59 protein-coding genes and 1 pseudogene (2 of these 60 running past the window's edge) are annotated in these 57,671 nt (G+C 36.1%); 5 read left to right on the top strand and 55 right to left on the bottom strand.

From position 1 onward, the window contains the following. The 21 genes from CWR45_RS02540 to gpr all read right to left on the bottom strand — a co-directional run. On the bottom strand, positions 1 to 1,936 hold the 5' portion of the coding sequence (locus CWR45_RS02540; RefSeq protein ID WP_245975318.1) for an HD family phosphohydrolase. It extends 245 nt beyond the left edge of the window; 1,936 of the gene's 2,181 nt are visible here — the first part of the coding sequence; it begins with the start codon at positions 1,934 to 1,936; its stop codon lies beyond the left edge, outside the window. Between the two features lie 156 nt (positions 1,937 to 2,092). Beyond that, positions 2,093 to 3,052, bottom strand: coding sequence for a PhoH family protein (locus tag CWR45_RS02535; protein WP_115748223.1), 960 nt, complete (start codon positions 3,050 to 3,052; stop codon positions 2,093 to 2,095). 2 nt (positions 3,053 to 3,054) lie between these two features. Beyond that, positions 3,055 to 4,254 carry a sporulation protein YqfD gene (yqfD, locus tag CWR45_RS02530; protein ID WP_115748222.1) on the bottom strand — a complete coding sequence of 400 codons (1,200 nt, stop codon included), beginning with the start codon at positions 4,252 to 4,254 and terminating at the stop codon, positions 3,055 to 3,057. A gap of 15 nt (positions 4,255 to 4,269) precedes the next feature. Beyond that, complete coding sequence (yqfC, locus tag CWR45_RS02525) at positions 4,270 to 4,560, bottom strand: sporulation protein YqfC (RefSeq protein ID WP_115748221.1); 291 nt, start codon at positions 4,558 to 4,560, stop codon at positions 4,270 to 4,272. Positions 4,561 to 5,102: 542 nt separating this feature from the next. After that, positions 5,103 to 5,642 (bottom strand): hypothetical protein, encoded by a 540-nt coding sequence (locus CWR45_RS02520; RefSeq protein ID WP_115748220.1) that lies wholly within the window; start codon positions 5,640 to 5,642, stop codon positions 5,103 to 5,105. Positions 5,643 to 5,672: 30 nt separating this feature from the next. After that, on the bottom strand, positions 5,673 to 6,668 hold the full coding sequence (gene floA / locus CWR45_RS02515) for a flotillin-like protein FloA (RefSeq protein WP_115748219.1): 996 nt from the start codon (positions 6,666 to 6,668) through the stop codon (positions 5,673 to 5,675). A gap of 30 nt (positions 6,669 to 6,698) precedes the next feature. After that, positions 6,699 to 8,033, bottom strand: a complete 1,335-nt coding sequence (locus CWR45_RS02510; RefSeq protein WP_115748218.1) for an NfeD family protein — start codon at positions 8,031 to 8,033, stop codon at positions 6,699 to 6,701. 393 nt (positions 8,034 to 8,426) lie between these two features. Further along, complete coding sequence (locus tag CWR45_RS02505; protein ID WP_115748217.1) at positions 8,427 to 8,873, bottom strand: GatB/YqeY domain-containing protein; 447 nt, start codon at positions 8,871 to 8,873, stop codon at positions 8,427 to 8,429. Between the two features lie 15 nt (positions 8,874 to 8,888). After that, complete coding sequence (rpsU, locus tag CWR45_RS02500) at positions 8,889 to 9,065, bottom strand: 30S ribosomal protein S21 (protein WP_019377991.1); 177 nt, start codon at positions 9,063 to 9,065, stop codon at positions 8,889 to 8,891. Positions 9,066 to 9,208: 143 nt separating this feature from the next. Then, positions 9,209 to 9,889, bottom strand: a complete 681-nt coding sequence (gene deoC, locus CWR45_RS02495; RefSeq protein WP_115748216.1) for a deoxyribose-phosphate aldolase — start codon at positions 9,887 to 9,889, stop codon at positions 9,209 to 9,211. A 23-nt stretch (positions 9,890 to 9,912) separates the two neighbouring features. Next, positions 9,913 to 10,677 (bottom strand): 16S rRNA (uracil(1498)-N(3))-methyltransferase, encoded by a 765-nt coding sequence (locus tag CWR45_RS02490; protein ID WP_115748215.1) that lies wholly within the window; start codon positions 10,675 to 10,677, stop codon positions 9,913 to 9,915. Between the two features lie 34 nt (positions 10,678 to 10,711). Beyond that, positions 10,712 to 11,653, bottom strand: a complete 942-nt coding sequence (gene prmA / locus CWR45_RS02485) for a 50S ribosomal protein L11 methyltransferase (RefSeq protein ID WP_115748214.1) — start codon at positions 11,651 to 11,653, stop codon at positions 10,712 to 10,714. A gap of 64 nt (positions 11,654 to 11,717) precedes the next feature. Then, positions 11,718 to 12,848: a molecular chaperone DnaJ gene (gene dnaJ, locus CWR45_RS02480; protein WP_115748213.1), complete on the bottom strand. Its 1,131-nt coding sequence runs from the start codon at positions 12,846 to 12,848 to the stop codon at positions 11,718 to 11,720. Between the two features lie 331 nt (positions 12,849 to 13,179). After that, entirely contained in the window at positions 13,180 to 15,021 is a 1,842-nt protein-coding gene (dnaK, locus tag CWR45_RS02475) for a molecular chaperone DnaK (protein ID WP_115748212.1), read from the bottom strand. Between the two features lie 30 nt (positions 15,022 to 15,051). Continuing rightward, complete coding sequence (grpE, locus tag CWR45_RS02470) at positions 15,052 to 15,636, bottom strand: nucleotide exchange factor GrpE (RefSeq protein WP_115748211.1); 585 nt, start codon at positions 15,634 to 15,636, stop codon at positions 15,052 to 15,054. A gap of 194 nt (positions 15,637 to 15,830) precedes the next feature. Further along, the gene (gene hrcA, locus CWR45_RS02465; protein WP_115748210.1) at positions 15,831 to 16,862 is read right to left on the bottom strand and encodes a heat-inducible transcriptional repressor HrcA; all 1,032 of its coding nucleotides are present in this window, start codon (positions 16,860 to 16,862) and stop codon (positions 15,831 to 15,833) included. 90 nt (positions 16,863 to 16,952) lie between these two features. Continuing rightward, positions 16,953 to 18,113: a radical SAM family heme chaperone HemW gene (gene hemW / locus CWR45_RS02460; RefSeq protein WP_115748209.1), complete on the bottom strand. Its 1,161-nt coding sequence runs from the start codon at positions 18,111 to 18,113 to the stop codon at positions 16,953 to 16,955. A 535-nt stretch (positions 18,114 to 18,648) separates the two neighbouring features. Next, complete coding sequence (gene lepA, locus CWR45_RS02450; protein WP_115748207.1) at positions 18,649 to 20,457, bottom strand: translation elongation factor 4; 1,809 nt, start codon at positions 20,455 to 20,457, stop codon at positions 18,649 to 18,651. Between the two features lie 285 nt (positions 20,458 to 20,742). After that, positions 20,743 to 21,054, bottom strand: coding sequence for a hypothetical protein (locus CWR45_RS02445; protein ID WP_115748206.1), 312 nt, complete (start codon positions 21,052 to 21,054; stop codon positions 20,743 to 20,745). Positions 21,055 to 21,066: 12 nt separating this feature from the next. Continuing rightward, positions 21,067 to 22,242 (bottom strand): stage II sporulation protein P, encoded by a 1,176-nt coding sequence (gene spoIIP / locus CWR45_RS02440; protein ID WP_115748205.1) that lies wholly within the window; start codon positions 22,240 to 22,242, stop codon positions 21,067 to 21,069. Positions 22,243 to 22,342: 100 nt separating this feature from the next. After that, a complete protein-coding gene (gene gpr / locus CWR45_RS02435; protein ID WP_115748204.1) occupies positions 22,343 to 23,440 on the bottom strand; it encodes a GPR endopeptidase in 1,098 nt (365 codons plus the stop codon). Positions 23,441 to 23,834: 394 nt separating this feature from the next. On the opposite strand from gpr, the gene rpsT reads away from it, so the two are divergent. Then, positions 23,835 to 24,101: a 30S ribosomal protein S20 gene (gene rpsT / locus CWR45_RS02430; protein ID WP_115748203.1), complete on the top strand. Its 267-nt coding sequence runs from the start codon at positions 23,835 to 23,837 to the stop codon at positions 24,099 to 24,101. Between the two features lie 78 nt (positions 24,102 to 24,179). On the opposite strand, the gene holA is transcribed toward rpsT, so the two are convergent. Beyond that, positions 24,180 to 25,211: a DNA polymerase III subunit delta gene (holA, locus tag CWR45_RS02425; protein ID WP_115748202.1), complete on the bottom strand. Its 1,032-nt coding sequence runs from the start codon at positions 25,209 to 25,211 to the stop codon at positions 24,180 to 24,182. A gap of 293 nt (positions 25,212 to 25,504) precedes the next feature. Between holA and CWR45_RS02420 the strand changes: the two genes are divergently transcribed. Further along, entirely contained in the window at positions 25,505 to 25,639 is a 135-nt protein-coding gene (locus CWR45_RS02420; RefSeq protein ID WP_115748201.1) for a YqzM family protein, read from the top strand. A gap of 244 nt (positions 25,640 to 25,883) precedes the next feature. On the opposite strand, the pseudogene CWR45_RS20035 reads toward CWR45_RS02420, so the two are convergent. The 11 genes and pseudogenes from CWR45_RS20035 to CWR45_RS02360 form a co-directional block, all read right to left on the bottom strand. Next, positions 25,884 to 28,142 (bottom strand): annotated as a pseudogene (locus CWR45_RS20035) (DNA internalization-related competence protein ComEC/Rec2). Between the two features lie 54 nt (positions 28,143 to 28,196). Next, positions 28,197 to 28,763: a ComE operon protein 2 gene (locus CWR45_RS02405; protein WP_115748198.1), complete on the bottom strand. Its 567-nt coding sequence runs from the start codon at positions 28,761 to 28,763 to the stop codon at positions 28,197 to 28,199. Between the two features lie 133 nt (positions 28,764 to 28,896). Further along, on the bottom strand, positions 28,897 to 29,499 hold the full coding sequence (locus CWR45_RS02400) for a helix-hairpin-helix domain-containing protein (protein WP_115748197.1): 603 nt from the start codon (positions 29,497 to 29,499) through the stop codon (positions 28,897 to 28,899). Positions 29,500 to 29,653: 154 nt separating this feature from the next. Further along, the gene (locus CWR45_RS02395) at positions 29,654 to 30,403 is read right to left on the bottom strand and encodes a class I SAM-dependent DNA methyltransferase (protein WP_115748196.1); all 750 of its coding nucleotides are present in this window, start codon (positions 30,401 to 30,403) and stop codon (positions 29,654 to 29,656) included. A gap of 5 nt (positions 30,404 to 30,408) precedes the next feature. After that, complete coding sequence (gene rsfS, locus CWR45_RS02390) at positions 30,409 to 30,765, bottom strand: ribosome silencing factor (protein WP_115748195.1); 357 nt, start codon at positions 30,763 to 30,765, stop codon at positions 30,409 to 30,411. An 82-nt stretch (positions 30,766 to 30,847) separates the two neighbouring features. Beyond that, entirely contained in the window at positions 30,848 to 31,429 is a 582-nt protein-coding gene (gene yqeK / locus CWR45_RS02385) for a bis(5'-nucleosyl)-tetraphosphatase (symmetrical) YqeK (RefSeq protein WP_115748194.1), read from the bottom strand. Next, complete coding sequence (locus CWR45_RS02380) at positions 31,416 to 31,985, bottom strand: nicotinate-nucleotide adenylyltransferase (RefSeq protein WP_115748193.1); 570 nt, start codon at positions 31,983 to 31,985, stop codon at positions 31,416 to 31,418. The genes yqeK and CWR45_RS02380 overlap by 14 nt, the downstream gene beginning before the upstream one ends. A 38-nt stretch (positions 31,986 to 32,023) precedes the next feature. After that, the gene (gene yhbY / locus CWR45_RS02375; RefSeq protein ID WP_115748192.1) at positions 32,024 to 32,314 is read right to left on the bottom strand and encodes a ribosome assembly RNA-binding protein YhbY; all 291 of its coding nucleotides are present in this window, start codon (positions 32,312 to 32,314) and stop codon (positions 32,024 to 32,026) included. 1 nt (position 32,315) lies between these two features. Continuing rightward, positions 32,316 to 33,167: a shikimate dehydrogenase gene (aroE, locus tag CWR45_RS02370; protein WP_115748191.1), complete on the bottom strand. Its 852-nt coding sequence runs from the start codon at positions 33,165 to 33,167 to the stop codon at positions 32,316 to 32,318. A gap of 12 nt (positions 33,168 to 33,179) precedes the next feature. Continuing rightward, positions 33,180 to 34,277: a ribosome biogenesis GTPase YqeH gene (gene yqeH, locus CWR45_RS02365; protein ID WP_115748190.1), complete on the bottom strand. Its 1,098-nt coding sequence runs from the start codon at positions 34,275 to 34,277 to the stop codon at positions 33,180 to 33,182. Between the two features lie 2 nt (positions 34,278 to 34,279). Continuing rightward, on the bottom strand, positions 34,280 to 34,849 hold the full coding sequence (locus CWR45_RS02360) for a YqeG family HAD IIIA-type phosphatase (protein ID WP_115748189.1): 570 nt from the start codon (positions 34,847 to 34,849) through the stop codon (positions 34,280 to 34,282). A gap of 347 nt (positions 34,850 to 35,196) precedes the next feature. Here CWR45_RS02360 and CWR45_RS02355 point away from each other — a divergent pair, with 347 nt between their 5' ends. Both CWR45_RS02355 and sigK read left to right on the top strand, forming a co-directional pair. Beyond that, positions 35,197 to 35,343 (top strand): sporulation histidine kinase inhibitor Sda, encoded by a 147-nt coding sequence (locus CWR45_RS02355; protein ID WP_115748188.1) that lies wholly within the window; start codon positions 35,197 to 35,199, stop codon positions 35,341 to 35,343. Between the two features lie 182 nt (positions 35,344 to 35,525). Further along, entirely contained in the window at positions 35,526 to 36,230 is a 705-nt protein-coding gene (gene sigK / locus CWR45_RS02350; protein WP_115748187.1) for an RNA polymerase sporulation sigma factor SigK, read from the top strand. 55 nt (positions 36,231 to 36,285) lie between these two features. Here sigK and mtnN read toward each other — a convergent pair whose 3' ends face one another. The 19 genes from mtnN to CWR45_RS02255 form a co-directional block, all read right to left on the bottom strand. After that, positions 36,286 to 36,975 (bottom strand): 5'-methylthioadenosine/S-adenosylhomocysteine nucleosidase, encoded by a 690-nt coding sequence (gene mtnN, locus CWR45_RS02345; protein ID WP_115748186.1) that lies wholly within the window; start codon positions 36,973 to 36,975, stop codon positions 36,286 to 36,288. Positions 36,976 to 37,002: 27 nt separating this feature from the next. Then, a complete protein-coding gene (locus tag CWR45_RS02340; protein ID WP_245975316.1) occupies positions 37,003 to 37,677 on the bottom strand; it encodes a YrrS family protein in 675 nt (224 codons plus the stop codon). Between the two features lie 370 nt (positions 37,678 to 38,047). Beyond that, positions 38,048 to 38,305 (bottom strand): hypothetical protein, encoded by a 258-nt coding sequence (locus CWR45_RS02335; protein ID WP_115748184.1) that lies wholly within the window; start codon positions 38,303 to 38,305, stop codon positions 38,048 to 38,050. A 32-nt stretch (positions 38,306 to 38,337) separates the two neighbouring features. After that, positions 38,338 to 39,729, bottom strand: coding sequence for a type VII secretion protein EssB/YukC (locus CWR45_RS02330; protein WP_115748183.1), 1,392 nt, complete (start codon positions 39,727 to 39,729; stop codon positions 38,338 to 38,340). Between the two features lie 438 nt (positions 39,730 to 40,167). Next, complete coding sequence (locus CWR45_RS02325; RefSeq protein ID WP_115748182.1) at positions 40,168 to 41,016, bottom strand: serine/threonine protein kinase; 849 nt, start codon at positions 41,014 to 41,016, stop codon at positions 40,168 to 40,170. 24 nt (positions 41,017 to 41,040) lie between these two features. After that, on the bottom strand, positions 41,041 to 41,976 hold the full coding sequence (locus tag CWR45_RS02320) for a PP2C family protein-serine/threonine phosphatase (protein ID WP_170138770.1): 936 nt from the start codon (positions 41,974 to 41,976) through the stop codon (positions 41,041 to 41,043). Next, on the bottom strand, positions 41,976 to 43,490 hold the full coding sequence (locus CWR45_RS02315; protein ID WP_115748180.1) for a DUF6382 and FHA domain-containing protein: 1,515 nt from the start codon (positions 43,488 to 43,490) through the stop codon (positions 41,976 to 41,978). The genes CWR45_RS02320 and CWR45_RS02315 overlap by 1 nt, the downstream gene beginning before the upstream one ends. A gap of 18 nt (positions 43,491 to 43,508) precedes the next feature. Then, positions 43,509 to 44,027, bottom strand: a complete 519-nt coding sequence (locus CWR45_RS02310; protein WP_115748179.1) for an A24 family peptidase — start codon at positions 44,025 to 44,027, stop codon at positions 43,509 to 43,511. Between the two features lie 86 nt (positions 44,028 to 44,113). Then, positions 44,114 to 44,659, bottom strand: a complete 546-nt coding sequence (locus tag CWR45_RS02305; RefSeq protein WP_115748178.1) for a hypothetical protein — start codon at positions 44,657 to 44,659, stop codon at positions 44,114 to 44,116. 69 nt (positions 44,660 to 44,728) lie between these two features. Beyond that, positions 44,729 to 45,370, bottom strand: a complete 642-nt coding sequence (locus CWR45_RS02300; RefSeq protein ID WP_115748177.1) for a DUF4352 domain-containing protein — start codon at positions 45,368 to 45,370, stop codon at positions 44,729 to 44,731. 16 nt (positions 45,371 to 45,386) lie between these two features. Then, the gene (locus CWR45_RS02295; protein ID WP_115748176.1) at positions 45,387 to 45,989 is read right to left on the bottom strand and encodes a hypothetical protein; all 603 of its coding nucleotides are present in this window, start codon (positions 45,987 to 45,989) and stop codon (positions 45,387 to 45,389) included. Positions 45,990 to 46,093: 104 nt separating this feature from the next. Continuing rightward, positions 46,094 to 46,774 carry a hypothetical protein gene (locus CWR45_RS02290; protein WP_115748175.1) on the bottom strand — a complete coding sequence of 227 codons (681 nt, stop codon included), beginning with the start codon at positions 46,772 to 46,774 and terminating at the stop codon, positions 46,094 to 46,096. A 67-nt stretch (positions 46,775 to 46,841) separates the two neighbouring features. Beyond that, a complete protein-coding gene (locus CWR45_RS02285) occupies positions 46,842 to 49,037 on the bottom strand; it encodes a DUF5702 domain-containing protein (RefSeq protein WP_115748174.1) in 2,196 nt (731 codons plus the stop codon). A 14-nt stretch (positions 49,038 to 49,051) separates the two neighbouring features. Continuing rightward, the gene (locus tag CWR45_RS02280; RefSeq protein WP_115748173.1) at positions 49,052 to 49,669 is read right to left on the bottom strand and encodes a TadE/TadG family type IV pilus assembly protein; all 618 of its coding nucleotides are present in this window, start codon (positions 49,667 to 49,669) and stop codon (positions 49,052 to 49,054) included. 31 nt (positions 49,670 to 49,700) lie between these two features. Beyond that, a complete protein-coding gene (locus CWR45_RS02275; protein ID WP_342770079.1) occupies positions 49,701 to 49,898 on the bottom strand; it encodes a Flp1 family type IVb pilin in 198 nt (65 codons plus the stop codon). Positions 49,899 to 49,941: 43 nt separating this feature from the next. Beyond that, positions 49,942 to 50,808 carry a type II secretion system F family protein gene (locus CWR45_RS02270; RefSeq protein ID WP_115748172.1) on the bottom strand — a complete coding sequence of 289 codons (867 nt, stop codon included), beginning with the start codon at positions 50,806 to 50,808 and terminating at the stop codon, positions 49,942 to 49,944. Between the two features lie 6 nt (positions 50,809 to 50,814). Then, the gene (locus tag CWR45_RS02265; protein WP_115748171.1) at positions 50,815 to 51,765 is read right to left on the bottom strand and encodes a type II secretion system F family protein; all 951 of its coding nucleotides are present in this window, start codon (positions 51,763 to 51,765) and stop codon (positions 50,815 to 50,817) included. Between the two features lie 4 nt (positions 51,766 to 51,769). Beyond that, positions 51,770 to 52,954 carry a TadA family conjugal transfer-associated ATPase gene (locus tag CWR45_RS02260; protein ID WP_115748252.1) on the bottom strand — a complete coding sequence of 395 codons (1,185 nt, stop codon included), beginning with the start codon at positions 52,952 to 52,954 and terminating at the stop codon, positions 51,770 to 51,772. A 52-nt stretch (positions 52,955 to 53,006) separates the two neighbouring features. After that, entirely contained in the window at positions 53,007 to 54,134 is a 1,128-nt protein-coding gene (locus CWR45_RS02255; protein ID WP_115748170.1) for an AAA family ATPase, read from the bottom strand. Positions 54,135 to 54,713: 579 nt separating this feature from the next. On the opposite strand from CWR45_RS02255, the gene CWR45_RS02250 reads away from it, so the two are divergent. Continuing rightward, positions 54,714 to 56,141: a zinc ribbon domain-containing protein gene (locus CWR45_RS02250; protein WP_170138768.1), complete on the top strand. Its 1,428-nt coding sequence runs from the start codon at positions 54,714 to 54,716 to the stop codon at positions 56,139 to 56,141. Positions 56,142 to 56,225: 84 nt separating this feature from the next. On the opposite strand, the gene greA is transcribed toward CWR45_RS02250, so the two are convergent. The 3 genes from greA to CWR45_RS02235 all read right to left on the bottom strand — a co-directional run. Beyond that, positions 56,226 to 56,702 (bottom strand): transcription elongation factor GreA, encoded by a 477-nt coding sequence (gene greA, locus CWR45_RS02245; protein ID WP_115748168.1) that lies wholly within the window; start codon positions 56,700 to 56,702, stop codon positions 56,226 to 56,228. A gap of 128 nt (positions 56,703 to 56,830) precedes the next feature. Further along, the gene (gene udk / locus CWR45_RS02240) at positions 56,831 to 57,469 is read right to left on the bottom strand and encodes a uridine kinase (protein ID WP_115748167.1); all 639 of its coding nucleotides are present in this window, start codon (positions 57,467 to 57,469) and stop codon (positions 56,831 to 56,833) included. Next, positions 57,462 to 57,671: the end of an O-methyltransferase gene (locus tag CWR45_RS02235; protein WP_115748166.1), read on the bottom strand. 453 nt of this gene lie beyond the right edge of the window; 210 of the gene's 663 nt are visible here — the last part of the coding sequence; the start codon falls outside the window, past its right edge; the stop codon is at positions 57,462 to 57,464. Before CWR45_RS02235 ends, udk begins: the two co-directional genes overlap by 8 nt.

The raw sequence follows: 57,671 nt of genomic DNA, 5'->3' as shown, positions 1-57,671 counted from the left end.
TCGTTTGTGGTTTAGGACCAGGGTAACGGAAGATACTCTCATCAATTTGCCCAACTTCTTCTCTTTCTTTTTCTTTTTCTTTTTCTTTATAATAAAAGAATTTTAATAAAGATGTTCCATGATGCTGTTCAGCAATATCAATAATCTCCTTTGGCAGCTTATATTTCTTTAATTGCTTCGCCCCATCATATGGATGACTTATAATGATTTTAGCACTTTCTTTCGGATCAATAAAATCATGTGGATTGCGATTTGACATTTGATTTTCAATAAAGTATTGTGGTCGAACCGTTTTACCAATATCATGGTAATATGCGCCAACCCTTGCTAATAATCCATTCGCTCCGACTGCTTCACACGCTGTCTCACTAATGTTTGCTACCATGACTGAATGATGATAGGTTCCCGGAGTTTCCGTCAAAAGCTTTTTAAGCAGGGGTTGATTTGGGTTGGATAATTGTAATAATTTTATATCGGTTAAAACTCCGAGTACCGTTTCGAAAAATGGGAGCAACCCGATAGTCAAAACGACAGATAAAAAAGCTGAAATAATTCCAAAACTGGTTTGAATTAATAAATCAATTAAATCATATTTTTCAAAGGTTAGAAATACAAATAGTAATATAGTAATAATGTTTACAACCATTACGCCAAATCCTGATTTTAATATGGATGTACGATCCTTTACATTTGTTAAGAACGTTAGTGCAGCAAGCTGGGAGAAGAAGAAATAGATTACCGCTTCGATGTTAAGTGATCCGGCTATTTCCCCATTGAAAATAATACCACTAATAATAGAAAAAAGGGCTGTAAATATGATAGCAACCCGTTCGTTAATTAATAATTTCAATAAGAACGCACCTGTTGCAATAGGAACTATATAAAATATTTGATTTTCCGAAGTTAAGAATAAACTTACTAGTTTTAATACTGAGATTATCAAGATACTGATACCAATAATAGAAATAAGCTTTCCTTTTTCTAGTTTGTTTTCCTTCATAAGTAAATATAACTCATAGCCAATCATGCTACAGATCAAAAAAATCAATAATGCAAGTCCGATTGCAGGAAAAAAATTACGCTGTCCGTCGAGTAAACCAACCAAATTTAGTTCTTCATAAATTTCATTTGTAATGGTTTGTCCTTCTTGAACGATAACTTCACCTGCTCTAATAACTACCGGATCCACATTACTTGCAGCTTCTTTTCTAGCTTCTTGAGTTTGTTCTACATCGAAAAAGGAATTTTCAACAACGGCAAATTTACTAAGCTCTGTTAAAGGCTGTTTGAGCTCCTCATTAAGCGTTGCATACTTGATACTCTGATTTATTTCTGAAATTGCTGATTGAATGTTCTCTGTACGAACACCATTATTTAACACCGTTTCTAAGTTTTCGACAAAAAGCTTTCGACCAGCCTCCCGATCATCTTGGGGGCTTATAATTAACTGTATAAGTGTTTCATTTTCTAATGATTCGGTTATTGGTTCTGATAATATTTGTTTAAGGCGATTAACCTTTTCTTGATTTGATAAGGGGACAAGTCTATCACCGTTTGTTTCCTTATCATCCTCATTTTCCTTTTCGCCCAGTTCTTCGGATTCTAATGTGGCAATTGCATCGAAAACTTCCTCGATATAATTTACTCTCTCTTGCGTTATTTCTGTTGAAATATTAAATCGATCCGGTACCGATTGGACCGTCTCTCTTGTTTTCCGTTCCGTTTCTTGTTCATTTTCAATCGTAATCGGTGAACGGATTGTTTCACCTGCAGTACTAAATCTTGCTATGTCATATGTATCTGTATGTACATTATTTAATGTTATGAAAAAGAAAAAGATCCCAAGGAAAGTTGCGGATATGCCAATGGAAATAACATGCTTTCTTTTTCTAATAATTTCTTTAAATTTATTATTCTTTCTTGCCTTCCTTTTCAACTCCACACCCCATTTACTTTCAGGTACTAGAAAACTTAGCTGTCTAAAAGCCTTTTTGCGATGGTCCTAGTTGCACTTATGCAGTGAGAAAGAATTTATACCTTCTTATCTGCAAAATAAAACCCCTAAATTTCGGGGCTTCTACAAAAGATCGACCTAATTACTAGTCTCATAAGCAGCAATGATTCGTTGCACTAATGGATGTCTTACAACGTCTGTTTGATCCAAATGGACAAATATAATCCCATCTACACGCTTTAATAATTGTTCAGCTACTTGTAAGCCAGATGTGACTCCTTTTGGCAAATCAATTTGAGTAATATCGCCTGTAATGACCATTTTTGAACCAAATCCTAGACGCGTTAGGAACATTTTCATTTGCGCTGGTGTAGTATTTTGAGCTTCATCTAAAATAACAAAAGCATCGTCCAATGTTCGCCCGCGCATATATGCAAGTGGTGCAATTTCGATAGTTTCTCTTTCGATTAATCGTAATGTATGCTCGGCGCCTAGAACATCATGAAGTGCGTCATATAAAGGTCTTAAATAAGGGTCTACTTTTTCCTTTAAATCACCAGGTAAGAAACCTAAGCTTTCACCAGCCTCTACAGCAGGTCTCGTTAAAATAATTTTTTTAATTTTTCCTTCTTTTAATGCTTTAACAGCCATTACGACAGCCAAGTATGTTTTTCCGGTTCCAGCAGGTCCAATTCCAAATACAAGGTCACTCGATTTTATCGAATTAATGTAGCCCTTCTGCCCTAATGTTTTAACACGAATCGGTTTTCCTTTAACATTTCTCGTAATCTCATCCTCGAAAAGGGTTTCAAACTGACTAATTTTACCCTTTACCGCCAGTTCAATTGCGTATACTACATCTCTTTCAGAAATGGTAAGTCCTCGCCTAATCACCGTTAATAATGCTTTGAAAATATCTTGAACATATGAAATTGCTTGCTTTTCTCCAGATACGCGTACCTGTTCTCCCCTTGAAATGATGGAGACATTTAATTGTGATTCTAGTAGTTTTAAATATTTATCATTTGTTCCAAATAAAGCTAACACCTCATTTGGATCACTTAGTTGTAAATCAATTTCGGTTAAGTTTTCTGACATAATCAATCTCCTTGGTTTAGAAGTTGTGCATCACCAATATTTTCCTCAACTGTTATATATAAGTGTAATTTAACTTTACCATGCTCGATGCTTTCATGCAAAATTTTCTCTGTCATTATTTTTGCTTCTGGGCCAAGCTCTAATTGTAAATCTGCTTTAGCTTGATCAATTCCAATTTGAATCGCTTCTTCCTTTGTTCTATCACGCCGATTATACGTTTTTTCACTTATTACATTTTCTACTACTTTGACTGGTGATTCCCATTTTAATAACCGCAATGTAGCTTCTCTCGTTTCTCGATGGACATCGGTGTAATCCGGGGATCCAAACCCCCATACCGGTAATTGGAAATCTCCTATTTTTAAGTAATATTTCGTTTCATTGTTTCCCGTTACTTGCTCGTCATAGTATTCAAGAGGCACTGTCACAGAAACCTCATACCATGTATTAGCAGTAATCAATCCATCCGCTGCTACTAACCCCTTTGTGCTGTCCTCAACTGTGTCTTCCCCAATTACACCAGATACAAGCAAGTCGCCCTTTTCTACATAATCATTTACTTTTACACGTGCTATGCCCTTTGATACGTATAGCTCCTTGATGACGCCATTCTTTTTAGCAACTAAATTTCTCGGTTCGCCTGCTGGAATTTCTTTTACAATAATCTTTTCAACGCCTTCAAGGTAAAAGGTTGTCCCTTTTTGATCGACACCAACCCATAGAAGCTCTGGAACATCTTTCACCAATTGTTGCTGAATTTCATTTGGGGATTGCAATGAGAATATCCAAGCACCTGGATGGACACCATATTGATTTAATTGTTTACTAATCTTTTCCTCAATATCTTTCGGAACCCCTGTAATTTTTACTTCCCAAATAATATTGGAAAGGAAAATAATTACAAATAAGGCCAATAAAAGCCCAATCATAAGTGGCCTTTTCCTCAAAAATCGTTTTAACAAAAATGGATAACCACTTTTCTGAACAAATGATACCTTATAACCAGTTCCTCTCCTTATTTTCTTTATGAGTTTAATATCTGCCAATTTAATTTTTCCTTCACACAAATCTGGTCCATGCTTTTTCATATCCCAAATCGTTATACCATGACGTGAACATTTTTGAAAAAACAGCTCTGGTTGATCACCTTTAATTAATATAGATACGTATCCTATTATAAATGATCCTTGGATTGGTTTCATTTTCTCCCCCACTTGTTATTGCTTATTAGCTGGTAAAAATCTAACATCTTTAATACTTCCTTCTAATAGTATTTCTTGAGGCAACATCATTTTTATTACAAATGACGTTCCAGTAATTTGAACGAACCCTTGTTTCATTTTTAATTTTAATTCTGTATCAGAATAAGTTACCAAACCTAGATGGTTCTCTATATAAACATGAATTTGTCCAATAATTGTAATGCGAGGTAATTCCAATATGACATCAGAAGGAAGTGCAAGATAATTTACCATTAACGTGCGAACGCGTTGTTGCCATTTACTCATAGATGCCTCACCCTCTCATATTCATATTTATGAATTAGGGGAAAAGATAAGAACTAAACTAGCAACTGGGAAAAAAATTAATTCATTGAAAGAGCTTATTTCTTATTGATAGCTATAATTTAAATAACCTTCGGACTAGGCGCAATGTTGATTTCCGCTGCGGACAGTCGCTTTCCGCGGGAGTCTCCTGTCCCTACGATCAACGGCGTATAGAGAGGTAATACTGTCGCATCATATTAAAAAATGCTAAAAATAACAACTGCACAATCCTAGCGGAAGAAATACACGGAGACTCCTGGGGGAAGCAGAGCCTAGGTGAGACAATGAAGTGCGATAGCGCGAGTTGGCTCACCAGCTCCCCGCGGAAAGCGTAGTGTATTTCTGGAGCGACTGGTCTAAGAGCCCTTAGCAGATTAAACAAGTCCGCACTTTGTATCAATTCCGCATCATAAACTATAGATTGGTAAATGGATTGGATGTTAGAATTCAGGAAATAAAAAAGCCATTTGCAGCTTCACCTGCTGCAAATGGCTTTCTAATATTTAAGATTTTTTTCTTTGCTCTACAACACTTCGATAAGGATTACGTGCTCTTGGTGAGCCTAATACTTCTGACATGATGATGCCATTCACTAATCCCTTTCGCGTTAAATTCTCGCGAAGCTGTTTCTTATAGTTAGCTTGTTCTTTTGATAACTCGCTTACCGACTGTGTAACTCGACTTTCTACAAGTGCATGATGGGATAAATCATTAATTGCTTTGTTTTGTCCCGAATTATATTTCCCTTTAAGCCTTTCAATCTGAGCTTTCTGTTGCTCTTCAATGGATATCGTTGACACCATTGGTTTTGAGGCTTGAGGAGTATTACTTCTAGCTTGCTTTGATCCTGCAGTGGGATTTGCTTCTTGTCTCTCATTACGCTGACTTCTAGACACTGGATTCGGAGCGGGTTTCGGTCGATTACTTTGCTGTTTCTTCTTCTCTGCATCCTCTGATTTCTTGCCAAAAAGTCCCATAATGGCCGATATAATGATAACTACAATAAAGAAATTATCGAATATTAAATCAAAAAAACCACCCATCAAACCCCTCCTTTATCCATTTTAGTCAATTTATTTTTTACCATTTTCATCATTGTTTTCTTTGGTTAATTTCCCAATTGTATCACGCATATCTGTATCAGCATTTATATTTTCGTAATTCAAGTAGTCCATAACACCCATTTTACCTGATCTCAATGCTTCTCCTAATGCAAGTGGTACATCAGCCTCTGCTTCAACAACTTTCGCACGCATCTCTTGTACACGAGCGAGCATTTCTTGTTCTTGAGCAACAGCCATTGCACGACGTTCTTCAGCTTTCGCTTGAGCGATATTTTTATCAGCCTCTGCTTGGTCTGTTTGTAAAATAGCTCCAATGTTTTTACCTACATCTACATCTGCAATATCAATCGATAAAATTTCAAATGCTGTTCCTGCATCTAATCCCTTCGCTAATACTGTATGTGAGATTGAATCTGGGTTTTCTAGTACCTTTTTATGTGTTGCAGAGCTACCAATTGTACTTACGACACCTTCGCCAACACGTGCGATAACTGTTTCTTCTCCAGCACCACCAACAAGTCGATCAAGATTAGCACGTACCGTAATTCTAGCTAATGCTTTAACTTCAATTCCATCCATTGCAATACCAGCAATAAATGGTGTTTCGATTACCTTTGGGTTAACACTCATTTGTACAGCTTCAAGTACATCACGGCCTGCTAAATCAATTGCCGCGCCACGTTCAAAAGGCAATGTAATATTTGCTCGGTGTGCAGCGATTAATGCATTTACAACCCTATCCACATTACCACCGGCTAAATAATGACTTTCCAATTGATTCGTTGTCACATTTAATCCAGCTTTATGTGCTTTAATTAGTGGGTTAATTACTCTACTAGGGACAACTCGACGTAATCGCATTCCAATTAGAGTGAAAATACTTACCTTAACCCCTGCTGCTAATGCACTAATCCATAGTGCAACTGGTACGAATGTAAATAATATCGCCAGTGCAATAATAATAACCGCAATAATAATTAACGGCATAATAGTTGTTAATTCCATCCAAATTCCTCCTATAAATAAAATCTATTTTTAAATAACTTCTCTTACAACAACTCGATTTCCTTCCACTTTTATAACTTTTATTGGCTTATCCTTCTCAATAAGCCCTCCTTCAGTAACTATATCAACCCGTTCACCATTAAACAAGCCAATTCCTGAAGGACGCAACGGCGTGACAGCTACACCTACTAAACCAATTAATTCTAAGCGACTTACAGACGATACATAGCCAAGTTCTGTCGAAGTTTGATCTCGCAAAATAACATGTCTGAAAACACCTTTATCCAGACCGATTTTTCTAAACAAGATAACACCAGCTATGATAGCTACAATAAAGGCAATCGCAACACTCATCACCATATGACTGATACTATACCCTGATAAGAACAAGGATCCTAATATCGCTGCAATCCCCAGGAACCCAACGATTCCACCAGGAATAAAAAACTCTAGAATAACCAATATAATACCGAGAACTAGTAGAATAATTGCTTCCATTCCAGCTAGCCCAGCGATTATATGTCCATAGAAGAATAATAATAGTGCGATAATTCCCATCGTTCCTGGAACGCCAAACCCTGGAGAATATAATTCAACAATGAGTCCAAGGCTTGCAATAGAGAGTAGAATTGGTATGACTATCGGATTCGTGATGAATCTTGCAACCTCTTCAGCAAATGTGGGCTCAGTCTCTACAACTGTTGCTGAAGATAAACCTAATTCATTTAATAGCTCCACTCGGTCATCTACGATTCCATCCGCATAGCCTACTTCCATTGCCTGACTAGGCCCCAACGTTAGAAACTTTCCACTTGGTGCATCATATTCCGGAAGATCGACACTTGAATCTGCCATAGCTGCAGCATATAGTGGATCTCTACCTTTCGATTCTGCTGCACTTCGCATCGCTGCCAACCAAGCGGACTGTGCTTTTTTATCTGCAGCATTGCCATCACTAGTTATCACACCACTAGCCCCCATCGTTGCATTTGGCTTAAAGTATATATAATCCATATGTAATGCTATGTATGAACCTGCTGATAATGCCTCATGTACAATGAAGGACGTTGTCGGAATCTTAATATCTTGCAGCAGTTCTCCAATTTGTCCAGCAGAATCTACTCTTCCCCCAGGGGTATCAATTTCAAATATGATATGATCCGCCCCGGATTCTAGTGCTTCTGCTACTGTCCGTTTTAAAAAACCTTCTAATCCCCTTTCAACTTCTCTTTCTATCGGGATTACATAAACGGTTTTTCCACTTCCACTTTCATCTGCCGCTAAACTTGAGTTTGGATAAGTGTGAAATACCATGAAAATAATCGCAATTAAAAGGATAGGCATTGTAATTTTTTTAGCCGGCATTAATTCTCACCCCCTTTTCGCCTCTGTTAACTACTACGATTAAGATATGTAATAGGTTTCATATTAATCTTCTTAGGCGCATGAAAGTGACAGATTTTCTAACAGTACTATTTAGATAGTATCATAATCGCTTAGTCAGCGAAATAGATAATAAAGTATTTCGTACGGCCGTCGTTTAGATAACAATATCTTTTTGAAAGATTCATCAAGATAGCTTGCTGGAATTTGATATAAACGAATCATTATTCATCAAATACGTAACTTTTAAAAAGGAGCTTCGTTTTGAATCGTATATTGCTATTAAGGATGGTCGATATATAATTCAATCACTTTGGAAGCATGCAAATAAATGAAAAAGTCCTTATCGCTAACAATAAGGACTTTTTCATAACGTTAATTTAATTGTTGTAATACAAGTTCATTTATTTGAGAGCCATCTGCCTTACCTTTTACTTTCGGCATTACTGCGCTCATCACTTTACCCATATCCTTCTTGGATGTAGCATTAACTTCCTGAATCGCTTGCTGAACAATTACTAATAACTCTTCCTTAGTAAGTTGTTCTGGCATATATGCTTGCACAATAGTAAGTTCATTTTCAACTTTGTTAACAAGATCTTCGCGTCCAGCAGATTTAAATTCATGGAGGGAATCTTTTCGTTGTTTAACCTCACGTGACAAAATTGTTAATTCTTCATCTTCTGAAAGTGTCGCTTTGCCTAGATTAATTAATTCATTTTGTATGGAAGCTTTGACCATACGAATAACGCTGAGGGTCTCTTTGTCTTTATTTTTCATTGCTTGCTTCATATCTTGATTTAAACGATCAAGTAATGACATTAAAATGCACCCTCTTTAGAATTTACGTTTTCTAGCAGCTTCAGACTTCTTCTTACGTCTAACGCTAGGTTTTTCATAGTGTTCACGCTTACGATATTCCTGTAGTGTACCGCTTTTTGACACACTACGTTTAAAGCGACGAAGAGCATCCTCAAGAGACTCGTTTTTACGAACGCGAGTTGTATTTGACATGCTAATTTCCCTCCCTCCGAAGCATAAAACAAGATTATACAGACATATGCATTCTTTTATCATATGCCTGTTTAAAGTATAATATATTCCTACTTCTAGGTCAACAGATTATTTTCGTTGAATAGCATAGATTTTAATGATGTTTAATAATCTGATGTAGATCCACTGCCATTTACAATTGCAATACCAGCGCTAGCGCCAATTCTTGTTGCTCCAGCATCAATCATAGCCTTTGTTGATTCATAATCACGTACACCACCTGATGCCTTCACACCCATTTCAGGTCCAACTGTTTTACGCATTAACTTAACATCTTCTACCGTAGCACCACCACCAGAAAAACCAGTAGATGTTTTCACGAAATCTGCACCAGCTGATTTTGCTAGTTCACAGGCCTGAACCTTTTCATCATCCGTTAAAAGAGAGGTTTCAATAATAACTTTTACTAGGGCTTTATCCTTAGCAGCATTTACTACACCAGCAATATCCGCTTTAACTACATCATAATTTGCTGATTTTAATTCACCGACATTAACTACCATATCAATCTCATCAGCACCGTCTTTAATTGCTTGCTCTGTTTCAAATACCTTTGTATTCGTTGATGATGCGCCTAATGGGAAGCCAATAACTGTACATACTTTTACAGATGAATCACGTAAATGTTCGTGACAATAAGGCACCCAGTATGGATTCACACAAACAGAAGCAAATTCAAATTCTTTTGCCTCATCAATAATTTGTTTTATTTGTTCTTTTGTTGTTTCAGGTTTTAATTGCGTATGGTCAATATACTTCGCTAGTTCTTTACTCACTTTTTCCATTCCAATCTATTTAAAATTTAATATTATTCATTTCCACCATTTAATTCTTCAAAATGATAAGATAAACTCGCCAATGCATATAAAGATGCGGTTTCTGTTCTCAGTATTCTCGGTCCAAGCCTTACAGAATAAAAACCATTTTCTCTCAATACTCTCGCTTCCTGTTCAGAAAAACCACCTTCAGGGCCAATACAAACGAGAACACTTTGATTAGCAACCATTTGACTCACTATGTCAGCAAATGATTGATGACCCACTACCTTCGCTTCCTCTTCATAAGCAAACATTTTCACATCATAATTTACTGATTCGTTAATGAGCTCAGTTACAGTTAGAGGTAATGCAATTTCTGGGATTTTATTCCGATGACTTTGCTCACTTGCTTCTTTGACAATTTTTTTAAAGCGCGCCATCTTCTTCTCTATTTTCTTCCCATCCCAAACGACGATGGAACGATCCATTTTCAATGGGATAAACGCATTTGCCCCAAGTTCGGTTCCCTTTTGTAACACAAGATCGAATTTATCGCCCTTTGGTAGCCCCTGTGCAATTGTTACTGCAATTGGGAGCTCTACTGTCTCTTTCTTCCATTCAATCACCGTAGCATGGACACTATCCTGATTTAACGATGTAATTTTGCAAACAGCAGCATTGCCATCTTGATGGTTACAGATTATCTGATCGCCAACTTGGCTACGCATCACACGAATAATGTGATGTGCATCATCACCTTTAATATTTACTTCATTACCTTCCCAATCTGTCTGTGGGATAAAGTATCGTTGCATCATTTGCACCTACTTTTAATCAATTCGATCGATACTATCTGACTTTTTTTGCAATTATTGAAATCCAATCTTCCATTTCATTCATTGCAATTACCTCGAAGCCAGACTCTTTTAATCGATCATGCACGAGTTGTTTTTTCCCTTGAATGATACCAGAAGTGATAAATAATCCACCATCCACAAGATTGTTCCAAGCATCATCAACAAACCGGACAATAATTTCCGCTAAAATATTCGAAACGATAATATTTGCTTTTTCATCAACCTGCTCCAATAAATTATTTTGTTTCGCATTGATTTTATTGTCTACCTTGTTAATTTTTGCATTTGTTTTTGTGCTTTTTACAGCTACTTCATCTAGGTCGAATGCATGTACACTACCTGCTCCAAGAAGAACAGATGCAATACTCAATATACCAGAACCACTTCCAACATCAATTACTGTGTCGCCTTCATTTAAATACGCTTCAAGTGCTTGAATACTTAATACAGTAGTAGGATGTGTCCCTGTACCAAAAGCCATTCCAGGATCCAATTCAATAATGATTTCATCACTGTCTACTGGAGTATACTCTTCCCATGTTGGCGTAATTGTAATCTTCTCGGAAATCTTAACGGGCTTATAATATTTTTTCCAAGCAGTTGCCCATTCTTCTTCATGTACTTCACTTAATGTCACATGGTTCTGGCCAAGATCGATATCGTAAACCAATAAATTATTTATTGCTTGCTTTATTTCTTCAACCGTTTCTCCTAAGAAGCTGTTCATTGGTAAATATGCTTTAATTCGTACCCCTTCATCGGGAAAATCATTTGGATCTAACTCGTACATTTCCCCGAATGGAGTTTCTTCAGTATTCACTAATTCCAATGGTTCTTCTATCACAAGACCACTTGCACCTGTTTCATGCAAAATATTAGATATTGGCTCAATTGCTTCATTTGTAGTAAGGATACAAATTTCTGACCACTTCAAGTTATTTCCTCCTTTCATAACGATGAGATTTTATATGTAGACGACGTTGCGATTGCAACGATCGTTAATCATTATTCTTAAAAGCATTTTTAAACTTTTGGAAAAAAGAACCATCCTGCTCGTCAATCGATTCATTTCCACCAATTTCATTAAATTCACGCAGCAATGATTTTTGCTTATCCGTTAAATTAGTAGGTGTCATTACTCTTACTTTAACATACTGATCCCCTTGACCACGTCCACGTACATTTGGCGCACCTTTTCCTCTTAAACGGAAGGTTTTCCCTGTTTGTGTACCCGCAGGCACTTTAAGCTTCACTTTTCCATGGACAGTTGGCACTTCCATTTCATCTCCAAGCGCTGCTTGTGCAAAGGTTACTGGTAATTCACAATATATATTATCCCCTTCACGCTCATAAAATTCATGGGACCTAATCTGGATAACAACAAATAAGTCACCAGCTGGTCCACCGTTTAAGCCAGCTTCCCCTTTACCTGCTACACGAATTTGTTGACCTTCATCTATACCTGCTGGAATATTGATATTGATTTTTTTATTCTTTTTCACTCTTCCACTACCACCACAAGTATTACATTTTTCAGGTATTATCTTACCTGTTCCTTGACAATGGTGACATACTCTTCGGTTTACTACCTTTCCAAAAGGTGTATTCTGTTCCTGATTCAATTGACCAGAACCATTACAATGTGAACATGTTTTTGGTTTTGTACCAGGCTTTGCACCTGAACCATTACATGTATCACAGTTTTCTTCTTTAGGTATATTAATATCAACTTGTTTACCAAAAATGGCTTCTTCAAAATCTAAAACCATTGTATATTGCAGATCTGCACCTTGGCTTGGGGCATTTGGATCGCGTCTTCTGCCACCTCCACCGCCAAAGAACATATCGAAAATATCTCCAAAACCACCGAAGTCTTGGGAACCACCAAAGCCACCAAAGCCTTGACCACTAGCACCTGCATGACCAAATTGATCGTATTGTGATCGTTTAGAATCATCGCTAAGCACTTCGTAAGCTTCTTTTACTTCGATAAATTTTTCCTCAGCACCAGCTTCTTTGTTTACATCTGGATGGTATTTTCTTGCTAACTTACGGTATGCTTTTTTTATTTCTTCTGGTGTTGCATTTTTTTCTAATCCAAGCACTTCATAATAATCTCGTTTACTCAACTTTCATCACACTCCCGATACTCGATTGCATAAGTTTAATAATAGCATCTTTTATTCTTTTAAAGCAACTGACCAAATTCTCGACTAAAAAGCATAAGCGCCCGTTTAGAGACGTACGGACTGCGCCCCACGGACGTGGGGTGGTTCAGTGTTGCGACAAATGTTTTCGATGGGACGAGTAACCGCAGTCCCAGGACGTCTCGTTTTTAACTGAACTTTCGTCAATGAGAATTTAAGTAGGTAATTTTTATAATTTCTAAACTACCGAGTAAAAAAGTCAAAGCCAAGAGAATCCTGACTTTGACTCATTTATGTTCATCAATATAGAATGTTATTTATTCTCTTTGTCATCATCCACTTCTTGATAGTCTGCATCAACAACATCATCTGCTTGTGAACCTGCTCCATTCCCGGCACCATCAGCATTTTGCTGTGCTTGTTGGGCTTGTTGCTCATAAAGTTTTACTGACAATTGTTGTACTTGTTCTTCAAGAGCGTCTTTTTTCGCTTTGATTTCTTCAACATCACTAGATTCTAATGCCGTTTTTAATTCCGTTTTCGCTGCTTCAGCTTTTTGTTTATCATCTTCTGAAACTTTATCGCCTAAATCTTTAATCGTTTTATCTGTAGTAAAGATTAGTTGATCTGCTTCATTACGAAGATCAATTTCTTCACGACGTTTCTTATCCTCTTCAGCATTTTCCTCAGCTTCTTTAATCATCTTTTCTACTTCTTCGTCTGATAAGCCTGAAGATGATTTAATTGTAATGGATTGTTCTTTATTCGTACCTAAATCTTTCGCACGAACATTAACAATACCATTCGCATCAATATCGAAAGTAACTTCAACTTGAGGAACCCCTCTTGGTGCTGGTGGAATATCCGTTAACTGGAAACGACCTAATGTTTTATTATCTGAAGCCATTTCACGTTCCCCTTGAAGGACATGAATATCAACAGCTGTTTGGTTATCCGCAGCAGTTGAGAACACTTGTGAATGACTTGTTGGGATTGTTGTATTACGTTCAATTAACTTAGTAAATACAGAACCCATTGTTTCAATACCTAATGAAAGTGGTGTAACGTCTAATAATAATACGTCTTTAACGTCACCTTGAAGGACACCACCTTGGATTGCGGCACCTAATGCAACTACCTCATCCGGGTTAACACCTTTCGAAGGCTCTTGCCCAAGTTCACGTTTAATTGCTTCTTGTACAGCTGGAATACGTGTTGAACCACCAACTAGAAGAACTTTATTAATTTCACTTGCAGAAAGTCCAGCATCTGATAATGCTTTACGAGTTGGAATCATTGTTCTTTCAACTAATTCACCGGATAATTCTTCAAATTTCGCGCGAGTTAGTGTTAACTCTAAATGTAATGGACCAGCTTCACCAGCAGTAATAAATGGCAATGAAATTTGTGTTTGAGAAACACCTGATAAATCTTTTTTCGCTTTCTCAGCAGCGTCTTTCAAACGTTGTGTAGCCATTTTATCTTTAGAAAGGTCGATTCCATTTTCTTTCTTAAATTCCTGTACCATGTAGTCTATGATTACTTGGTCAAAGTCGTCTCCGCCTAGGCGATTATCTCCTGCAGTTGCAACAACTTCGAACGTGCCATCACCTATATCTAAGATAGATACGTCAAACGTACCACCGCCAAGGTCATATACAAGTATTGTTTGATCTTGATCCGCTTTATCAATACCATATGCTAAAGCAGCAGCAGTTGGCTCGTTAATAATACGTTCTACCTCAAGACCAGCAATTTTACCAGCATCTTTTGTTGCTTGACGTTCTGCATCATTGAAATATGCTGGAACTGTAATTACTGCTTTGTCAACTTTTTCACCGATGTAATCTTCTGCATATGATTTAATATGTTGTAAAATGATTGCTGATACTTCTTGTGGTGTATATTCTTTATCTTCAATTTTAACCTTATAATCTGTTCCCATATGACGTTTAACAGATTGGATTGTATTAGGGTTTGTAATTGCTTGGCGTTTCGCAACTTCCCCTACTTGTCTTTCACCGTTTTTAAAAGCTACAACGGAAGGAGTAGTACGACTACCTTCTGGAGTAGGAATAACAACTGCCTCTCCACCTTCAATTACAGATACACATGAATTTGTTGTGCCTAAGTCAATACCAATAATTTTACTCATAATCTTATTTCCTCCTTGACTACTGTTTCATTATTTATTTACTTTTACCATTGCAGGTCGAATCACTCGGTCCTTTAACATATACCCTTTTTGTAATTCTTCTACAACTGTATTTGATGCAATTGATTCATCTTCAACTTGCATTACTGCATGATGTAAATTTGGATCGAATTCTTTACCTTCAGTCTCAATTGGCTCTACACCCTGTGACTTCAAAGCATCTTGGAATTGTCGATATACCATCGATATCCCTTCGATCAAATTAGAGGTTTCTGGTGTTGATTCTACTTGTAATGCCCGCTCAAAATTATCTAGTGCTGGCAACAAGTCCACAACGACATCCTGAGATTTATATTTACGGTCCGCATCTTTCTCTTTTTGCGAACGTTTCTTAAAATTATCAAATTCTGCTTGTAATCTTAATAAACGGCTATAGACCTCATCTTTCTCTTTTTGTAAGGTCTCAACTTTCTTTAGAGCTGAATCCTGAGTCTCTGTTTCTTCTTGTCCATCATCGTCTGAGTCAATTATCTCTTGCTCTACTTCTTCTTGTGCGATTGTCTCATCTTGCACTCTTTCTTTGTTATCTTCCAAATTTGCCACCTCCAAAATCATTAGAAAACCAAGGTTTAACCAAGCCTTTCTGTGACGACCTTAGTTGCTCTTATGTAGTAAGAAATACTATATACTTTCTTAACTACCAAAGTAAAACTATAACATGAATAATAATCGAAATAAACTCCACCGCAAAGAAGTGGTAGGTGGGCTAGTTCCACCCTACCACAGTTCTTCATTTGTGGCATTAATAATTATTCATCATATTGAGACCATTTATATAGCGCATTGGTCATTTCTTTTGAAAGACCGTTTAATAATGAAATAACTTTACGATACTCCATTCTAGTCGGACCAATTAAGGCAATCGTACCAATCTGATCATTAGTCAGCTGATAAGGGGCAGTAATTAAACTAAGGTCTTTAATTGCCTCCACTTTGTTTTCATTGCCAATCGTCACTTTAATCCCGTGATGTGAGTTTTTCAAAAGGTTAATTATTTCATCTTCATCTTCCATCATCGTGAAAAAGGTACGAATTTTTCCAACATCATTAAATTCAGGCTGCATTAAGATGTTTGACTTTCCGCTTATATATAATTTAACTGGATGATCATATACAAAAATATCCTTTAAGTATGCATAAGAATTATCATAATCACGGATGTACAACTTCATTAGTTGTGCAACTTCGTTATGAAATATTTCATCCATGTGAATAATTGGAACACCTTTTAAGCGTTCATTTAAAATATTTACCATTTTTTCCAAATCTGATGGATTTATCGTAGATGGTACTTTAAATGACCGATGCTCCACATGGCCCGTATCAGTAATTAAAATAGCTACCGCGGTTTGAGGAGAAAGCGTAACAATTTGTAACTGCTTCAACTTTGTCTCCATTAATTCAGGACCAAGAATAATTGAAGTATAATTCGTAAGCTCAGAAAGTAACTCAGCAGACATTTGCACAATTTGTTCAAATTCATAAAACCCGTCTTCAATAATGCTTTTAATGATATTTACTTCTTTATGCAATGGATTTGGAGCAATTAAATGGTCTACATAATAGCGGTATCCCAATTCTGATGGAATACGACCTGATGAAGAGTGGGTCTTCTCTAAAAATCCCATTTCTTCTAAATCTGCCATCTCATTTCTAATTGTAGCGGCGCTATATGGTATGGTCCCCTTTTTCGAAATTGCTCGTGAGCCGACTGGATGAGCCGTCTCGATGAATTCATCAGTAATAACCTGTAAAATCAAAAGCTGCCTTTCTGTCAACATGATGTTCACCTCTGTTAGCACTCGAGTGACTTGAGTGCTAATACTGTTATTATAGTATCAAATTCTCGTTTTAAGGTCAATAATCTTGCCCTATACACCTATTAAGTCGGAATCTTCTAACATAAACTCTTCAAATACTTGATTCGCTAAAAGCATTCCGGTATCTGTCAATTGAATAAAATCATCCGTTTCCAGTAATAAATTTCGTTGAATAAGATCGGAAATCTGCTCTTTATATAATTGTTTTGGTGAGAATCCATATTTATTTGTAAATAATTGTTTGTTAATCCCAGCAATTTTTCTAAGTCCTAAAAACATTTCTTCTTCTAATTTTTCCTTAAGGGTTATTTTCTCTGTTTGCAATACTGGTCTTCCACTAGTCATTGCTTCTTTAACATAGGCAGGTAATGGTCTTAGATTTGTTATTCGCTGCTCTGGTAAGTAACCATGTGCCCCAGCTCCAAAACCGTAATAATAGCCATTACTCCAATATGTTAAATTATGTTTGCTTTCATATCCCTGTATGGCAAAGTTACTTAATTCATATTGCCTAACACCATTAGCTCGCATCGTTTGTTTTAATATTTCATACATTGTTATTTCATCATCTTCGGAGGGTCGATGCAACATCCCTTTCTTATGACGTTGATAAAACACTGTTTTCGGCTCGATTTGCAGACCATAGGTTGCATAATGTGGCAAATTAAAGGCGAGTGCCTCATCCAATGATTGTTTAAACTGTTCAACAGTTTGATTTGGCAATGCGTAAATTAAATCTAAACTAATATTGGAAAACTGATGCTTCGTTAATAGATCGACCGTTTTGTACACATCACTTACACGATGTATTCTTCCCAACTCCGCAAGTAATTTATCATCCATTACTTGAACACCAAAGGAAATACGTGATATACCGAAATCTTTCAGTAATTTTGTTTTCTCATCATCGATATCACCAGGGTTCACTTCTATTGTAAATTCCTCACAGCTTGCAATATCGAATTTATTATCAATAATCGTCAGCAAAGAACGTAATTGCTGTAAATTAAGTGCGGTCGGCGTTCCCCCACCGATGTAAATTGTTTTTATTTTATTTTTTGATCCTGTAATATTCATATTGATTTCATTTGCTAATGCCTCTATGTATTCTGTTGCAAGTTTTTCGTTATAAAAAAACTTAACAAAATCACAGTAATGACACATTTGCTGGCAAAAAGGAATATGAATATAGACAGATTGGACTTCGTTCATACGTCTCACTCCTTTTACATAGAAAGTTGCTATTTAGATAAATGCACTAACTTAGGATGATATTTAAGTCAATGGCTGTCGCTCCAGAAATACACTACGCTTTCCGCGGGGAGCTGGTGAGCCTTCTTGTGGTGTACCACTTCGAAGTCTCACCTAGGCTCTTCTTCCCGCAGGAGTCTTCGTGTATTTCTTCCGCTGGGGTTGTACGGTTATCTTTCTCTTTATAAGATGCGAAGGCATTAATTCTCTAATCGCGGTTGATTGTAGCAGAGCATAGGAGACTCCTTGAAAATAAAAACGAATTTCATTGTGCGATGTAACGCTGTCGAGGTCTTTCTTGTCCTGCGGGAATCAACGTGGCTCAGGTTCGCTGTTTATATCGACTACTTCCTATGCCCCCATGCTCAATCTGGAAAAACAACAGAGCTTATTGATGGACCGGTAGCAGCAGTTCAATCATTTTTTGCCTTTATTAAAAAGAATTGAGGAAGCTTTTTAGCAATTGAATGCTTTTAAGCTCCCCCAAAAAATAGATTTAATCATCATTCATTTGTAATACAGCCATAAATGCTTCTTGAGGTACTTCTACAGAGCCGACCATCTTCATGCGTTTCTTACCTTCTTTTTGTTTCTCTAGTAATTTACGTTTTCTAGAAATATCTCCACCATACAACTTCGCGGTTACGTCTTTTCTCACAGCTTTGATAGTTGAACGTGCTACGATTTTATTACCTATAGCAGCTTGGATAGGCACTTCAAATTGTTGTCTTGGAATAAGTGTTTTCAGCTTATCAACAATTTGTTTTCCGCGATGGAATGCGAAATCACGGTGAACAATGAACGATAATGCATCTATAGTATCACTATTTAGCAGGATGTCCATCTTCACTAGATTGGACTGCTGATAGCCGATCATTTCGTAGTCGAAGGAAGCATACCCCTTCGTATTCGACTTCAATTGATCGAAGAAATCATAAACTATTTCGGATAGTGGTATATTGTAAATAACATTTACACGAATATCATCCAAGTATTGCATATCAACAAAAGTTCCACGTTTTTTCTGAGCTATCTCCATTACCGCACCTACATAATCATTTGGTACCATAATTGTTGCTTTAACATATGGCTCCCGAATTTCTTGGATAGACTGCGGGTCTGGCATGCTTGCAGGATTATCAATCGTAATTGTTTCTCCATTTGTTGCCTCAACCTCTAAAATAACACTTGGTGCAGTAGTGATTAAGTTTATATCAAATTCTCGTTCCACACGCTCTTGGATAATTTCCATATGCAGTAAGCCTAAGAACCCACATCTAAATCCGAAACCTAATGCTTGTGACGTCTCTGGTTCATACTGTAATGCTGCGTCATTTAATTCCAATCTCTCAAGTGCTTCTCTTAAATCATTATAATCATTCGAATCGACTGGATATAATCCGCAATATACCATCGGATTTAACTGTCGATAACCCGGAAGTGCTTCTGCTGCAGGGCGATTCGCATTTGTGATAGTATCCCCAACGTGGGTATCACTAACATCCTTCATCGATGCAGTAATATACCCAACATCACCAACAAGCAGCTCATCTCTTGCTGCAATTTTCGGTGTGAATACCCCTACTTCATTTACATCAAATTCCTTACCTGTAGCCATCATTTTGATTTTATCGCCAACTTTAATTGAGCCTTCCTTAATACATACATAGGCAATAACGCCACGATATGAGTCATATAATGAATCAAAAACAAGGGCTTTAAGGGGTTCTTCTGGATCACCCTTTGGCTCTGGTACAACCTCAACAATCCGTTCTAGGATTTCTTCAATTCCGATATTCGCTTTTGCTGATGCTAAAATAACGTCATCTTTATCTATTCCTAGAATATCTTCAAGTTCTTGCTTCACCCGTTCAGGATCTGCGCTCGGTAAGTCAATTTTATTAATTACCGGGATAATTTCCAAATCATTTTCCATTGCAAGATACACATTCGCAAGTGTCTGTGCTTCAATTCCTTGCGCAGCATCGACAACAAGGATTGCCCCTTCACATGCTGCAAGGCTTCGTGATACCTCATATGTAAAATCGACATGACCAGGTGTGTCAATAAGATGGAAAATATATTCTTCCCCATTTTTACTATTATATTGAAGCTGTACTGCATTTAATTTAATTGTGATGCCTCTTTCGCGTTCTAAATCCATTGCATCAAGAAGCTGTTCTTTCATTTCTCGCTTTGTTACGGTTTGTGTATTCTCTAAAATCCGATCAGCCAGAGTTGATTTACCATGGTCAATATGAGCGATGATCGAAAAATTACGTACGTTTCGTTGTTTTTTCCCCATTCTTGCTGTTCACTCCTACATGTCTTTTACCCTTTAACAAAGTAAAAAACTTTAAATTTCAAGGATAATTAATATGATGATTATAGCAATAGAATCAAGGATATTCAATGATTAAGTGAAACTTAAGTACAATGTGAAACTTCGCACTGCGCGTTAGCTTAACAAAAACAGAATCTATTTCATAGGTTCGATCCCAAAAAATATAGGATGAGAGCTTGCACCTACTTAACAATAGATAACACCTAATGACTATCAACTCTATCAGCAGCGATAGTTTCCAATCTGCTAAAAAAATAATTGAGCAATTTGATAAAGGACCTCAACTACAATTTCATAGAAACCAGTTACTACTACTTCTAGAAATGAAGCAAATTTAGGAATAAACTGCTCCTGCTGTTCCATTTCCATTAAATTTCCAGTTGTCATCTCATTTACAACTTCAGTCTTTGTTACTACAGGTATTTGCCCTGATGATGTTTGGTCGATATTTTCTGCCGTGCTGACATTCGCAATATCCTGATTACGGTCCGATCCATACAGGGTGCCAGCAAGAAAGAATACTGCAAGCAATAGGATAACAATAAATGTGCGTACCATTGATTTTACCTCCTATTGGGCTGCATTTACTGCTTCCGCATCCCAGTAATATTCACTAAACACTTCTGCTACTGCATCGGCAGATCGATATAGTTCTTCTAGCGTATTTTCTACACCACCGAACTCGATTAAAACGGCATTATCAGTTAAATCCTGATTATATATTCCATTATTTCCGGGACCACCTTGTGGAATAACCCCTCTACTTAAACCGGGATACTTTTCTTCTATTAATTGATCCAGCTTCGTTGCCAATTTCGTATTATTATTGAAATTCTTACTTTCACTGCCAACAATGAACATGATTCTCGCATAAGACTCACCGTTAATTTCCTTCGTTGTAACATCCCGTCCTTGTGCGTCACGATGTAAATCAAATATATATTGAATCTCCTTATTTGATGTTATGGCCGCCTCTACTACTTCACCAGAAGCATCATACGATTGCCAATACTCCATTCCTTTTTCGTTGAGTACCATTCCGATATCCGTCTTATCAACTTGAGTACCAATCCCTTTTGCTTCCAGTGCTTTTGCCAAACGGTCACTGACATTGGTGATATTTACCTCTTTATGAAAGGCATTATCTGAACCATTCGTTCCCGGCAAATATGGCAAGAAGGATTCGCGATTATGTGTATTATAGATAAACACGACATCACGTTTGCCAGTAGTTGGCGCTGTACTGGACGTATCTTCATCAATGTCCTCACCCTTTGATGTATCTTCATCAATGACTGCTAACCTCTCCTCTAATATCTCTTCTAATGGTGCTGAAGATTCAATTGGATAATTCGTAAAATCCGTGCCTTCCCCAGCAATTAATATGTTTTGATCAAACGAGGAAAATCCCGGGATTTCATTTCTTAGTAAACTCCGTGGGTCATTTGGAGTTAAGCTTGTTGCAACTTGAAAGAGAGTCTTAGAAAAACTTGGCAACACACTTTCCTCTAATAGAGTTTGTTTAAATGCTCTATTTTCCATACCAATTAAATTCATAAATATCGTAGGGTCAATATCACTTGTCCAATTCGTAATCGTTTTAGAAGAAAATCGGTATGCTGGTTGTGCTGTTGTTAGAAGACCAATCGCAAGAAAGAGAACGATGACACTTATAAGATATATCCCACTTCTTCTATATAAAAGCTTTCCTTGTTTATGTTGGTATCTCTTATTTTTTAATAGCATGATTCCACCCTTTCTAAAGGTCACTCTTAGTAAAATCTATGAGCGACGATTAGAAAGTAGAACTAAAAGTTCACAAGTAAATAGCCTTTAATAGAGTAGATTATCTTGAGTACGATGCAAAATTATCAACATCAACGTTCTGATGTAATGCCGCATTTATCCCATTTGCAATCACATTGGACATGTCAATCATGAATCCGTCCACCTCTTTCGGAGTTACCATCATATTATGCCCAATCGGTGTTAGCACTTCCTCTATTAACTTTCTTTTTTCTTCTTCTGGTAGAGTCCCAACAATTCCTAAAAATGTTTTTCGCTTCTGATCATCAGGAAGGTCTTCTTCCGTAAATTTCTTCCCTCCAAAAGACAGCCCTGCTGGTGCAAGCGATTTAGAAGGTCTATCCTTTTCATTCCACTCCCTGCCAAAATGCTTTAAGATGAAATCTATTGTATCACTAGTAATCGTAACAGCATCAACGACTGTTGGAACACCAATAGCTATTACTGGAATACCCAGTGTTTCGAAGCTAATCTCTTTTCTTTTATTTCCAACACCAGACCCAGGGTGTATACCGGAATCAGAAAGCTGAATCGTTTCATTTACACGTTCAATTGATCTTGATGCGAGTGCATCAATTGCGATTACAAAATCTGGCTTGAAGTTCTCCACGATACCATGAATAATATCTCCAGTTTCAATCCCAGTTACTCCCATTACACCTGGTGTAACTGCTGCAACTGGTCGATACCCCTCACTCACAGTTTCATAATTCAGTCTAAATAAATGACTTGTTACAAGCACTTTTTCTACTGCCATTGGTCCAAGTGCATCCGGCGTGACATTCCAATTACCGAGACCAACAATTAATCCAGTACTATTCTCAGAGATATTATTTTTTGCAATTAATTGTTCCAGTTCTTTAGCCAGTATTCTAGCTGCTGCCTCTTGCCTTGCGGTGTCCTGTTTCTTTACTCCATCCGCATAGATCGTAACGTATGAACCTGCCTTTTTTCCTAATAATTTCGCACCTTCCTCATCAATCTCGACATAGGATATGTTCACATCCCGCTCAGCTCTTTCTTTAAATGTGACACCTTTAATATGACTTTCCTGTTTTTCTTCCGTTTCTACGTACATATCCCTTGCTTCTACGGCTAGGTCGGTCCTAACTTGATATACTTTGTTTGTATCTTCCATTTCTGAAGCATCCCTTCGTTTTATACTTAATCTCGACACTTATTGTCTATTTTTTAGGCAAACTGCTAAATTACTTTATGTTGATTAGACCTCACGGGCTTTCTCCTTTAGGAATCTCCATGTATTTCCTCCAAAGCTGTTAATCCTATGCATGTGACGGCGGTTTTATAGATCCTTTAGAAAACGCCTATTGTCAATATTAGAATGGACAACTTAAGCAAAAACATACAAATTGAGCGATTAAATGATAAAAGTATTGAAATCGCGTGGCTCCTTTGGTAAAATAACTTTTGTCCACTTTAATGTAATTGCATATATTCCTAAGTTTTATCTAGAGAATATTTAACTATGCTAAACTTAATTTGAATCATTACCTTTTTAGGAGGTGAAAAAAATGGCTAATATTAAATCAGCAATCAAACGTGTTGGTATTAACGAAAAGAAACGTGTGCTTAACCACTCTCAAAAATCAGAAATGCGTTCAGCAATTAAAAACGTTGAAAAATTAGTTGAAGCGAACGACGTTGAAAATGCAAAAGTTGCATTGAAAAATACAACTAAAAAAATTGACAAAGCTGTTCAAAAAGGACTTATCCATCAAAACAGTGGTAACCGTCAAAAATCTCGTCTAACTAAAAAAGTAAATAACTTAGGCGCATAATAAAAAAAACGATCCGACTATGGATCGTTTTTTTATTTTTGACCTAAGCTTCTCGCACTATGTACAAATGTACTTGCTTTAATGGACTTGTGATGATTTATGAATTAAATCAAAAAGTAAAAGTTCAAATGCGAGCTCTTTTTCCATTTTACCCTGTTTCATTATTTGGTCTGCATCTGCTAGCCTATTCATAATATCTTCTAATTTCTTAGTAGAAAATTTGTTTTCTCTACTCATCGCAATTTTTATCACATATGGATGTAAGCCTAATTGTTTTTGCATTTGAAATTGCGAGTATCCTTTTAATTTTAATAACTTGACACGTAAAATTGTCCGGAACTGATAGGCAAGCAGCCCAATTAAAGCGATAGGCTCCTCTTTCATTTTCTCGAGGTCTTTAAAAATTGCTATTGCTTTATGTAAATTCCTTTCAATTACTGCATCAACAAGCCGTAATGCCGAGCTATTCGATGTTGGTGCAATTAATTTCTCCGCAATTTCCATTGTTACGACACCGTTTTCTCCTACATACATTGCTAGCTTTTCAAGTTCTTCCTTTAATAATCGGAGGTTTGAAGAGAGTTCAGTCTCAATCATGTCATATACATCTTTTTCGAGCGTAATTTTTAAATCATCTGCTAACGTTTTAATCCATTTGGCTACTTCACTCTCTTTTATCGGTTCACAATTTGCTACAACTGTATTTTTCTTCAGTAACTTACTGATCTTCTTCCGTTCATCAATTTTTTCGTATGGTGCAATCAAAACGATAATGGAATAGTCAACCGGATTATTTATATATCTCGAAAACGCTTCAAGATCATGTTCAAATGGTAATTTATCAGGCTTTGCTTTCAAAAATACAGGATTTGAAGCGATAATTAATTTTTGCCCACCAAAAAATGGATAGGTCTCTGCATCAGCAATCACTTCTTGGATTGGAGTTTCTTCTAAATCATAAACAAATAAATTTTCTCGATCACCCTTAAGTATGTTCGCAATTAGCTGCGAACGCAAGCGATCGATGAAGTAAGCTTCTGAGCCATATAAGAAATATAAAGGCTCTATCTGTTGTTTTTTAACTTGCTTCATTACTTCCATAAACGACATTCATTCTCACCCCAGGACATGTATATAACTAATGGTAAAGCGGAAGTTCAATAATAGCAAGCAATAATTAGCAAGAAGCTTCCTAATGAAAAAGCTTCTTGCTAATTTCTATATTAACATGCAACAGCTAGTTCTAGAAACTAACGATTACATGATATTTTAATACACATAGTTTATGTTATCTAAGTATAAGTATCGCAGTTAAGTTTTTCTAAATGTGGAGGAAAAATCTATGATTAGTGGATTTTTTTTTGAATTTACTTTATACTATGATTGATATAGGAGGGGTAGATATGAACGAATTTGAGAAAGACCCACAGTCTAGGAATAATGATGTTGTTGACTCTATTCACGGATTTGTTTGGCCATTTCTTTTCTTTGTTTTCATTTTCGCAATTGGGGTAGTAATCAGTGTATTTGGGCAGTAAATATCACTACATAATTTTTGGAAGAGACTGTAAGCGCAGTCTCTTTTTGTGTTATATTATTGTTTTCAAACTTCTATCAAGTCGCATAACAGTAATAGCCCACCCCCAGATCCAATGCCTGGACGTGAGCGATTTTCTCGCCACAGAAATCTAAGTTATCCGGATAAGCTCCGAAGTAGTTTCTTTATCAGTAAGGCATAAGGGAGATTCCAGAAGCATGCTCATTTTTTTATTTCGGTTCAGATTATGGTAAATGCGTATAGAAAATTCCCCTGCTTCCTTTAAATCGATACTGTACAGCGCCATTGATATCCGTACGCAAAATATTGATTCCTTCCGCTGTTAAAGCATCCAATACCTCGCTTGTCGGATGTCCATACATATTATTTGCGCCTGCGGAAATTAAGCCAATATGAGGATTAAGTTGTTGTAAAAACTCCCTATCACTTGATGTGCTACTCCCATGGTGCGCAACCTTTAACACGTCAGCCGTTAAGTTAGGATATGTTTTCACTATTTCTTTCTCCTGAGCTTTGCCAATATCTCCAGTAAATAGCCAGCTCTTCCCACCCATTTTTGTATACAAAACAAGTGAGTTCTCGTTTCCTGAATGATAATTGTTATTCGGTGCAATAACATGGAATTTTTGTTCCTGGATAACTATTGAATCATCTCGTTTTACTCGTTTAATCCTGATATCATAAGCTCTCAATAATCTTATATTTTCATCTGTTAGTTGATAATAGTCACTAACAATAATATTTTCTATTTCTAAATCACCTGCCATGTATGCAACACTTCCAACATGGTCTATATCTTCATGGGTCAAAATTAAGGCATCAATTTTTTTAATCCCTCTAGAATATAAAAAAGGTTTGATGATTTGTTCTGCATTGGAATTCGTCGCCTGCATATCATCGAAGTTAAATCTTGCACCTGCATCAATCATGATAACCCCTTTACGATAAGGAAGCTCAATAACAAAAGCATCGCCTTGGCCGATATCCAGCATCGTTACGGTACCAATCGGTGATAAATATGGGCGCAATGCGACCACGCAAATTAGAATCGGCAAGAATATACCAATCATAAACGATTGCTGTAATTTTTGCCGTATTAGCTGGTCCATAAATGCAAAAAATATAATAAAATACAGTATTGTGAAGATTAGTGACACAGAACTAATCATAAAGGGATAATCCGCAATCCCATCCACCCACCTAACAAAGTTGATTACAGCATAATGTACATTTACGAACATCGTATCAATAATCTTAAGTAAAGTTTTTGGTAAGACTGATAGTGGAAGGAGAACATACATAAGTGGTATAGCAAAAAGGGAAAAGTAAGGAACGACGAAGACATTCAATAAAATCGATAATGGTTGCAGCATGGAGAAGTAGCTGAATTGCAGTGGGATAATCATCATTTGCGAAACAAAACTTATTTGCAGTGTCTGCATGAACAAGGAGTTAGAATTCATGAGCCAATTCTTTGAAAGCAAAAGTGCGAAAGTAACCATAAACGATAATTGAAATCCTATATGGTATATAATATATTTTTCAGCGAGAATAAGAATAATAAACGTAATGGAAAGTACGTCCGTAATACTAAATTTAAGCTTAAATTACCTTATTAATATAAAGAACATCACCATCACACAAGCACGCCAGACTGAAGGCTCACCACCTGCTAGAATGCCGTAAATTGGAAGGAAGAGTAAGACGATGAATTGCGCTTTCTCTTTCGTAAGTAGATTGGACTTGATCAACAAGAAATATATCAGCGCTAGAAGTAAGGCTATATTTGAACCAGAGATTGCAATAATATGTGAAAGACCCCACCTCTGGAATAATTTAACCGTCTCATCTGGTAATTTGGAATCATCACCTAACACTAAAGAAGTTAACCAAGCCGATGTCTCTGCACTAACTCTGCTTTCAACGAAAGCAATTAAATCCGAACGGAGTTTATAAAAACGATTAATAATACTAGATCCTTGGCATTCAATATCTTCAGGTGAATTTACGATGACCTGATGTGTAATCCCATTCGACAATAAATATGCTCGATAATCAAATTGACCCGGATTCCGGCTTGTGCTTGGTAGCTCCAATTCTCCATTGATTACACAGGTCGCACCATGCTTTAACATTTTAATTTCATTCCCTGAATCTGCTTGGTTCGTATCAGCTTCAGGAAAGATTACTATAAGGAGCTTAGCATCCATTTGTTGTTCGTGCAACGTAAACTCTACTTTATTATCTGTTTTTAATACATCACTACTGATGCTGCCTTTTAAATGTTCATAAACATTAGGAACCATACCAGTATGATCTATTTGCGTGTCAAGTCGAGGCAGGTGGTCTAAGAAAAAGAGGAAGATGATCAAGGAAATAAGGATAGGTATTTTCCTTAAGCGACCATCATAATATAAATAACTTAGCCACAAGAAGAAGCCAATAAGAAAAATCAAATGAATTTGGCTCGTTAAACAGGCCATTGCAACAGAAATTGCCGGAAAATGCCAATATCCCTTCAATTTTTTTGCACCTGTTTATTTATTTGAAAATAGCTTTTCAGCTGCTCTCTTAAATCCAGCTATTTCTTCTTCATCAGAAATCGAACCATTTAGCTTTTCAATTAATTGAGTTACAAGCGCTTCTTTTTCTTGATAGTTTGTATCAACAGCTAAATAATTTAATTGCACTTTTTCAGTTTTGACGCCTGCTTCTTTAAACAATTCTACCGCATACGGGTGATTGCGATAGTCTTCAGCATAATATACCGATTTGATGCCACTTTGAATCAGTTGTTTACAACATTGGAGGCACGGGAAATGGGTAACATAAATTGAGGCATTTTCCGTCGGGACACCGAATTTCGCACATTGTAATAATGCATTTGCCTCAGCATGGACGGTTCTAACACAGTGACCATCAATGACATAACAGCCATCATCGATGCAATGCACACTTCCTGAAACACTTCCATTATATCCACCTGCAATAATCCGATTATCCCGTACGATTGTTGCACCAACCATTAATCTAGTGCAAGTACTCCGAAGCGCTAATAAATGGCTTTGAGCCATAAAATATTGATCCCAAGAAATTCTTTCCATTAGACTATTCCCCCTAACATTATCTTTATTAGTTTACATGCTAATATGAAATCTCGTCAATTCAAGAAAGTGATAACATTTTTATTAGATAGTAAATAACAGAACAAACAATGGTAAGTAAAATCGTTATTACTTATGGCACTTGTATACTGTCTTTCAAATTATCTAATGTTTTCTCACCGATTCCCGAGACCTCCAGTAAATCTTCAACAGTTTGAAAAAAGCCATGTTCATCCCTGTGAGCAATTATAGCTTGTGCTTTTGATGGTCCGATTCCAGTTAAACTCTCGATTTCCTCTTGGGTAGCATAATTTAACCTTATTTTCAGCAAATCGCTACTTGTACTATTAGTTGAAGATGGTTGCTCTCCAATCCTTGGTATGACTAGGACCATTTCATCCTGAATCTTTTGCGCGAGATTCACTCCTGTTTGGTCTGCATCAGCAGTAAACCCTCCTGCTTTAAGGATAGCATCATTCACACGCGAATCAATCTCAATTTCATATACACCTGGTTTAAGAACTGCTCCTTTAATATCTACAAATGCAACGGAATTATCACTTGCTGCTAGACCGGGTTCAAGCAGGTTTTCATCTTGTTGGGAGTTCTCAGCAAGATTTACAGCATTTAATTCATCATCCTCTACCATTTCAGCATCACCTGTGAAGAGGAAAAATAAAATAATAATAATCACAATAATTACAAAAAAAGCATATTTCTTGAGATTTTCAAACATTTGGGTTCACTTCCTTTTGTATCATTCGGGGAAATAAAGAAGAAAAACTGATTAAATTTAGGTGAAATCGAAGACATTACATATAACTATTACTAAGTCTTCGACAGGGAATTCTAAAGTCCTGCTAACAAAAAAAGATCGGATAATTGAATTATCACGACCTTTTTTCTGCTATAAAGAAGATTCTCTCTGATTGATCATTAATATTTTCTTCCTTTAATGAAAAATCAGCATAGATATTTATATTTTCAAAGCCTGCAGCTTCTAATAATTTTTTATAAAAATTTACTGAATAGGTTCGTTGATGATGATATTCATCAAATCGAGTGTAGCGATCTCCATCTAAAGAGAAGAAAGTTAATTCATGGAACATCTCTCCGGGTTCATCCCCTTCTGAGCAAAACCAAATGTATGAAGCATCATCTGTAACATCAGCGAAGGTTTGATTCACGTAATTTTGCTCAACATGCTGGAGCGAGTGAACATCAAACATAAAAAGTCCTCCAGCTTTCAAAGAGTCAGCAATTCGAACAAATACTTGCTTAATATCATCTTCAGCTGTGATATAGTTCATGACATCGCAGTAACTAATTGCTGCGTCAAGATTCGCTAACCCTTCTAGCTCCTTTAAATCTTGATGCAGCCATTGGATAGAAACATTCCGTTCACTCGCTTTATGCTCTGCGTAAGCAAGCATATCGGATGAGTAATCGACGCCTGTCATAACATAACCTCTCTCGGCTAGCTTTGTCGTAATCTCTCCTGTCCCACATCCGAGATCTGCAATTTCCTTCACTTGCTTCCCTGAATTTTGGATAACTTTCATTGTGAAATTAATCCAAGAATCATACGGAGCATCACTCATTAATTTGTCATATACAAATGCCATTTGCTGATAAGCCATATTACTTACCCTTCTTGCCCAATTTGTAATGGCACTCTTGCAGCGTCTCCCCATAAACGTTCCAAATTATAATAAGTACGCTCTTCTTTGTGGAATATATGACAAACTACATCACCGATATCAACTAGGACCCAGCGAGCCTGTTCAAATCCTTCCATTCGTTTTAAATGGATTCCTTCTTCTTCAACACGATCTTGGATCCCTCTCGCAATCGCTTGTACCTGTCTTTCAGTATTTCCGTGGCAAATTAAGAAATAATCTGCAATTAGAGATACTTCTTTCATATCCAATGCGATAATTTCCTCTGCACGTTTATCTTCTGCTGCTTCTGCAATTATTTGTACTAATTCTTGATTTTTCATCTAGTTAATTACCTCCATTTACTTTTTTAGGTAGGTAAGAAAGTATAAAATATTTCTTACTACATAAGTGCAACTAAGGATGTCACTGAAAGGCTTGGTTAAACCTTAGTTTTCTATTAAAATCATTATATGCATGAAACGAATCAGGGTAGATTGTTGCATTTTTTTTCATTAGGTAATTTATTGTATTTTTGGAAACCAAAAAGCATGCCTGTAATAAATCCCTTTCAGCCATTTGCCTTACCTCGTCAAGTCCTGGGAATTTTCTACCTGGCTCAATATAGTCTGCTAAATAAATAATCATCTCAAACTGACTCATATTCGCTCTACCAGTTGTATGATAATATATCGCATTTTTAATATCGGTGTCGGTAATTCCATGTTCCCGTTCAATTAATAATGATCCAACTGGTCCATGCCATAATTCATGATGATAGTCTAATAAATCCTTTGGCAATGTGCTCTCCCTAATCCACCGAGCCATTTCATCCAATGACCGATACTTTGCATAATCATGAAAAATCGCTGCAAGTTCTGCTTTTTCTACTGATTCACCGTATTTACTTGCAAGACCTACCGCTGTTTCAGCTACACGTATTGTGTGTTCCATTCTCGCTTTAGTTAAATAGGGTCTGACAATATTAATTGCTTCATTTTTTTCCATATAACGCCTTCTCCCTAATGTAGTTGGTTACCACATCTGGAACTAAATATTTTACTGATTGCTGGGATCGTAATCTTTCCCTTAGCATGGAAGAAGAAATATCGATTAAAGGTATTTCAACTTCTATGACAGGATATTCCGTTTGCAGTTTGTACCCCGAACGCTTCACACCTACGAATTGTACAATGTTAACTAATTCTTCTATCTTATGCCAATTCGGTAAATATTCGACCATATCAGCTCCAATAATAAAGTAGAATTCATCTTCTGGAAATTCTTCTGTTAACATGATCATCGTATCAAACGTATAGGATTTTCCCAATCGCTCGACTTCAATCGTATTGATTTTGAAAAAAGGATTGCTTCCTAATGCCTTATCCAGCATATTGATTCGATCCGTCGCACTCGTTTTCGCTTCGTCCTTATGTGGGGGCGTATAGGTTGGAATAAACCATATTTCCTCCAAATCCAATGTTAAGCGGACCTCTTCTGCAATTAATAAATGTCCCAAATGAGGTGGATCAAATGTTCCGCCCAATATGCCGATACGTCTCATAGTAAACTCCTTTATCTAACTTATCTCTCAACAAGTTATTATGGTAAGTGTATTTCCTTATGTTCTTCAGATTCTCGATACAAGACAATATTATTACCAATAATTTGCACAACATCAGCAGCAGTTCCCTCTGATAATTGTGCAGCAACTGTATCTTTATCATCGCTGCAATTTTGAAGTATGCTTACCTTTAAGAGCTCTCTTTTTTCTAATGCCTCGCCAATTTGTTTCACCATATTTTCGTTGACACCTTCCTTACCAACTTGAAATATTGGTTTCAAATGATGTGCCTTCGAACGTAAAAATCTTTTTTGCTTACCTGTTAACATATTATCTTCCTTCCAAAATAAGTTGTAATTCTTTATCCATATTTTCTGTTGATACAAGCTCTCCGGTCCAAATTTCAAATGCGAGCTGTGCTTGATAGAGCAGCATCGTATGACCATAATGGATTTGTGCACCTGCCGCTTCCGCCTGTGTTAACAGGTTGGTCTTTAATGGCTGATATACTATATCACTCACAATGCATGATGTATTCAAATGCTCTAGTGAGATAATGGATTGGTCGGTTGCTGGTTTCATACCAACAGATGTAGTTTGTATTATCAAGTCATATTGATTAATTGATTGCTCTGCTTCCTCTAGGGTTAGAATTTTCGTTGTAGTCTTATCTGTTGCAAGCTTAGCAATTTCTTCTGCCCTTGCCATAGTGCGATTAGCAATATCAATATGAGTGAAACCTTCTTCTGTAAAAGCGCAGAATATCCCACGTGCCGCACCACCAGCACCGAGGATTAAGATACGAATCGATTTATCCTCGCCAAAAGTAGAGAATTTACTTTCAAGTGATCGTAAATAACCACTACCATCTGTATTATAGCCCTTCCAAATTCCGTTTCGATTCAGCACTGTATTCACTGCCCCAATCTTCGCAGCTACTGCATCCACTTCATCCAAATAGGGGATAATTGTCTGCTTATATGGTACCGTAATATTAAAACCATCTATATCCCTTGCTTTCATCTGCATGATTTTCTCTGCAAAATCGTCTTCAAGAGGAATTTCATTTTTTATATACGTCCCTTGCAGTTTACTTCTATTAAAAAACGATTCATGAATCCATGGTGAATTAGAATGCTTAATCGGAAAGCCAATAAGCTCAAACCGGTACTTGTCCCCCATCGTACTTCCCCCTTAAAGAAGTGATTTTCTAATCGATACAGCTACACCCTTCGGACTATGAGCAATAACGGTAGCATCATCCGCGATACTTACCCAGCCCAATCCAGGAAAAACAATATCCGTTTTCTCTCCCGAAATACGAAATGTGCTCTTTGTTAATTTCGGTAGTCTTGATAGAGACTTCTCATTTGGCGGCGATAAAAGCTCTCCAACATGATTTTCATACAATTCATCAGCTTTTTCTACCTTTGTCCGATGGATTGGTAACTCATTTGAGAAATAACAAACAAGTGATTGTCTGTCACCTTTAATAAAATCGATTCGAGCCAGCCCACCGAAGAATAATGTTTGTCCACTATTTAATTGATAGATTCTTGCCTTAATTTCACTCTTTGGTGTAATTAGTTTTAAATCCTCTTTAGAAATATAATGAGCAATTTGCTGTTTATTCACGATACCTGGTGTATCTATTAATGATGTCTCCTCATCAAGAGGAATTTCAATAAACCCGAGGGTTGTTCCTGGAAAGTAAGATGTCGTAATGACATCGCTGAAACCTGTCGTTTGTTTAATTAATTTATTGATAAATGTTGATTTCCCAACATTTGTAGTCCCCACAATATAAACATCCTGATTCTTTCGGTTACGCTCAATCTCTCCCATTAATTCTTCTATACCATGTCCTTTTACAGAAGAAATTAGAAATACATCGAGCAGCTTTATCCCAGCTTCTTTCGCTTGTGTTCTTAACCATTGAATCAATCTACGCTGGTTCGTCGATTTCGGCAATAAATCCATTTTATTACCTACTAATATTATAGGGTTATCTCCAGTGATTCTTGGCAGGCTCTTAATCATGCTTCCATTTACATCAAATATATCAATCACGTGAACAATTAGACCCTTTGCCTTTTGAATTGAGCTAACCATCTTCAAATACTCATCATCTTTTATAGAAATATCTTGAATTTCATTATAATGCTTTAAGCGAAAGCATCGTTTACATAAAACTGTTTCTTTATCTAATGAAGATTTTGGTGTATATCCAAGTTTGTCCGGATCGGTCGTTTGAATTTCAACCCCACATCCTTGACAATAAATCTTTTCCAAACTTATTCCTCCCAACTTATTTTACCCTTTTTCCGCATATAATTTAAAATAATCCGTTCAATTCTTCGATTTATTTTAGTTATTTTACCATCTGTTTGTACTATTGGTACAACTAAAATCGTATAAAAACCTGCTGAATTACCACCAAGTACATCGGTTAACAATTGATCACCAATAACGACAATTTCTTCTTTCTTCAGACCCATTTGCTTCGCTACAGTCTTAAATGCACGGCTAAGTGGCTTCCTAGCACTATATACGAAAGGTGTCCCAATTGGCTCGGAAAACACACTTACTCTTTCTTGATTATTATTAGAAATAATCGTTACCTTAATATCATGCAATTTCATCTGTTCAAACCAATTAATTACTTCAGGGGTTGCATCACGTACATCCCAAGCAACTAACGTATTGTCTAAATCAGTTATTATTCCTTTAATTCCCTTTTGCTTTAATTTTGCTGGTTGTATATCAAATATACTTTTTACATGCTCATTTGGCAAAAATTTACTGATCATATTTAACACCTCATTTACCCATTCATCGCTGACTAGTTTATCACAAATTACCATTATAACCTATTCCTATAATAAATGACTAGAAGTTTAAAGGAAATTACCTTAAACTTTTAAGAAGAAGCAAATTCATAAATAGCTGACAGAAATGCAAAATTATGAAAATTTAAAACAAATATGCAATAATTCGTTCGACAAATAACTTTCTTTTTCTTATTGTGGATAACCTTACTCACATTTCCTCCCCATTAGCTTAGCTGTTTTAATGATAATTCCCACTTTATGCACAAGTTATCTACAAGCATCTGTAGATAACTTCGACCTTGTCCAACAATTAGAAACATGTTAAATTATTAATAGCTTAACATTTGAAAGAATATTCGACATTTAGGAGGGCTGTATGGGTGGAACACTTATCGGATGAGTTACTATTAGAATCCTATTATACAGCAAATGAACTGCAATTAAGTCCAGATTTCATCTCTTTAATTGAAGAAGAAATTCATAGAAGGTATTTATCACACAAGATTACCTGTTCGAAGTTAGGTTAAACATCATATTATTGAAGAGAAGATGCATACAACTCCTATCCATTGGGTAGGAGTTATTTCTTTGTTAAAGAAAAATACAATTATATCGAACTGGACAGACACGAAAACCGCATCAGTTACATAAAGATGTTATATAGGCAGATACCCAACGAGAAAGATTGATGTATAGGAGGTGCATGTATTTGTCCGGGATCTTAACAGCACTGACGTTTCTTATTAAGGAAGCACTCTTCTTTGTTTCATATGTGAAAAACCACGCCTTTCCCCAACCTTTACCACCTGACGAAGAAGCAAAATACATTCAAGAAATGCAAAACGGTAGTGAAGTTGCTAGAAATAAGCTTATTGAACATAATTTACGATTAGTTGCACATATCGTCAAGAAATTTGAAAATACCGGGGAGGATATGGAGGATCTTATTTCCATCGGCACCATTGGTTTAATTAAGGGCGTAGAAAGCTTTTCAACTGATAAAGGAACGAAGCTTGCAACATATGCTGCTCGTTGTATCGAAAACGAAATTTTGATGCATTTACGCGCGTTAAAGAAAGTAAAGAAGGATGTCTCCTTACATGACCCGATTGGCCAAGACCGAGAAGGAAATGAAATTAGCTTAATCGACATTTTGGAGGCTGAAAGTGACAATATTATCGAGTATATTCAATTAAACATGGAAATCGAGAAAATGCAGGAATACTTTACAATTTTAGATGGACGGGAACGAGAAGTGATTGTCTATCGCTATGGTTTAAATGATACAAAAGAAATGACACAAAGAGAGATAGCCAAAAAGCTAAATATTTCGAGAAGCTATGTATCGCGGATTGAAAAACGAGCATTGATGAAAGTATTCCACGAGTATTATAAAAAAGAGCGGAGAGGTTGAAAGGAGAACGCGAATGAAGCTCCCTCCATTCGCGTTCTCCATTATCCTTTATTACTTACACTTCTTTAATAATCGCCATAATTAATTGTGCTGCATGCTTTGCTGCTTGCTCTAAAAATTCATCAAATGAGACAGACGATGCCTTACCTGCAATATCAGATAAAGCCCGTATAATGACAAATGGCTTTTCATATTGGTAACAAACCTGAGCAACTGCAGCAGCCTCCATTTCGGAAGCAATCATCTGAGGGAACTTCGCTCGTACAAATGCTACTCGCTCAGGATCCTCCATAAATGAATCTCCTGTAGCAATAATGCCTTCTTCATAATTTATCGATAGGTTATTAACAGCTGCAATGGCTTTCTCAACAAGCCGTTGATCTGCTTCATACATCGCAGGTAGTCCTGGTACTTGACCATATTCATAATTAAATGCAGTAACATCCACATCATGATGGACAACCTTCGTAGATATTACGATATCTCCTACATTTAATTTTTCAGAGAATCCTCCTGCAGAACCAGTATTTATGACATGGCTAGGCATAAAACGTTCATGCATAATTGTAGTTGCCATTGCCGCATTTACTTTGCCAATTCCTGATTTTAATAATACTACATCTTTACTATAAAGCTTTCCTTCAACAAATAAACAGTTTGCAACACTAACTTCCTGCTTCCCTGTCATATTGTCTAATAGAAGTGCTACTTCTTCATCCATTGCTCCAATTATTCCAATCGTCATGATAGTCCTCCACTTATAGCATTTCGTTTAATTACTCTTTCGATCATTTACAATTAGCTTTTCTACTTTTGTTGGCTGCCATCCTTCGCCATCAATCCATGATAGGAAAACACGATACGTTGCAGTCTGTGCATTATCGGATACAGTTGCGATTACCTTCTGTTCGCCGCCATTCTCATACCACCATTCAATCATATCATTCTCAGCTATTCCAGTTGCAACTGACGAAGCCTTCTTCAGTTCTGCTCGGTCTGCCGTGCCTTCATTATACGTCGTTGTATGTGGGCCAGTTTGTACAGTTCCAACCGGTTCCCAGTCACCAGTAAATGCCTCTTCAACATTATCATCTGATGGTTCAGCAGGCTCTGTTTCTACTTCTTCATTATTTGCTTTAGTATCTTCTTCCTCATCTGGTGTAGTAGACTCTGCTTCATCTTCAGTAGCTTCCTCATTTTCTTCTGTATTATTATTTGAGTCATCATTTGATTTTGAATCATCATTTATAATAATTTCAGATGACTCCTCCATTGGTTCTTCGGATGTGGTGTCTGAGTCGTCATTTCCTCCGCCAAAAATCCAAAAAGCGAGAAGTACAACGATGAGCACAGCCCCAGCAATTAGCAAAATTGTAATGGACTTTGTCGTTTTCCTTCTTTTTTCGAATTTATTTAAGCGTGTATTTCTATCCATATCTCTCATCATATCTACCCCCTATACTATTATATTATAGTACCATATTTCCTATGTATAATAGTATTATAGGAACATTACATTTTTAATTATCGTATGAATCATTACTTCCTTTAACTCGACCTTGTAAAATTCCAAAAAACCATCCCGCTACAAGAAGAAAAATAATAAATATAATAATCACTGCTATTACTGTTGCAGTTACTACATTATTCGTAATTCCAGTATCAAGCAGGAAGTTTTTAATTAAATCTATTATCCATAACACTATTGAAAAAACAAATTTCGCAGTAGCATCATAAGCAACTTTTTAAATATTTATTAACGGTGAATAGAAGTCTTCCATTTATAGGTCTCCTCTTTTGCAATTAATTTCCAACTTTTAATCATCATCCGAATCATAACCCCCACCATATACACGAATGGGACCTAAAAACCACCCTACCAGAAAAAGAAAGATACTCAACATAATAATCACAGCAATTACTGTCGCAGTTACTACATCATCCGTAATTCCAGTATCAAGCAGAAAGTTCTTAATTAAATCTATTATCCATAACACGGTTGAAAAAACAAATTTCGCAATAGCATCATAAGCAACTTTTAAAATATTTATTAACGGTGAAAAGAAGTCTTCCATTTATAGGTCTCCTCTTTTGCAATTAATTTCAATTATTTGTTAACCTTACTAATCTCTTCATCTATCTTCGAAATTGCCTCTTTTCGTTGCTCGGCGTTTAATTTCTTATTCGCGTTAGCTAGTTCTTTCTCCTTATTTAAGCTGGCCAGCTGTAATTTCTTATCTTTCAGTTCATAAGCAAGTGTCTTCGCTTCTTTCGGTTTATCCAAATGAATATAACTATTTGCCGCGAGCACTTTTGCCCGAGGATTATCGACAAGCTCTGAATATAGATTAATAATCTCATTATAATCCTTCTTAACCCACGCTTGCTCAATTTTTACCTCTGGAACATTTGAATCTATACTAAGAATTGCTTGATTTGCTTCCTTTTTGTTTAACTCATTCAATTTCCTAACAATAACCTTTTGCTGTTCATCACTGCCAATTTTGGCAGCTTTTGATAAACTTTCTAACGAATTTTGCACAATATATTGCTCTGTCAATGTTTGTTTTGCAGTCTCATCCAGTGCTTCAGCACTTTCAAATAAAGGAATTGCTTCCTCAGTATTTCCAGCTATTACTTCACGATAGGCTTTTGTCACCGTATGCAAATCAGTTAGTGAAGCTTCAAGTGCTTTATTTTCTTCGATAAGTTGCGCTTCGTTTTTACCTATTTCTTCATTTTCATTCGCCATAGCCGTCGACGCTTCGGTAAGTGGCATTACTTTCAGCACATACATAGAAAGCAAGCCAATAATGACACCAACTAAAATTCCTGATAATAAGGAAACATTCTTTTTAGGAGTTTTTGCATTTTTCTTTATCGCCGCTGGTTTTACTGCAGCTTGTTTCGGTGCTGTCTCCATTTTTTTGAAAAAGCTGCTTAATATCACCATTGAATTTGCGTTAATAATTGTTGTCAGGATTGGCTCACTCGTTTTTATATGATTTAAATCATTACCTGTTATTTCATCATAAGCATACGTCGAAAACAAGTAAAGTAAGACTCTTTTTTGATCAATTAATAGTTGTTCCATATTAAAACGTTCCTGTACAAAGATTGAGCGAATCCCACGAAAAGCAAATTTAACATCACCATCAGATGTCACATAAATATTATCAGGATGAACTAGTGTGGTATATTGTGTACCGATTAATCGATCGATGGATAATATTTGCAATGCAATTTGTCGCTTTACTTCCTTGCTGGAATTTCGATAGTGTTTAAGTTTTTGATATGCTTTATTTCGCTTATAGTATAAACGAATACTAGTTTCGTCAGCAAGTATGTGCTGGCATTCAAAGAAGAAGACATCTTTCCGCTTTAATTCGTCTAGTTGCTCAATATCTACTAGATTTGTTTGTTCTTTAGCTATTTCGTAAATGATAACTTCTTCATTATCTGTTATTTCTCCATATTGCAGCGGGGCTTTTTCTGTCATTTTTATCCCTCCGTTTTCTTAAAAGCTGGTATTTATTATATTATGGATTTTATATAAACTGCAGAGTAGTGTTGCGTGTCAAGGGCTCTCGGGCCAGTCGCTCCAGAAATACACTTTGCGCATCCTAAGGGAGCTGGTGAGTCAACTCGAGCTAACGCGCTTCGTAGTCTCACCGAAGCTCTTCTTCCCGTAGGAGTCTTCGTGTATTTCTTCCGCTGGGTAAGTGCAAAAAGTAACTTTAAAGGAGTTACTTACACAAAAACATCCAATCTCGAATGTAGCAAATAAATGGAGACTGATTGTGAATAGCCAAATCATCCCATCTGATATTAAAAATTCTCGCAAGTTTGCAGTTTATATCAATTAATCAATTACGAGATACTTAGAGATGGTAAAATATACTGCCTATCTTATCTGCACACAGCTCTGGTTAACTTCTCAAAACCGCAGTAGGAGACGCTGGAGGATGTTTCTTGGTTTTTCTAGTTCTTCTTGTGCTTTCAATAATAGTTTCTTTGCTTCTCTCGCATCCTGTATTCTGTCTTTTGGTTGGAGTTGTACTAGCTTGTTAATGCATTTTTCCAGGTCCTTGGGTATTTTCTTATTAAAGTCGCGAATGGGTTTCTGTGCGATGTATACGTACTTTCCTTTTGAAACTAAATAATATAATAAGGCTCCTAGTGAAAATAGATCTGTTCTGCGGTCTGTTTGTCGCTTTTCAAATTGTTCTGGTGCTGCAAATCCTACTGTTCCTACTTGAACTGTGTCTTGGATTAAATTCTCCTGGAATCTGCGTGCAATCCCGAAATCAATTAATTTTATCGATCGGTTGTTCATCACCATGATATTGCCTGGTTTAATGTCGCGATAAATAATAGGATATGGTTTTTGGTTATGTAAATAGTGGAGAACTTCACAAAGCTCGATGCCAATATGCAGGATTGTTTCCATTGGTAGCTGATTATTATACAATGCCATCTGGTCTGATAGTGATACGCCTTCAACATATTCCTGAACAAGATAAAAATATTCTTCCGTTTGAAAAAAATCAACAACATGAGGAAGACTAGAATGATGTAGCTCACTTAACAGCCTTGCTTCATCCTTTAATTTTGCTGCCAATTTATTTGTAATGCTCGTAATTTTTACTGCCCATCTTTTACCCAGATTATTTTTTTCTTCTATTAAATAGACCTCGGACATTCCACCAGAAGCAATATGTGAAAGAACGATATATTTATTATTTAACAGATCCCCTCGCTCAATCAGAATCCCATGCTTATTCACAGTTCACACCTCTTTATCATCCGACTACATCCCCTTGAATAAGGCCGCCAGTGTTCGTTTAGTCTTTACTTGAGAAGCAGCAAACCGATGACGAACTAGCATTAGTGTAACATTATCAAATGCATCGGAAAAATTAGAAAAATTAATAAGATAATCCGATATTGCCTGCAGACTGCCGTATTCCTTCTCTAAACTAATTAACATGTTCTTGATTTCTTCATTCGAAAATAGCGTGTAAAAACCATCACTGCAAAGTAAAAATAGGTCAGTAGATTGATATGTTCCACTGCTGATATATGGGTGCACATTATTATCAATCCCTAGACACTGTGTCAGCACATTTCGCTTCGGATGATTTCTTGCTTCTTCTTCAGATAATTGTCCACTCTCCACTTGTTTCCCTACCCAGGAATGGTCTTCCGTTAGTTTCATTAACTCTGGCTCAGATTCCAGTATTTCTGTTTGCTGCTCATCTATCCTGTTAAGTGAATCGACCAGATGTGGACCTTTTTGACTTAAGTACTGCTTTAGACCATAATTCCATCCCTTCATCCGGTAAACACGACTATCGCCAATATGAATAACTCCATATTCACCTTTATACAGCACTAAAAGCGATAATGTTGTCCCCATTTTCTTTCCCGTATGGCTGCTTGCTGCTTTAATCGTTTTATTAATTTGCTGGACTATCTGTTCCCCTTCTATCAGAATTCGCTGCAAGGCATTTCTTCGTTTTGTGATTTTTTTACTCCGTTTTTCCCACCATTCTTCAATAGAGGAGATTGCTATCTGACTGGCAGTATCTCCAAGCTGATAGCCTCCCATTCCATCGGCAACTGCGAACAATGCTATTTCGTTCCCATCGTTATCCGATGATACTTGATGAAAATAGGAGTCCTCATTTTTATCTTTTTTTGTCCCTTGATGTGATGCAATTCCAATCTGCCAATTTTTGTTCATTATGAATGACTCCATTTAAATGTATAAATTGCCTTCCCTAATTCAAATTGATCGTCCGTATTCAATGCATAAATCTTATAAGGAACCAATGTATTCCCATTCAGCTTTGAGCCATTTTTTGACCCTAAATCTTTTAATCCATAGCTTGAATCATCTATTTTAATAATTTCTGCATGAATTCTTGAGATACCGATCGACTCATCTTTAAAGTTTACGGATGCCTCATTTCTGCCAATTAAGAAATTATTCGCATTGATTTCAACCGTTTGCGCTTGTTCACCGGCAGATTCTCTAACTAAAATGGCAGAAACCACTTGTTGTTGCTGACTTTCCACTACATGTAAATTCGTTTCATCTTCTAATAAGACGGTATCCTCATTGCTTTCTGAAAGAAATGTTGTATCCATTGCTGTAGCTGCGATGGAATTCTGCGCTATAAAAGAAGATGTTTGTGCAATTAATGGTTCAGACTTCTTTGTCACTTGCTGCTGGAACACAGGTTGTTTATTTATTTGAACATTAGGCATTGCTGTTTTATTTTCAGAACTATTATTTGGCACTTCAGCTTTGTCTTTTATCGGTGTCATACCTGGCCGCCAAACTTTCCAGAACACATAATCGAAGACAAGCACAACGAGCGTTAATAAGCTGCTAGCAATTAACACTGTTTGATTTGTATACATATCATAAAGCTTCCAGATAAACGCAATTGCCAGTAATGACCCCATAATCAAATAAATTCTTCCTCTAGATGATAATGGCGGAAGTTTTCTTTTTGCTTTTTTCTTCGACTTACTTACTGTTTCTTCCATGTGTACACCAGGAGTGATTGGCTGATAATTATTTTGACCCGTCCCAGGATTTGCATTGTCAGCAAAATTAGCATTCGGATTGTTATAGTACATGTCCTGATTCTGATTCACATTCGACCGAAGTGAGATTAACTCAAGCAGTAATTTTTTTAACCCTGATAATCCAAAGGCAGGATTCTTTATGTAATTCAAGATACTCTTAAACTCGTTTCCTTGTAAGCCCTCTACCTCACCGGCAATATCAGTTAACAGTTTCTTCATATCTTCTTCAATTGTCGATTCACGCTTCATTCCAGTAACCGGCAAATATGTTAAATACACATCACCAGGCTTTTCACCGATATAGACGAATTCTTTTTGCAAAATAAATTGCTGTTGATCAAGCATATAAGAACCCGATTCTTCCAGCGTAGAAATAATTGCTAAAAATAATTGATAGTAATCACTCATCGTTGTACGATTTTCTTGGAAAAATGAGGTAACTTTTTGTTTAGATGTGAGCTTATAATGTACTTTTATCGTTAAATCGATATTTTCGATAGATAAGCTAAGCAAGTGCGGGATGTTATTTGATTGGATCATTTTTAATTGCACAGCATTTAGATCTTCTGCCGTTAACTTCTTATCATCGCGTTCTGTAAAAATAATCGATTTACCATTCTGATGTGAATGCTTATAACTAAAATCATAAATATTTCCCATTTGATCTCCTCCTGTTAATTAAAATAAATAATAGTAATACGTTGTGATAACTGCCGGAATAACTGCATACATAAACGGAAAACGAGTTGCCTTCGTCGTTTTAAATTCCTCGATTTTCTGAAAACTTCTTGATGTAATAGAATGAATTATTGCAAAGAGCGCATTCGTAATCTTCTTTAAAAACGTTTTTGTAAATAATAAAATAATAATAGCAATAAGACCTGCAAAGACTATTGAATACATCATCATATACAACACCAATTGAATCCCTATCATCGAGCCAATGGCTGCAAATAACTTCACATCACCAGCTCCCAATGCTTTGAAAACATAAAGGATTAAAAATATACCACCAGCAACAAGTAACCCGAGGAAAGAAAATAATAAGCCTTCGACACCACTTGTAATCAAGTGATAAACGATACCAATAAGCATTCCTCCAGCTGTCAGCCAATTCGGCAGTTTTTGATATTTAACATCAGTCATAAATGCAATAACTAAGAAAACAAATAAAATATAATCAATCGCTTGCAGCATTTATTTCCTCCTTTCTCTTAGAAAACCAAGATTTATCCAAACCCTTGGGCGAGAGTCTTTGTTGCTGCTTTCTATCCTGTCAAGTATTAAGCCCCAGCCCAAAGTCTTTCATAAGATGTTTTTTTGAGTGTGATTGTTTTCTCTACAAACGGAATAGAAATATCAATATCATAACTTGCATTTATTTCCAAAAATGCCCCATCACCAGTAAAGCTCGTTGGTGTTTTTATACTATCAATCTTAAGTTTGGAGGGATCAAAGAAGTTGCCGCCTAATCTGCCGGAAAACTTATCCTCAATTATTGGTTCTACTAAACCTGGAGTGACACTATCCAAATAGCCGTTTACGTCAATTGTAATACCTAAATATTCCATACTATCGTTTAATAAATCCTTGGCCAATTGCGGGTCAATATCAACACGCTCACTCAATCCATCAAATTTCTCCTCCACAATGGTTGATACTGCGGTTGTTGCTAACTCAGCAGGATATGCAAGCGTGACCACTACCTCATTTGTTTCTGCTAATGACTGATATAAAGCCATATCCACAATTGCCAACCGGATAATCATCGCTAAAAATACGATAAAAAGCATAAAAAACGGTAAAACCATTGCAGCCTCTAATGTCATACTCCCATTTTCTTTTTTGATAAATTTTATTGGAATCACCCCTTTGTAACTAGCAATTTCTATTACACATCAATTAGCTTCCTCTCTAGTAAACTCAAATGATATTTTATTGGTTAATCCCTCTAAAAACTCTCCATCGGTTAAAATATATTGATCACTGACTTCCATATCAAATAATAAAACACCTGTTTGTGATTCTCCTGGGTTAATATCTACAGGCCACTCTTCTGCAACACCTTCTATATAATACCAAGGAAATCCGCTCGAATTGTCAATCGAAGATAGGTCTGTGCTACTAAAAATATCAGCAGCAGCAACTGCTTCATCTCCAGTGTTTAATACTGTTAAATTAACAATCACAAAATTACCTAGTTCAGAAGCTGTATCGTCGACTTGTTCTTTAATTTCAACAGAATTTAAAGTAATTTCATGTTCAGAAAAGTTACTTTTTACAATTGCTGTGTCACCAATTGCTAAACCAAGCTGATCATCCGGTAAATCGCCAATAGTTGACGTGGATGAAACTGTATTAGTTTCCCTATCCTTATCAAAGCTTACTTCCTCAGCTAATTCATCGTTCGAGTTATCTTTTTCTGTTATTGAGTTACCACCACTCACTACCTCGCTATTATCTTCCTTTCCACTACAAGCAACCAGTAGAGTAGAGGAGATTAAAGCTAGAATGATAAATTTTATCCAAGTGCGCTTCATATTTTTTCCTCCTATTTTACTGGGCTTCACTTGCTGGAATTGTCCACATTACTTGGTTTGTGGTTCCGATACTTACTGCTCCAGAATCCTGTACCAAATAATACTCATCTCTTTCATTAATATCGGTAATAAATTGTCCAGAAATTATTTCACCATCGGCAATTTCACCTGTCAGTCCTTTTACACTATCAAAATACCCAGACGCATCATGATTACCGCTATGTTCCAAATTATCTTTTACAATAGTTGATTCAAGTATGTCTTCTAATAACATTGTTTCACCACTAATATTCTTAACCGTCAAATCTAGTAATAGTAAATCATCAAGTTGTGACTCTTCACCATCTAACTTTTCTTTAATAATTTTCGCCCCGTCTAATGTTATTTCAAACTGTCCGATTGTTGTATCAAATGTTCCTTTATCACCGATTCTAAGATCTAATTGATCTTCTGCTTCAATATTTAAATCATTTTCACTTGAAAATGATTCTTCTTCACTAGTATTATCCTCGGATTCAGCTGGAGTTGTATTATTAGTTGGCTCCATGTCATCCCCACACGCACTAATAAATAATGTTATTGCAACCAGAATCATTAATAATGTTAAGACTTTTTTCATTCTATCCTCCTTCCACTTTTCAAAATAATTATGTATTTATGACAGTGCTATATTGAATTACTTTATAACACTGCCACCTCAATTAAGCGTTAAAATATTTCTATTTACTGAATCTCACTTACAGGAATTGTCCATATTACTTGGTTTGTTGTACCTGCAGCAATCGCTCCAGACTCTTGAGCAAGATAATATTCTTCACTTTCGTACACATCTGTAATAAATTGTCCCGATATTTCTTCCCCATCAGCAATTTCACCTTTTAATTCTTCTACACTATCAAAATACTCGGCTCCATTTGAGGTCCCTGTTGATTCTAAATCATCTTTAACCACTGTCGATTGAAGAATTTCTTCTAGCAGCATCGTTTTACCACTAGTATTTTTTATGGTTATGTCCAATAAAATTAAATCATCAAGCTGTGACACTTCGCCGTCTAACCCGTCAGTAATAAGTTTTGCGTTATCTAATGTTATTTCAAATTGACCAATTGTTGTATCAAATTTCCCAGTATCGCCAATCTTTAGATCCAATTGATCTTTTGTATTAATATTCAAGTCATTTTTACTTGTTGCTGAATCTTCACCTGTATTCGAATCATCTTCTTGCGTTGAATCTGTTCCTTTTTCCGTATCTTCTACTGGTTCCTCTGTTGCTGAATCTTCACCTGTGTTATCTTGAGATTCGGTAGGAGTTGTATCTGCAGTTGGCTCCTTTTCGTCTCCACAAGCACTCAGGAAAAGTGTCGTTGCGATTAGAATGGTTAATAATGTTAAGATTTTTTTCATTTCCTTCACCTCTAGTTAAATTTATACAGTCTACTAAATGTCTTACCTATTAAGGTAACTGTATCTGTTAATAAGAATAATTAACTTCTTTTTCAATAAAGTATCGATTTCCTTCTACTCTGCCATCAATTGCTCCAGTTTTACCTAACATTTCTGCTAATCCAGGTAAGAACCATAATCTGATGGACGATGTTGCATTTGCATTTATATATGTCGAACTCTTTGTTAAATCAGTTTCAGTATCATGGTCAATGACTGCCATGATCCTTTCTGTTTTTTTCCCTGTCGGATGTGCGAATAAGAATAATCTCAAGTGTTCCTCATAGCCCCATTGTGGTCTTGTTTTACCTGGAAATAATTCAACTTTTCTTCCATTTGTAATATCATTCATATTATCTATCGTTTTTCCAAAAGCATTAGCAAGTGCAGCTACCCACATATAAGGTCCGAACACTTTATTTTTTGTATCCATCAACGCAGCTACAAAATTTATAGCAAACCTCACTGCAAATATTTCCGACAAAGCAGCCATATAATTCGCTCCAAAGCTTGCCTGACCGTAAATGATATATTCTACTTGATTATTTTCAAATTTATATCCAGCTGTCCCATCGGTTGGAAAGGTGTGACTAGCAAAACGGGTTAGAACATACTCATTAATATAGAGCTCATCTCTAGCTGAAATCAGCTTTTCTCCCAGATTTTCAAATAACATATCAATGAAGTTCATTGCATCATCCGCAGTATCTTCTCGATCCTCTAGCTCAAACTTTTCTCCATTTTCTTCAATCGCGCCATGATATTTAATAACTCGCTCTGCTAGCTTTTGATAGGTTTCTGTATCACCAGAGATATTCTCATAATCATCTTGAATACTGTCCATCTTATCTTTCAGGTCTTCTAAATTATCATCCGCTTCCTCTTCTTTCTCTTCTAAACCATCATCTTTAAATTCTGCTCTTCCTTGCTCAAGTATCTCTAATGCTTCATTTATTAAGTTCAAGGTATCCCTATAATAGATTCTCACTTGATCTTGAATTGCATTTCTTAATTCATTATGTCGTTTGCTATGGAATCCATCATCGACACCTTTTTTTATTTCTTCCAATTTAGGAATCAACTCATCGGTTCGATTATTATCTGATTCAAGTTTATCGATTGCGGATTGCACTTTATCAATAAGCGTTGTAAACATTTCTTTATCTAACACGTAATCATCAACAGAATCCATTGCATTATTTAACCCGCTGTCATCCCCAAGATCGTCACCACGATTCTCATTTTGTGCATTTTGATAGCTTTCCTGCTTGCTATCCTTTGCATTATCGATTGTCGTTTTGACTGTGTTGTTCAAAGTTTCCGCTTCCTTGATCAGCTCCAATGCTTCCATGAGCTTATCCTTCGCTTCAGTCGAAACATTAATTAAACGAGTTAATAATGCTGCAGCATTTCCCTTAAAATTATCTGCCTTCCGTTTATCCTCTGTTTCTTTCTCTTTTTCCTCATTTGTTTTTTCCTCGTCATCCCCATCATCAGCTGGTGGATTGATTGGATAAACATCTAAATACTTCGTATGACCATTGAATATATCCTGTAAATTATTTACTACCGGATATGCACTCACTGATGTACTGTTAATTTCTGTATCAATACTTTCAAGCTTTTCCTTTGCTTCCTTAATTAACTCTGTTGCTTTATCAAGCTTCTCTTCTCTGCTCTCTACATCGTCTTCTATTTCTTTAATAATATCGACATATACCGATGCTTGCTCCATTTCATCAGAGATTGAGAGAAATGATTCTAAAATCGATTCACCAATTTCAATTGGTGCTTGATACTTCATTTCCTCCAAAATTTGATGTTCAAATACTTCTTTATTCGCTAATCCCCGGTCAAGATTAAGATTTGTTGTTATTTCACTCTCTTCAGCTTGCAGATCAACGAAATGAAATCCTTCTCCATCACCAGCCTGAATATTCTTTTCAAATACCGTTTGAAAAAGTGCTGTAGCATCCCCTTGTTCCCCATTAAATGCAAATAAGCCTTTATCCTGTAACCCCTGATTATAAGATGACATCGTTGATCTGAGCGCTACTTTCGCTGCCTGATCTGTTTGTCTGTCAGCAACCATAATCCTCGCATAATCAATTAATACTGCATTGAAAAAGAAAAGTAGTAGCGTGATCATGATTAAGAAGATTGAGACTGCCCCTTTCTCATCCACTATAAATTTATGTATAAATTTCTTTATACAGCGCTTCATGTTTGCCCCACCTACTACTTCGCTTTATTTTTATTCATAAACTCAAAGATGTAACTGCCATATTTGGCAATTTTCTCAGTTCCATAGATTACGAAATCCGTATTTCTAATTAATTCAGCTGGCTCTGTTATCGGCTGTTTCGCAGTTGCAGTCAGTGTATTACCGCCGAATATTTCCACAACCGACGATGGAAGTGCCAATTGTTTATCAATTTTTACTTCGATTTCACTGATTAGAAAACTCTGGTTTAAATTAATTTCAGCATCATAACCACTAATTCTGCCAGTCTTCTTGCCAACTAAATCATTTCCACCGCTTCCCAAACCAAATTTATTTAAGAAGTTATTTCCAGTCAGTCTCCAGTAAAGGCCATCCCCATTCATTGTTGTATATTCTGTCATAGGGAATTCACCAGTATCCACATCTGCTGAACTGTTATTCCATGAATAGGCCATTGCACTTGCGATCGCATTAGCCTCATAGTGAATCGTCACTTTTTCATAGATTACGAGTGTAAAAAAAACAAAGAGAAGGACTATGATTAAAATAATTGGAAATAGCATCGTTGCTTCAATCGTAAATGCTCCTTCCTCATCTCTTTTTAATTTCTGTAAATCGAGTTTGTTATTCATGATCAAAAGTCCTTTCTAGTTTGATTCTAAATCATTTTTCTGTTTGGAACTCACCAATTTTTCCATCACCAAACTTAAGAAGATCATTTACCCAGCCGATAATTTGATCTCTGAATAATAATGCAATAACTACAATTACAGCGATAATTAACATCAATTCTAATGTTTGTAGCCCTTCTTCATCATTCCAAAAATTCTTTATTGCCGTTGTTAGTGTATTCATATTCATTTTACTACCTCCTAAATTTTCTGTTTTATATAAATATCCCGTGTTACATTATTGTAAGCGCAGGGTATCCAACAATAATCATTACCGCCACAAAGATTAATATCAGCGGGAAAACTAACTTTGATGATGCTTCTTCCCCTTTTGTTTTAGAAATAGCTTTACGCTTTTCCCATAACGTATGGGATAATTCCCTCAGTGCTATAATCAGGTCGTTTCCACCTTTTCGATAATTCAAGAGTATTGTCGTGGTAAAAATTGAGATTTCCTGTATTCCGCATTTTTTGCTTAAATCATTTAATACTTGATGAAACGGTTCATTACTCACCATCTTATTAACCGTTTCATTTAATTCCCTAATTAACGGAGAATTTGGATCCTTCGTTGTTGTCACACAGCGGATTAACGCCTGTTGAACCGTTTCTCCCGCATTTACTAACAAAATAATTTTATTTACAACCTCTGGTAATTCCGTTAATATCTGGTTTTTACGCTCTTTTTCCTGATTGGATAGCTTACTTATCATGGCGATAGGCAATAATACGGTAAACAGAAGTCCAACAAAGAAAATGGTTTGGTCACCTTCCGAAACTAAAGTGAATAAGAAGGTACCCAGTATACATACGAGTACGATTGAAATAAGCTGTGCAATAAACATTCTCGTATGCTGTAACGCAGTTCGATTACCGTATAAGCTGATCATTTTCTGTTGGATTTTTGCAATTTGACTATAAAAGCGTTCCATTATTTTCAATTTATCGATTAAATACAATGACACTGGAGCCATAATCATCAATTGATATTTATCTTTAAAGTCAGCAATGATAACTTCATAGGTTTTACCAACCTTTAGCGATAATCCAAAATAAACTGCAATAATTAATAATGTACCAATTCCCAGAGCAATCACCATTTAGCATCACACCTTAATATCCATAATTCGCTGACCTAGCCTATAGGCAAAAACAAGTAGTCCCAGACATGCAGTCATAATGATTGGTCCACTCGTACTCCATGAATACATTGGAGCTAGATATTCCTCCGCTGTATTTTTTAATAAGAGAATCATTGCAAGTGGTGCGATACTCATTAGCTTTGATTCAAACTTTTTAGAAGAAATCATAACGGATACTTCTTGCTGAATATCAATTTTCTCACTAATAATATCTGACGTACGACGAATAACTTCTACGAGGTTTCCACCAGTACGTTTACAAGTAATAAAAACATTGGCAAAATTTTGTATATCTTCTAAGTCTGAGCGAATACTAAAATCTAGGATAGCATTTTCTATCGTTTCGCCATTCTCCACTCTTCGATTAATTACTTCGAATTCCTGAATGATGAATGTATTTGGGTCCGGATAGAGCAAATACAAATCAACTACAACTTCTTTAAAGCTATTTTCTATCGATCTTCCTGCCGCTAATGAGGAGGAAAGTGAAGCAATCGCTTCTTTAAATTGTAATTTCAACTTTTCTTTTCTTTTTTCTAGCAATGCTTTCTTTTGGACCTTCGGATAGAGTAATCCAAGCGCGCCTAATATGACTGCTGCGATATAGCTCTCATAAAATAAATAACCGACAAATCCGAAAAATACTATTGCTAGTGATGCGTATAACAAATATTCTTTTATCGATAAATGGTACTCCGCGTAATTGATTAAATGAGTATCGATGTTTTTCTTCGCATTTTCCTGAAGCCTTTCCATGAAGTGCTTCTTCTTCAATTGCTCTAATTCCGTATTTTTCTCCATTTTAGTGGACGGAGTTTGCTCTGGATTTGCTTCTCTTTTCTTCCTTCTTGCTACGGAATAAAAATACCCGCCAACCAATCCGACTAAAACTATCACCAGTACAATATCTGTCAATTAATCACCCCCTTGCCTGTTCCTTATCAATTGATACACCTGCAAGCTGGATTTTTGATTTATTTGTTAATTGATTGCCAGTAGCCTGTAATGAGCCGAGGAGATTACCGTCTTCGTCTTCCCCTTCTTCAACAAACTCATAAAGAGGATTAAGCAGTACTTCACCATCTTCAACACCTAACACCTCGCTGATTGCAACAACTTTTCGGGAATTGTCACGCAGCCGCATTAAATGAATCATAATATCGATTGCGGAGCTGATTTGTTTCCGGATTACTTGAACCGGTAGATTCGCACCATTCAGTACCATTGTTTCCAGTCGACTGAGCATATCCTTTACTGAGTTCGCATGCCCCGTCGAGAGCGATCCATCATGCCCAGTATTCATCGCCTGGAGCATGTCTAATGCTTCTTCCCCACGAACCTCACCGACAATGATTCGGTCCGGCCGCATTCGGAGTGATGTTTTAATCAGCTCACGGATAGTTATTTCCCCTTTTCCTTCTGTGTTTGCGTTTCTCGTTTCTAAGCTGACCAAATTTGGAACATTTTTAATTTGCAGCTCGGCTGAATCTTCAATCGTAATAATACGTTCATCTCTCGGGATGAAGTTCGATAATACATTCAGGAATGTTGTTTTACCTGAACCCGTCCCACCGCCAATGAAAATATTATATTTTGCCTTAACAAGCTGCTGCAAAAAATCTGCTGCCTCCTGTGGGATCGAGTCATAAGCGATTAAGTCATCGATTGTCAGTGGCTTTTCCGGAAACTTCCGTATCGTAATAACCGGTCCCTTCAAAGCAATTGGAGGTAACACAACATTTACCCGTGATCCATCTTGCAATCTAGCATCAACAATTGGTGAGGATTCATTTACAACCCTATCAACCTTTGAAACAATCGATTGAATAATATCTTCCAGCTTCTGCTGACTCTCAAACTGAATATCCACCCGAGTTGTAGTACCGTATCGTTCAATAAAAATCTCTTCATGATTATTTATCATTATTTCGGTAATTGTTTTGTCATCGATTAGTGGCTGGAGAACATCATATCCGCGGAAAGAATTATAAATTCGTTCAACCAAATATTTAATTTCTGCTGATTTAAGCTTGTTTTCCTTTGCATAATCAAATACTGCAACCTCGACATATTCTCTTAGTTCTTCATTTTTTATGGAGTGCATTAAATCCAGCGTTTCTCGTAATTGTTTTATCAGATCTTTTATAACAACTTCACTATCCAATGCTAGCTGCACTCCTTCCTCCTGTGATTATTTTCGATTGGATAATCCCCTGGAGTTCTTGATTAAATAAATCATTTCCTAAAATTTCTGAACTTGATTGTGCTGTTAACCAATTTTCGATAAAGGGTAAGTTTCCATCTATCACAACATCGAAGTCATTTGTCGCTCTTATCCCTGTATCCAAGTATTTGTTTTGAAGGATTAGCAGCTTGTCTTTAATGATGTTTTCCTTCCCAACCAATTTCTCCTCTTCGTTAAAAAAAGATTGGGTTTTAAGCATACTTTGCTTATCATTTGTAATCGGCCATACTACTTGGTCACATTCTTTTAATGCAGCAATGTTTCTCTCGTGTAATGAGCTATCTAAATCAACAACGATATAATCATAGGAGCCAGTCTCAACAATTCCATTAATTAATCGCTTCACATCCGATTCATTGAACTCAAGTAATTCTTCGGCATTAATAGCGATATCGAAATAATCAACCATAGAATACGGATCATATTTTTTCAATGCTTCAATCTTAGATAAAAGCAACGGCGATTCCGACTTTACATAATAAAATACTTGTAAACTAGGATCATCATCATTTGAACTGAAGTAAAGGCTTGTCGTATTAATCAGCTCCAAATTTAAATAAAAAACCTTTGCATTATTCAAAGCGAGCTGCTTTGATAAATTAACTGCTACTGCTGTTTTTCCAGATCCTCCCACTGGAGAATATACAGATAAGACCTGCGTTTGCTTACTTCTCGCCAAATATTTCCCAGCAGTTAAGTTTCGATCATAATATATAGCTAACATGCCTGAGACTAATTGACCCAATCGTTGATAACGGTAAAGAGAATTCTGGTCTGAGCGATCAACTGTTAGCTTGTCATCATCTAAGAAAATAACACTCGTATCATGCAGCACTTTCAACCCGTTATAATAAATCTCTGGACTGATGAGTAATATATCAATATTTTCCTCTTCAGCAAGATAAAACTCTAATTTTTCTCTGCTTGTAAAATATGTAACAACGAATCTTGAGGACTCTTCAGCAGTTCTTAAGTAGGCTGCCAAAGATTCGACATAATCTAAATTACCATCTGCAACTACAATCCTTAATTTCTTCATCTGTCCACCTCCATTTACACTTAGTTACTAATCATTTCAATTTTCCCTCACATAATATTACTAAATCTGTCACAAAAAAAAAGGGAATTAGGCGAAAACAGTTATTTTTACCTAATTTTGTACGGATTTTTATCTTGAAATTAAGATAATATTATTATAAAGGTATCCCAAATTCTCAATAACCGAACAATACGAATTATAATAGTTTTAACGTCCGAGTTTAGTGATTCCATCAAAGTTTTCATACCCAAATCAGGGAATTTTTGTATAATTTAAAAACATCGACAAAAATAGTGATTAATGAGAAAATTCCTAAATATAGTAAATTATATGTCGAATTGCGCGGGTATATATTCCTAATATTTAATAATGCAGTCAATTATTTCGGGATTGTAATACAATCTTAATAATTAATTAACATTTATTTGTGAAAAATGAACCGTATTCCTCTTTATCTCCTATTAACATCCTATATAAAATACTAGATAAACAGTCTAATAGTTGCATTCTCAATCTATTTCCCTATGTTATGATATGAATAATTATTCTTATTTTGTAAAAAGAGGGTGGAGTGTTACAGTGAAATGTAAAAATTGTGGTCATGGCGTAAAGAAAGATGCGCAATTTTGCCCAGAATGTGGTGCAAATCTGAAAATGCAGCATGAAAAGAAAAGAAGTTCAAAGAAAATAATGATAGTATTTACTAGTATTATTACTGTAATTTTACTATCGATAATAATTGCTTTCTTCGTAGGTAAAGACAGATTTTCACCGGAGCAGGTTGTGTCGGCTTTTGAAGATGCAGTTAATAATCAGGATGCGAATCAACTTGTGGATTTATTACATTCAAGTACTGATTCCCTTGAAATTACAGAAGAAAATACGAAAAGATTAATTGATTATCTAGTAGATAATGAAGATGAGTTTGAGGATATTAAAGGACAATTAAATAACCAGGTTGAATTCATTAATTCAACATCTAATCAGAGCAATGGTACAGCATATCAGGATGATACTTATGCGACGATTAATATTACAAAAGATGGAAAGAAATGGCTGTTTTTTGATGATTATAAGTTGGTCGTTATTCCCGGTTATATTCAACTTAATCTAGATGAAGAAAATGAGATTGTAACGCTATACATTAACGATGAAGAAGTGGAAGCTACGGAGGAGTATACTAACTTCGGTCCTTATATGCCGGGTGCATATTCTGCTAAAGCCGTTTTTGACAATACATATGTGACATTAGAAGAGGAAGAAACATTGAACCTGTTTAGTACTGATCAAGAAGCGCTTGGACATACATTCGATATGCCTGTTGCTGAAACAAGCGTGTATTCGATTGTACCTGATGCACAATTGTACATTAATGGTAAGGAATCAGACATTACGCTTGATGAAGGAAAACAAGTAATCGGATCATTTCCAAATGATGAATCCGTTACATTGCAAATTGACAAGGAATATCCATGGGGACACGTGAGAAGTGAAGAAAAAGTAATTACAAGTGATAATTACGTAAATTTCGATAGATTAATTGCATTTAATGAGGAAGAACAGAACAAGATTATGGAACAGCTAAATGAAATGATTTCCAGCTATCATGTTGCATTAACGGAGAAAGATGCTTCAAAGCTTGATAAAAGGATCACAAACAACTTAAAGTCTGCGTTTACCGAGAATTTAACTGAGGTAGAACGTGAAGAACCAAATTATAGTGGTGAGCTAATCAAAGCAACTTATAATCTTTCTAAGATTTCCAACCCATTATACGATGAAAAGTCAGGCCTGTTCGGGATAACATTAGAAGCACATTATGTATTTCATGAACCAAAAGGTAATATTGGCTGGTTATTTAGAGATACAGAAAAAGACAATTATACTAGATCAAGAATAATGACCATCGTCTATAATGAAGATACGGGTGAATGGTTATTAGATGAATATAAAAATAAATATTTTATCATTGTTGAATCAGATGGGAAGGAATATGACATCAAATAGAAGCTATTTTATCAATGATTTTTGCTCTAATAATTGATAAAGGCTAAAAAATAAAAGCGAGGGAAAAATCCTCGCTTTTTATATTTAATCTACTTTCACTATTTTAACTTGAATATCTCCACCTGGAGTTGCTACTGCGACTTCCTCACCAATCTCTTTTCCAATCAAGCTTTTTGCCATTGGGGAGTCATTTGAAATCTTACCTTCAAATGGGTCTGCTTCTGCACTTCCAACAATCGTATATGTTTCTTCATCGCCATCTGGCAATTCAACAAACGTTACAGATTTTCCTAGTGAGACTACATTCGGATTATTATTATCACTTTCAATAATGATTGCATTTCGTATCATTTTCTCAACTTGTGTAATTCGTTGTTCAACGAAAGCTTGTTCATCTTTCGCTGCATCATATTCTGAGTTCTCAGACAGATCACCAAAGTCACGAGCAATTTTAATTCGCTCTACCACTTCTTGTCTACGATCCGTTTTCAAAAATTGTAATTCTTTCTCTAGTTTTTCTTTCCCCTCTTGAGTCATATAATAACTTTTCTCTACAGCCATTAAAAACACTCCTTTTTCACTCTTCATAAACAAACGAGCGATGTTGTAAACACGCTCATATAAAAAACTAAATAAATATACTATTCCATACTATGGCAGACTTTATATAATTAATCAATACTTTTTAATTATCTTTCTCGATTTTTTGCTATTATGCTTTCTATCTTGGATGCTAAAATATCAATTGCAACATGATTTTGCCCACCCTCAGGGATGATAATATCTGCATATCGTTTTGTTGGTTCAATAAATTGTAAATGGGATGGTCTCACATTGTCAAGGTATTGATCAATAACGGAATCAAGGGTTCTTCCCCGCTCTTTAATATCTCGCAATAACCGGCGAATGATTCGTAAATCAGCATCAGTATCAACAAATACTTTAATATCCATTAAATCCATCAGCCTAGGATCATCTAAAATAAGTATACCCTCTACGATAATAACTTCCTTTGGTTCTACATGGATTACTTCTGTAGATCTTGTATGATTTTTATAATCATATACTGGCTTATCGATTGCCTTCTGGTTTAATAAATCATTTAAATGCTCGATAAGCAAATCATTATCAAATGCTAATGGATGATCGTAGTTTGTATTCAATCTTTCTTCAAATGCTAAATGACTTTGATCTTTATAATAATAATCTTGTTCAAGAACAAGAATCGTTTTGTCCGTAAATTGTTCGTAAATGGAACGAGTAACTGAAGTTTTTCCACTACCACTTCCACCAGCGACACCAATTACTACTGGCTTATCATTAACCAACGTTCTGACCTCCTAAATATTCACTAATAGCAACGCCATCCCCTACCGGAATGATTGAAGAGGTGAAATTAGGATGATTTATGATAAATGTATTATAATCCCTTAATTTCTCAATCATTTTTCGGTAGCGTTTTGGTATGTTTTCTGCATCGTTATTTGCAACATACCCTCTAAAGAGTACATTGTCCGTAACGATTAACCC

Source organism: Oceanobacillus chungangensis, from assembly GCF_003369565.1.
Taxonomy (GTDB): domain Bacteria; phylum Bacillota; class Bacilli; order Bacillales; family Amphibacillaceae; genus Oceanobacillus; species Oceanobacillus chungangensis.
This window is presented reverse-complemented; position numbering and strand designations above follow the sequence as displayed.

What these genes read in the sequence shown, in the direction of transcription:
- CWR45_RS02535 (WP_115748223.1), bottom strand. Translation starts at nt 3,052, where the DNA reads ATGTCAGAAAACTTAACCGAAATTGATTTACAACTAAGTGATCCAAAT.
- yqfD (WP_115748222.1), bottom strand. Translation starts at nt 4,254, where the DNA reads ATGAAACCAATCCAAGGATCATTTATAATAGGATACGTATCTATATTA.
- yqfC (WP_115748221.1), bottom strand. Translation starts at nt 4,560, where the DNA reads ATGAGTAAATGGCAACAACGCGTTCGCACGTTAATGGTAAATTATCTT.
- CWR45_RS02520 (WP_115748220.1), bottom strand. Translation starts at nt 5,642, where the DNA reads ATGGGTGGTTTTTTTGATTTAATATTCGATAATTTCTTTATTGTAGTT.
- floA (WP_115748219.1), bottom strand. Translation starts at nt 6,668, where the DNA reads ATGGAATTAACAACTATTATGCCGTTAATTATTATTGCGGTTATTATT.
- CWR45_RS02510 (WP_115748218.1), bottom strand. Translation starts at nt 8,033, where the DNA reads ATGCCGGCTAAAAAAATTACAATGCCTATCCTTTTAATTGCGATTATT.
- CWR45_RS02505 (WP_115748217.1), bottom strand. Translation starts at nt 8,873, where the DNA reads ATGTCATTACTTGATCGTTTAAATCAAGATATGAAGCAAGCAATGAAA.
- rpsU (WP_019377991.1), bottom strand. Translation starts at nt 9,065, where the DNA reads ATGTCAAATACAACTCGCGTTCGTAAAAACGAGTCTCTTGAGGATGCT.
- deoC (WP_115748216.1), bottom strand. Translation starts at nt 9,889, where the DNA reads ATGGAAAAAGTGAGTAAAGAACTAGCGAAGTATATTGACCATACGCAA.
- CWR45_RS02490 (WP_115748215.1), bottom strand. Translation starts at nt 10,677, where the DNA reads ATGCAACGATACTTTATCCCACAGACAGATTGGGAAGGTAATGAAGTA.
- dnaK (WP_115748212.1), bottom strand. Translation starts at nt 15,021, where the DNA reads ATGAGTAAAATTATTGGTATTGACTTAGGCACAACAAATTCATGTGTA.
- grpE (WP_115748211.1), bottom strand. Translation starts at nt 15,636, where the DNA reads ATGATTTTGGAGGTGGCAAATTTGGAAGATAACAAAGAAAGAGTGCAA.
- hrcA (WP_115748210.1), bottom strand. Translation starts at nt 16,862, where the DNA reads ATGTTGACAGAAAGGCAGCTTTTGATTTTACAGGTTATTACTGATGAA.
- hemW (WP_115748209.1), bottom strand. Translation starts at nt 18,113, where the DNA reads ATGAACGAAGTCCAATCTGTCTATATTCATATTCCTTTTTGCCAGCAA.
- lepA (WP_115748207.1), bottom strand. Translation starts at nt 20,457, where the DNA reads ATGGGGAAAAAACAACGAAACGTACGTAATTTTTCGATCATCGCTCAT.
- CWR45_RS02445 (WP_115748206.1), bottom strand. Translation starts at nt 21,054, where the DNA reads ATGGTACGCACATTTATTGTTATCCTATTGCTTGCAGTATTCTTTCTT.
- spoIIP (WP_115748205.1), bottom strand. Translation starts at nt 22,242, where the DNA reads ATGCTATTAAAAAATAAGAGATACCAACATAAACAAGGAAAGCTTTTA.
- gpr (WP_115748204.1), bottom strand. Translation starts at nt 23,440, where the DNA reads ATGGAAGATACAAACAAAGTATATCAAGTTAGGACCGACCTAGCCGTA.
- rpsT (WP_115748203.1), top strand. Translation starts at nt 23,835, where the DNA reads ATGGCTAATATTAAATCAGCAATCAAACGTGTTGGTATTAACGAAAAG.
- holA (WP_115748202.1), bottom strand. Translation starts at nt 25,211, where the DNA reads ATGTCGTTTATGGAAGTAATGAAGCAAGTTAAAAAACAACAGATAGAG.
- CWR45_RS02420 (WP_115748201.1), top strand. Translation starts at nt 25,505, where the DNA reads ATGAACGAATTTGAGAAAGACCCACAGTCTAGGAATAATGATGTTGTT.
- CWR45_RS02405 (WP_115748198.1), bottom strand. Translation starts at nt 28,763, where the DNA reads ATGGAAAGAATTTCTTGGGATCAATATTTTATGGCTCAAAGCCATTTA.
- CWR45_RS02400 (WP_115748197.1), bottom strand. Translation starts at nt 29,499, where the DNA reads ATGTTTGAAAATCTCAAGAAATATGCTTTTTTTGTAATTATTGTGATT.
- CWR45_RS02395 (WP_115748196.1), bottom strand. Translation starts at nt 30,403, where the DNA reads ATGGCTTATCAGCAAATGGCATTTGTATATGACAAATTAATGAGTGAT.
- rsfS (WP_115748195.1), bottom strand. Translation starts at nt 30,765, where the DNA reads ATGAAAAATCAAGAATTAGTACAAATAATTGCAGAAGCAGCAGAAGAT.
- yqeK (WP_115748194.1), bottom strand. Translation starts at nt 31,429, where the DNA reads ATGGAAAAAAATGAAGCAATTAATATTGTCAGACCCTATTTAACTAAA.
- CWR45_RS02380 (WP_115748193.1), bottom strand. Translation starts at nt 31,985, where the DNA reads ATGAGACGTATCGGCATATTGGGCGGAACATTTGATCCACCTCATTTG.
- yhbY (WP_115748192.1), bottom strand. Translation starts at nt 32,314, where the DNA reads ATGTTAACAGGTAAGCAAAAAAGATTTTTACGTTCGAAGGCACATCAT.
- aroE (WP_115748191.1), bottom strand. Translation starts at nt 33,167, where the DNA reads ATGGGGGACAAGTACCGGTTTGAGCTTATTGGCTTTCCGATTAAGCAT.
- CWR45_RS02360 (WP_115748189.1), bottom strand. Translation starts at nt 34,849, where the DNA reads ATGGTAATTTGTGATAAACTAGTCAGCGATGAATGGGTAAATGAGGTG.
- mtnN (WP_115748186.1), bottom strand. Translation starts at nt 36,975, where the DNA reads ATGACGATTGGAATAATTGGAGCAATGGATGAAGAAGTAGCACTTCTA.
- CWR45_RS02340 (WP_245975316.1), bottom strand. Translation starts at nt 37,677, where the DNA reads ATGATGAGAGATATGGATAGAAATACACGCTTAAATAAATTCGAAAAA.
- CWR45_RS02335 (WP_115748184.1), bottom strand. Translation starts at nt 38,305, where the DNA reads ATGGAAGACTTCTTTTCACCGTTAATAAATATTTTAAAAGTTGCTTAT.
- CWR45_RS02330 (WP_115748183.1), bottom strand. Translation starts at nt 39,729, where the DNA reads ATGACAGAAAAAGCCCCGCTGCAATATGGAGAAATAACAGATAATGAA.
- CWR45_RS02320 (WP_170138770.1), bottom strand. Translation starts at nt 41,976, where the DNA reads ATGAACAAAAATTGGCAGATTGGAATTGCATCACATCAAGGGACAAAA.
- CWR45_RS02315 (WP_115748180.1), bottom strand. Translation starts at nt 43,490, where the DNA reads ATGGGAAATATTTATGATTTTAGTTATAAGCATTCACATCAGAATGGT.
- CWR45_RS02310 (WP_115748179.1), bottom strand. Translation starts at nt 44,027, where the DNA reads ATGCTGCAAGCGATTGATTATATTTTATTTGTTTTCTTAGTTATTGCA.
- CWR45_RS02305 (WP_115748178.1), bottom strand. Translation starts at nt 44,659, where the DNA reads ATGACATTAGAGGCTGCAATGGTTTTACCGTTTTTTATGCTTTTTATC.
- CWR45_RS02300 (WP_115748177.1), bottom strand. Translation starts at nt 45,370, where the DNA reads ATGAAGCGCACTTGGATAAAATTTATCATTCTAGCTTTAATCTCCTCT.
- CWR45_RS02295 (WP_115748176.1), bottom strand. Translation starts at nt 45,989, where the DNA reads ATGAAAAAAGTCTTAACATTATTAATGATTCTGGTTGCAATAACATTA.
- CWR45_RS02290 (WP_115748175.1), bottom strand. Translation starts at nt 46,774, where the DNA reads ATGAAAAAAATCTTAACATTATTAACCATTCTAATCGCAACGACACTT.
- CWR45_RS02285 (WP_115748174.1), bottom strand. Translation starts at nt 49,037, where the DNA reads ATGAAGCGCTGTATAAAGAAATTTATACATAAATTTATAGTGGATGAG.
- CWR45_RS02280 (WP_115748173.1), bottom strand. Translation starts at nt 49,669, where the DNA reads ATGAATAACAAACTCGATTTACAGAAATTAAAAAGAGATGAGGAAGGA.
- CWR45_RS02275 (WP_342770079.1), bottom strand. Translation starts at nt 49,898, where the DNA reads ATGAATATGAATACACTAACAACGGCAATAAAGAATTTTTGGAATGAT.
- CWR45_RS02270 (WP_115748172.1), bottom strand. Translation starts at nt 50,808, where the DNA reads ATGGTGATTGCTCTGGGAATTGGTACATTATTAATTATTGCAGTTTAT.
- CWR45_RS02260 (WP_115748252.1), bottom strand. Translation starts at nt 52,954, where the DNA reads ATGCACTCCATAAAAAATGAAGAACTAAGAGAATATGTCGAGGTTGCA.
- CWR45_RS02255 (WP_115748170.1), bottom strand. Translation starts at nt 54,134, where the DNA reads ATGAAGAAATTAAGGATTGTAGTTGCAGATGGTAATTTAGATTATGTC.
- greA (WP_115748168.1), bottom strand. Translation starts at nt 56,702, where the DNA reads ATGGCTGTAGAGAAAAGTTATTATATGACTCAAGAGGGGAAAGAAAAA.